The sequence below is a fragment of the Micromonospora sp. NPDC048898 genome (genome assembly GCF_043198035.1).
Classification (GTDB): Bacteria; Actinomycetota; Actinomycetes; order Mycobacteriales; family Micromonosporaceae; genus Micromonospora.
Genome location: NZ_JBICUF010000013.1, coordinates 1 through 57,671, shown reverse-complemented (window position 1 = coordinate 57,671; position 57,671 = coordinate 1). Strand labels below are relative to the sequence as shown.

The 57,671-nt window shown below is 71.8% G+C and carries 38 protein-coding genes and 1 pseudogene (1 of these 39 running past the window's edge); 25 read left to right on the top strand and 14 right to left on the bottom strand.

Features of this window, described 5'->3' with window-relative positions:
- Positions 1-835: the 5' end (the start) of a SulP family inorganic anion transporter gene (locus ACGFIQ_RS27065; RefSeq protein WP_393248238.1), read on the bottom strand. It extends 1,274 nt beyond the left edge of the window; only the first 835 of its 2,109 coding nucleotides appear in the window; the start codon lies at positions 833-835; its stop codon lies off the left edge, out of view.
- Between the two features lie 562 nt (positions 836-1,397).
- Between ACGFIQ_RS27065 and ACGFIQ_RS27060 the strand changes: the two genes are divergently transcribed.
- The 9 genes from ACGFIQ_RS27060 to ACGFIQ_RS27020 all read left to right on the top strand — a co-directional run bounded on the left by ACGFIQ_RS27060 (position 1,398) and on the right by ACGFIQ_RS27020 (position 10,105).
- Positions 1,398-2,846 carry a Y4yA family PLP-dependent enzyme gene (locus ACGFIQ_RS27060; protein WP_393248236.1) on the top strand — a complete coding sequence of 483 codons (1,449 nt, stop codon included), beginning with the start codon at positions 1,398-1,400 and terminating at the stop codon, positions 2,844-2,846.
- Complete coding sequence (locus ACGFIQ_RS27055) at positions 2,843-4,162, top strand: pyridoxal-phosphate dependent enzyme (RefSeq protein ID WP_393248234.1); 1,320 nt, start codon at positions 2,843-2,845, stop codon at positions 4,160-4,162. The genes ACGFIQ_RS27060 and ACGFIQ_RS27055 overlap by 4 nt, the downstream gene beginning before the upstream one ends.
- 1 nt (position 4,163) lies before the next feature.
- Positions 4,164-5,354: an aminotransferase class V-fold PLP-dependent enzyme gene (locus tag ACGFIQ_RS27050; RefSeq protein ID WP_393248232.1), complete on the top strand. Its 1,191-nt coding sequence runs from the start codon at positions 4,164-4,166 to the stop codon at positions 5,352-5,354.
- 112 nt (positions 5,355-5,466) lie between these two features.
- A complete protein-coding gene (locus tag ACGFIQ_RS27045; RefSeq protein ID WP_393248230.1) occupies positions 5,467-6,228 on the top strand; it encodes a methyltransferase domain-containing protein in 762 nt (253 codons plus the stop codon).
- A 121-nt stretch (positions 6,229-6,349) separates the two neighbouring features.
- Positions 6,350-7,318 carry a metal ABC transporter substrate-binding protein gene (locus ACGFIQ_RS27040; RefSeq protein ID WP_393248228.1) on the top strand — a complete coding sequence of 323 codons (969 nt, stop codon included), beginning with the start codon at positions 6,350-6,352 and terminating at the stop codon, positions 7,316-7,318.
- 1 nt (position 7,319) lies between these two features.
- Positions 7,320-8,090 (top strand): metal ABC transporter ATP-binding protein, encoded by a 771-nt coding sequence (locus ACGFIQ_RS27035; RefSeq protein ID WP_393248226.1) that lies wholly within the window; start codon positions 7,320-7,322, stop codon positions 8,088-8,090.
- Positions 8,087-8,977 carry a metal ABC transporter permease gene (locus ACGFIQ_RS27030; RefSeq protein WP_393248224.1) on the top strand — a complete coding sequence of 297 codons (891 nt, stop codon included), beginning with the start codon at positions 8,087-8,089 and terminating at the stop codon, positions 8,975-8,977. The genes ACGFIQ_RS27035 and ACGFIQ_RS27030 overlap by 4 nt, the downstream gene beginning before the upstream one ends.
- Complete coding sequence (locus ACGFIQ_RS27025; RefSeq protein ID WP_393248222.1) at positions 8,961-9,800, top strand: metal ABC transporter permease; 840 nt, start codon at positions 8,961-8,963, stop codon at positions 9,798-9,800. Before ACGFIQ_RS27030 ends, ACGFIQ_RS27025 begins: the two co-directional genes overlap by 17 nt.
- Entirely contained in the window at positions 9,797-10,105 is a 309-nt protein-coding gene (locus ACGFIQ_RS27020; protein WP_393248220.1) for a metalloregulator ArsR/SmtB family transcription factor, read from the top strand. Before ACGFIQ_RS27025 ends, ACGFIQ_RS27020 begins: the two co-directional genes overlap by 4 nt.
- 68 nt (positions 10,106-10,173) lie before the next feature.
- On the opposite strand, the gene ACGFIQ_RS27015 is transcribed toward ACGFIQ_RS27020, so the two are convergent.
- Both ACGFIQ_RS27015 and ACGFIQ_RS27010 read right to left on the bottom strand, forming a co-directional pair.
- Positions 10,174-11,127 (bottom strand): GDP-mannose 4,6-dehydratase, encoded by a 954-nt coding sequence (locus ACGFIQ_RS27015; protein ID WP_393248217.1) that lies wholly within the window; start codon positions 11,125-11,127, stop codon positions 10,174-10,176.
- Positions 11,124-12,530, bottom strand: coding sequence for a protoporphyrinogen/coproporphyrinogen oxidase (locus tag ACGFIQ_RS27010; RefSeq protein ID WP_393248215.1), 1,407 nt, complete (start codon positions 12,528-12,530; stop codon positions 11,124-11,126). The genes ACGFIQ_RS27015 and ACGFIQ_RS27010 overlap by 4 nt, the downstream gene beginning before the upstream one ends.
- A gap of 174 nt (positions 12,531-12,704) precedes the next feature.
- On the opposite strand from ACGFIQ_RS27010, the gene ACGFIQ_RS27005 reads away from it, so the two are divergent.
- The 3 genes from ACGFIQ_RS27005 to ACGFIQ_RS26995 all read left to right on the top strand — a co-directional run bounded on the left by ACGFIQ_RS27005 (position 12,705) and on the right by ACGFIQ_RS26995 (position 15,439).
- Positions 12,705-13,721: an ATP-binding cassette domain-containing protein gene (locus ACGFIQ_RS27005; protein WP_393248213.1), complete on the top strand. Its 1,017-nt coding sequence runs from the start codon at positions 12,705-12,707 to the stop codon at positions 13,719-13,721.
- A gap of 133 nt (positions 13,722-13,854) precedes the next feature.
- Positions 13,855-14,622: an ABC transporter permease gene (locus tag ACGFIQ_RS27000; RefSeq protein WP_393248211.1), complete on the top strand. Its 768-nt coding sequence runs from the start codon at positions 13,855-13,857 to the stop codon at positions 14,620-14,622.
- A gap of 16 nt (positions 14,623-14,638) precedes the next feature.
- Positions 14,639-15,439 (top strand): ABC transporter permease, encoded by an 801-nt coding sequence (locus tag ACGFIQ_RS26995; protein WP_393248209.1) that lies wholly within the window; start codon positions 14,639-14,641, stop codon positions 15,437-15,439.
- 4 nt (positions 15,440-15,443) lie between these two features.
- On the opposite strand, the gene ACGFIQ_RS26990 is transcribed toward ACGFIQ_RS26995, so the two are convergent.
- Together ACGFIQ_RS26990 and ACGFIQ_RS26985 are read right to left on the bottom strand one after the other, a co-directional pair.
- Positions 15,444-16,508: a glycosyltransferase family 2 protein gene (locus tag ACGFIQ_RS26990; RefSeq protein ID WP_393248207.1), complete on the bottom strand. Its 1,065-nt coding sequence runs from the start codon at positions 16,506-16,508 to the stop codon at positions 15,444-15,446.
- An 88-nt stretch (positions 16,509-16,596) separates the two neighbouring features.
- Entirely contained in the window at positions 16,597-17,808 is a 1,212-nt protein-coding gene (locus ACGFIQ_RS26985; RefSeq protein ID WP_393248205.1) for a S8 family serine peptidase, read from the bottom strand.
- 213 nt (positions 17,809-18,021) lie between these two features.
- Between ACGFIQ_RS26985 and ACGFIQ_RS26980 the strand changes: the two genes are divergently transcribed.
- The 9 genes from ACGFIQ_RS26980 to ACGFIQ_RS26940 are packed head-to-tail and all read left to right on the top strand — an operon-like array spanning position 18,022 to position 25,886.
- A complete protein-coding gene (locus tag ACGFIQ_RS26980) occupies positions 18,022-18,201 on the top strand; it encodes a lysine biosynthesis protein LysW (protein ID WP_393248203.1) in 180 nt (59 codons plus the stop codon).
- A gap of 26 nt (positions 18,202-18,227) precedes the next feature.
- The gene (locus ACGFIQ_RS26975) at positions 18,228-19,571 is read left to right on the top strand and encodes a DegT/DnrJ/EryC1/StrS family aminotransferase (protein ID WP_393248201.1); all 1,344 of its coding nucleotides are present in this window, start codon (positions 18,228-18,230) and stop codon (positions 19,569-19,571) included.
- Positions 19,568-20,320, top strand: a complete 753-nt coding sequence (locus ACGFIQ_RS26970; RefSeq protein WP_393248199.1) for a hypothetical protein — start codon at positions 19,568-19,570, stop codon at positions 20,318-20,320. The genes ACGFIQ_RS26975 and ACGFIQ_RS26970 overlap by 4 nt, the downstream gene beginning before the upstream one ends.
- A complete protein-coding gene (locus tag ACGFIQ_RS26965) occupies positions 20,317-21,192 on the top strand; it encodes a RimK family alpha-L-glutamate ligase (protein WP_393248197.1) in 876 nt (291 codons plus the stop codon). Before ACGFIQ_RS26970 ends, ACGFIQ_RS26965 begins: the two co-directional genes overlap by 4 nt.
- Positions 21,189-22,214 carry an N-acetyl-gamma-glutamyl-phosphate reductase gene (gene argC / locus ACGFIQ_RS26960; RefSeq protein WP_393248195.1) on the top strand — a complete coding sequence of 342 codons (1,026 nt, stop codon included), beginning with the start codon at positions 21,189-21,191 and terminating at the stop codon, positions 22,212-22,214. The genes ACGFIQ_RS26965 and argC overlap by 4 nt, the downstream gene beginning before the upstream one ends.
- Positions 22,215-22,223: 9 nt before the next feature.
- Positions 22,224-23,057: an acetylglutamate kinase gene (gene argB / locus ACGFIQ_RS26955; RefSeq protein ID WP_393248194.1), complete on the top strand. Its 834-nt coding sequence runs from the start codon at positions 22,224-22,226 to the stop codon at positions 23,055-23,057.
- A complete protein-coding gene (locus ACGFIQ_RS26950; RefSeq protein ID WP_393248192.1) occupies positions 23,054-24,109 on the top strand; it encodes a M20/M25/M40 family metallo-hydrolase in 1,056 nt (351 codons plus the stop codon). The genes argB and ACGFIQ_RS26950 overlap by 4 nt, the downstream gene beginning before the upstream one ends.
- Positions 24,106-24,933: a transketolase gene (locus tag ACGFIQ_RS26945; RefSeq protein WP_393248190.1), complete on the top strand. Its 828-nt coding sequence runs from the start codon at positions 24,106-24,108 to the stop codon at positions 24,931-24,933. The genes ACGFIQ_RS26950 and ACGFIQ_RS26945 overlap by 4 nt, the downstream gene beginning before the upstream one ends.
- The gene (locus tag ACGFIQ_RS26940; RefSeq protein WP_393248188.1) at positions 24,930-25,886 is read left to right on the top strand and encodes a transketolase family protein; all 957 of its coding nucleotides are present in this window, start codon (positions 24,930-24,932) and stop codon (positions 25,884-25,886) included. Before ACGFIQ_RS26945 ends, ACGFIQ_RS26940 begins: the two co-directional genes overlap by 4 nt.
- Here ACGFIQ_RS26940 and ACGFIQ_RS26935 read toward each other — a convergent pair.
- The 5 genes from ACGFIQ_RS26935 to ACGFIQ_RS26915 are packed head-to-tail and all read right to left on the bottom strand — an operon-like array spanning position 25,875 to position 39,240.
- Positions 25,875-28,037, bottom strand: coding sequence for an acyl-CoA dehydrogenase family protein (locus tag ACGFIQ_RS26935; RefSeq protein ID WP_393248186.1), 2,163 nt, complete (start codon positions 28,035-28,037; stop codon positions 25,875-25,877). The two genes, ACGFIQ_RS26940 and ACGFIQ_RS26935, sit on opposite strands and share 12 nt — an antisense overlap.
- Entirely contained in the window at positions 28,034-31,063 is a 3,030-nt protein-coding gene (locus ACGFIQ_RS26930; protein WP_393248184.1) for a type I polyketide synthase, read from the bottom strand. Before ACGFIQ_RS26930 ends, ACGFIQ_RS26935 begins: the two co-directional genes overlap by 4 nt.
- Entirely contained in the window at positions 31,060-34,452 is a 3,393-nt protein-coding gene (locus ACGFIQ_RS26925; RefSeq protein ID WP_393248182.1) for an amino acid adenylation domain-containing protein, read from the bottom strand. Before ACGFIQ_RS26925 ends, ACGFIQ_RS26930 begins: the two co-directional genes overlap by 4 nt.
- Entirely contained in the window at positions 34,452-35,969 is a 1,518-nt protein-coding gene (gene hutH, locus ACGFIQ_RS26920; RefSeq protein WP_393248180.1) for a histidine ammonia-lyase, read from the bottom strand. The genes ACGFIQ_RS26925 and hutH overlap by 1 nt, the downstream gene beginning before the upstream one ends.
- Positions 35,950-39,240 carry an amino acid adenylation domain-containing protein gene (locus tag ACGFIQ_RS26915; protein ID WP_393248178.1) on the bottom strand — a complete coding sequence of 1,097 codons (3,291 nt, stop codon included), beginning with the start codon at positions 39,238-39,240 and terminating at the stop codon, positions 35,950-35,952. Before ACGFIQ_RS26915 ends, hutH begins: the two co-directional genes overlap by 20 nt.
- A 222-nt stretch (positions 39,241-39,462) precedes the next feature.
- Between ACGFIQ_RS26915 and ACGFIQ_RS26910 the strand changes: the two genes are divergently transcribed.
- From ACGFIQ_RS26910 to ACGFIQ_RS26900, 3 genes are read left to right on the top strand one after another with little or no spacing between them, the layout of a single operon-like run.
- The gene (locus ACGFIQ_RS26910; RefSeq protein ID WP_393248176.1) at positions 39,463-40,053 is read left to right on the top strand and encodes a hypothetical protein; all 591 of its coding nucleotides are present in this window, start codon (positions 39,463-39,465) and stop codon (positions 40,051-40,053) included.
- A 3-nt stretch (positions 40,054-40,056) separates the two neighbouring features.
- Positions 40,057-41,133 (top strand): BtrH N-terminal domain-containing protein, encoded by a 1,077-nt coding sequence (locus ACGFIQ_RS26905; RefSeq protein WP_393248174.1) that lies wholly within the window; start codon positions 40,057-40,059, stop codon positions 41,131-41,133.
- Entirely contained in the window at positions 41,130-49,172 is an 8,043-nt protein-coding gene (locus ACGFIQ_RS26900; RefSeq protein WP_393248172.1) for an amino acid adenylation domain-containing protein, read from the top strand. The genes ACGFIQ_RS26905 and ACGFIQ_RS26900 overlap by 4 nt, the downstream gene beginning before the upstream one ends.
- 415 nt (positions 49,173-49,587) lie before the next feature.
- Here the strand turns inward: ACGFIQ_RS26900 and ACGFIQ_RS26895 are convergent.
- The 4 genes and pseudogenes from ACGFIQ_RS26895 to ACGFIQ_RS26880 form a co-directional block, all read right to left on the bottom strand.
- Positions 49,588-49,788, bottom strand: a pseudogene (locus ACGFIQ_RS26895) (MbtH family protein); the annotation flags it as partial.
- A gap of 61 nt (positions 49,789-49,849) precedes the next feature.
- Positions 49,850-50,233 (bottom strand): VOC family protein, encoded by a 384-nt coding sequence (locus tag ACGFIQ_RS26890; protein WP_393248170.1) that lies wholly within the window; start codon positions 50,231-50,233, stop codon positions 49,850-49,852.
- A 12-nt stretch (positions 50,234-50,245) separates the two neighbouring features.
- A complete protein-coding gene (locus tag ACGFIQ_RS26885; protein ID WP_393248168.1) occupies positions 50,246-54,862 on the bottom strand; it encodes an amino acid adenylation domain-containing protein in 4,617 nt (1,538 codons plus the stop codon).
- Between the two features lie 111 nt (positions 54,863-54,973).
- Positions 54,974-55,546, bottom strand: a complete 573-nt coding sequence (locus tag ACGFIQ_RS26880; RefSeq protein ID WP_393248166.1) for an LmbU family transcriptional regulator — start codon at positions 55,544-55,546, stop codon at positions 54,974-54,976.
- Positions 55,547-56,056: 510 nt separating this feature from the next.
- Here ACGFIQ_RS26880 and ACGFIQ_RS26875 point away from each other — a divergent pair.
- Positions 56,057-57,487 carry a cytochrome P450 gene (locus tag ACGFIQ_RS26875; RefSeq protein ID WP_393248428.1) on the top strand — a complete coding sequence of 477 codons (1,431 nt, stop codon included), beginning with the start codon at positions 56,057-56,059 and terminating at the stop codon, positions 57,485-57,487.
- Positions 57,488-57,671: the final 184 nt, after the last annotated feature.

The following is a 57,671-nucleotide window of genomic DNA, read 5'->3' as shown; positions in this document are numbered from 1 at the left end:
TGCCCGAGACGGCGTTCGCGGCGCCCTGGGCGATGAGTTCCCGGTTGAGGTCGGCGCGTGGCCCGTCGTGCATCCGGTCGACGGCTACCGCAGAGAGCAGGGACTCCACGCTTGCGACCAGGGCGATGGTGATAACGGCCACGGTGATCTCGCGCAGCGGTGCCTCCGGCCAGCGGGCGGTGGTCAGTTCACTGAGCGGCTCGGCGGGCAGATCTACCCGCTGCACGTCGACGCGCAGGGCCATCGCGAGAACGGTGGTGGCAACCACCGCGATCAGTGCCGCCGGGAGTAAAGTCGTCCTGACCAGACGTGGCCAGATCAGCAACAACGCGATGGTCAACGCACCCAGCAAGACGGACACCCCGTGGTGACCGGCGATCTGACCGGGTAGATCACGCAGGTTCGCCCACGCGGAGCTCTGGGGCGCGCCGCCGAGCACCACGTGAATTTGGCTCAGTGCGATGACCAGCCCGATGCCGGCGAGCATGCCGTGCACAACTGCCGGTGACAGTGCGAGCGCTGCTCGGCCGAGGCGGGTGACGCCCAGCAGAATCTGCACCCCTCCGGCGACGGCCACGATCGCGGCGGTGCCGGCGAAGCCGAACTCGACGATGGTGCCCGCGACGATCACGGTGAGGCCAGCCGCCGGCCCGCTCACCTGCAGCGGAGCCCCGCTGAGTGCGCCCGCGACGATACCGCCCACGACGGCGGCGACCAGCCCCGCCAGCAACGGCGCCCCTGACGCCGCAGCGATACCCAGTGACAACGGGATCGCGATCAGGAAAACCACGATCGATGCGGAAAGATCATGCCGGAATGCCTTGAGGGCGGACATTCCGGAAATCTACCTGCGCAGAGTTAACGAGGCATTACACCTGTGACGTCGTGGGAGGCGCGGCTCCGGGCCAGCAATCGCCTGGACGGCGGGCATACCTCCGCCTCCGGGCAGGGCGGATCGACTCGCCAGCCCCAGGCGGCGAGACCTGGATGGCCGGCGGGGGCGGAAAGTTCTGCACTAAACCGAACTGGTTATCATTTCGACGGTCCGCTGAGGTACGGTCTACCTCCGGTGGGCGGACCAGGGGAGGCGTGGCGGTCTCGGTGACGAGGCTGCCACGCCGCTACGGAAGTGACACGGACCCGAGGGACGTGGCCATGAGTGGCATAGCGCTTCACCGACGTCAACCACAGCTGGATATTCCACGGATGCATTGCATTGACGGCCACTGCCTTATATGCACACCCGTATATGTGGGGTGAAGCGTCCAGTCGCTCGGCTGCCACCTCTTGGCGGGCGCCGGAACATCGGTTACGTTGAAGCAGGCCGTCGTCACAGAGGGTTTTTCGGCAAGAGGGGTGGCGGCGCCGTGGCGCCACGACTCACCTGAGGAGTCGCATTGCCCCTTTTCCTGTCTCCGCGAATCGATCCGACACTGCAGTCGGCGCTCGACGAAGCCGTCCTGTTGACACAATTATCCGACGCGTTGGGGTCTCCGCTCGGCGTGATTCTGCCGCAGCAATTGGCGGGCAACGTCGCCGCATTCCGTTCGGTCCTTTCCGATCACCGCCTCTCCGGGCAGATCTTTTACGCGCACAAGGCCAACCGGTCCAGCGCCTTGGTGCGCGAACTCGCCGCCACCGACGCGGGCATCGACGTGGCATCGCTCGCCGAGTTGCAGCACGCGCTCGGTGCCGGCTTCCTACCGCAACGGATCATGGCGACCGGGCCCAAGAACGAGGAGTTCCTCTGGCTGTGCGCCCGCACCGGAGTCACCGTCGGCGCGGATTCGGTCGGCGAGTTGGCGGCGCTCGCCGCACTGGTCACGGATTGGTCGTTGCCGCGCGTACCGGTGATGGCACGCCTGTCGGGCTTCACCTCGACAGGCGTGCAGCCCGGCAGTCGCCGCAGCCGCTTCGGGGTGTCGGCCGCCGCAGTGAGCGAGGTTCTCGACATGGTCGAGAAACACGCCGACGCCCTGGATCTGGTCGGAGTGGCGTTTCACCTCGACACGATCGGGTTGCCGGAAAAGGCTGTCGCGTTGGAGGGCTGCCTCGGCGCACTCGACGAGTGCCGCCGACGCGGTCTGCGGCCACGGTCGGTCGACATCGGCGGTGGGTTCGGCGTGAACTACCTCGCCGACGGCACGCAGTGGGAGCGGTACACCTCCGCCCTGACCGAGGCGGTGCTCGGCAGGCGGGCACCACTGACCTGGAACGGGGACGGTTACGGGTTGCGCGCCGAAGGCAGCCATGTTCGGGGTTCGCTGAATCTGTACCCTGCCCACCGGCCCGTCTCCGGGCCCGCGTACCTCGATCGGCTGCTACGGACAACCGCGCCCGAGCAGCGCCGCCCACTCGGCACACTGCTGTTGGACAACATGTACGACCTGCACGTCGAGCCGGGCCGGGCCCTGCTCGACCAGTGCGGCCTGGTCCTGGCCAGCGTTCTCGAGGTCCGGGACGAGGCCAACGGCGACACGATCGTGCGCCTGGACTGCAACGCACGCGATGTCAGCCTTGAGGAACACGGGGTCCTGATGGACCCGGTCGTCGTGCACCGCACGGCCCCGGCCGCTCCGGGACCGGTGGGGGTCTACCTGTTCGGCAACCTCTGTCTCGAAGCGGATCTCATCACCCGGCGCAAGGTCTTCCTGCCGTCCCGGCCCCGCCCCGGCGACCTGCTGGCCTTCGTCAACACCGCCGGCTACCTCATGGACTTCAGCGCCACGCACGCGCTGCGCCAGCCGATCGGCCGCAAGGTAGCGCTGTACCGCGACGACGGCGCGTGGCGCTGGTGCCTCGACGAGCAGTACTGGCCCGTTCACCACTGTGCGGAGGCGCCATGAGGTTCGAGAGCATGACCGACGCCATCGGCAACACCCCGCTGGTGCGCATCGACCCGGCCGTGCACGGTCTCCGCAACATCGACCTGTACGCCAAGATGGAGCTGCTCAACCCGTTCGGGTCCCTGAAGGACCGCGCCGCGTGGAACATGGCCCGGCCCCTGCTCACCCAGGCCGTCGAACGCGGTGACACCGTCGTCGAATTGTCGAGCGGCAACACGGCCAAGGCCCTCGCGGTCATCGCCGGGATGCACGGGCTGACGTTCAAGAGCGTCACCAATCGCATGAAGGTCGCCGAGATCAAGGATCTGCTGCTGCTGCTCGGCGCGGAGATCGACGAACTGCCCGGCCAGGCCGAGTGCCTCGATCCCACCGACACCGACGACCCGCTGACCAGGATGTACCACCGGCTCACCGGATCGGGCGGCGGCTACCTGCACACCGACCAGTACTTCAACGAGCTCAACGTCGACGCGCACCTCAACGGCACCGGCCCGGAGATCGTGAAGGACCTCGACGGCCGAGCCCCTGACTACTTCATCGCCTGCGTGGGAACGGCCGGCTCCTCCACCGGCGTGGCGGCCGCGCTGCGCCAGCACAACCCCGACGTGCGCGTCGTCGGGCTGGTGGCGCACAAATCCGACTTCATTCCGGGGATCCGCACCCTCGACGAGGTGCACGAGGTCGGCCTCTTCGACCCCGACGTCTACGACACCGTGGAGACGATCACCGCTGACGACGCCATCGACGGTCTGCTGACGCTCGTGCGCCAATGCGGCACGCTCGCCGGACCGACCGGTGGCGGTGCCTACCAGGGCGCCGTACGCCATCTGCGCGGCATCGACGCGCAGCTCACCGAACGCCGTACGGCGGTCTTCATCGTCTGTGACCGCGTCGAGAGCTACATGAGCTACCTGCGGGAGCGGCGGCCCGAGCTGTTCGGTCGACCACCGCGGCGCAACTCCGTCCGCACGGTGACCGACGCGGACGCGAGGCAGGCGGCGACCGTGGGCGTCGCGGAAGCCGAGCGGTGGATCGCCGAGCGTCGAGGGCTGGTGGTCGACCTGCGCAGCCCGTTCGCGTACCAGGCGTTGCACATCGACGGCTCGATCAACATCGTCGACGAACTCTTCGCCGAACTGCTGCACGGTGGGCTGCCGTTCGGCCGCCGCCAGCCGGTGCTGCTGGTCTGCCCGGTGGGGGAGAAGTCGGCCCGCTACGCCGCTCTGCTGACCCGGATGGGCCATCCCGACGTACGCTCGCTCGACGGCGGGATCATCGCCTGGCGCGACGCCGGCGCCGAGCTTGTGCGCGACTGACGTGGGTGTTCTCGACGAGCTGCGCCCGTGGCAGGAGACGTTGCGGGCGCAGTTCCCGCTGATCACCGCCAACCCCGACGTGGCGTACCTGGACAGCGCCGCCACCTCGCAGAAGCCGCAGGCGGTCCTCGACGCCGTCCTGACCTATCTGACGACGGGCAACGCCAACGCCGCCCGGGGCACCTACCCGTGGGCGAACCGGACCACCACCCGCATCGAGGAGGCTCGCGACCGGCTGCGCCGCTTCCTCGACGATCCCGCGCCACAGCGTTCGGGCGTGCACTTCGTCAGCGGCACCACCGAGGGCCTGCGCGCCATCGCCCGCGACTGGCTCGCCCCGCAGTTGCGCGACGGCGACGAGATCATCGTGCCGTTCGCCGACCACGCCGCCAACAACGCACCCTGGCTGGAGACCGCGGAGCTGCTGCGTCACCAGGGCATGTCCATCGGCATTCGGGCCATGCCCTACGACGCCGCCCACGACTACGACACCGACCGGCTCGCGGCGATGATCAACGAGCGGACGCGCCTGATCGCCGCGACCCACGTGCACCATGTCTATGGCAACGACATGAACGTGCACCGGCTGCGCGCGACCGCCGGACCGAACATTCCCATCTGCCTCGACGCCGCGCAGGGCGTGGGGCATTTGCCGCTGTCCACCACGACGACCGATGTCGACTTCGTGGTGTTCTCCGGGCACAAGACGATGGCACTGCCGGGTATCGGCGCGATCTGGGCGCGCAATCAACGCGGTCCGGCGTACGCGCCGGTCGGCTGGAACGGCTCGCCCAACACCAGTGGCATCATCAGCCTGGTTGCCGCGCTGGACTGGCTCGACGCCGTCGGCCTGGATCGGGTCGCACGGTGGAACACCGCGCTCGGCGCCCGGCTCACCGACGGGTTGTGCACGCTGTCCAACGTTGAGGTGCTGGGCTGTCAGAGCAGCCTGGCCGCCGACGTCCCGACGCAGCAGCGTCAGGGCATCGTGGCTTTTCGCCACCGTCTGATCGGCTCGAACGACCTCGGGTTCATCCTGGCCGCGCACGGACTGCTGGTCCGCGCGGACGGTCACTGTCAGGGCGACCAGGGCGAAAAGACGGCATCGGTACGGGTGAGCCCGCACGTCTACAACACTGCCGAGGAGGTGGACCGACTCCTGTCGGTCCTGGCGGAGCTTGACCGGGATTGACCGACACACACCGCGATATGCCGGTTCTGTCGTCTCGGATCGCCTACTCTGTCGGAAATGGCTTCCGTTATCGGGTGGCCTTCCTGTCCACGCGTCGTCCCGGAGTGCGCCTATGGCAACGACCGTCCGCGCTCCCGGCGCTGTGCTCGACCGCGCGCAGGCCGTCCGGTGGCGCGAGGCGTGGTCTGCGGTCATGGAAGGTTTCGTGCCGCACCTCGCCAGCCTTGAGGAGACGCTGTGCCGCGTCGCCGAGACTGTGCGCGGTCGGAAGCCTGGTCGGGTGCTCGATCTGGGCGGCGGGCCGGGGCTGCTCGCCGAGCGGATGGCTCGGCGGTGGCCCAACGCAGTGGTCACCCTGATGGACATCGATCCCGTGCTGCTCGCGCTGGCACGCGGTGCCCTGGCCGATCAGGTGCGGTCGCTGGAGGGCGACCTGTCGACGCAGGGCTGGGTGGACCGTGCGGGTGGCGGCTATGACCTGATCACGGTGGTGATGACGCTGCACTACCTACCACCTGTTCAGGTGCGTGCGTTCTACGACGACGCCCGTCGTCACCTGGCGCCCGGTGGGCTGCTCATCGTCGCGGACCTCATGCCCGACGAGGGACTTCCGTCCCTGATGAGTGCCTTGGACCCGGCTCCGGACGGAGCCGCCGCGGAGTTGGCCTGGGCGCAGTGGTGGAACGACATCGGGGAGGTGGAGGAACTGCGCCCGCTGCTGGCGCAGCGGGCGGCGATCTTCGAGAACCGCCTGCCGGCCGAGTTCAGTGCTTCGGGATCCTGGCATGCCACCGCTGCTCGTGAGGCCGGATTCGACGAGGCCGGGATTCTCTGGCGATGTGGCAGGCACGCGGCGTTGGCGGCCGTGGCCTGAGGGCCGACCGCCCGGCCCCCGGACGCTGCGGGGGCGACACATGCACGTGTGGCCATCTCGCTATTAGACGATACTTAGCGAAAACGATTACCGTTCCGGATCTCAGGAATGGAGTGTTTTCGTGAAGCATGGACAGCGCACGATCATCGCCGCCGCGGCAGCCGCCGCGCTTGTTCTCCTCGGCGGTTGTGGCTCGGGTGACGACGCGGCCGAGGGCGGTAGCAACGCCTCGGCTGGTACCGGGCTCGCCGTGGTCGCCACGACGCCCGAGGTGGCCGACTTCGTTCGCACCATCGGCGGCAGCGACGTCACCGTCACCCAGATCATCAAGCCGAACGTCGACCCGCACGACTACGAGCCCACGCCGGCCGACATCCAGGCGATCGGCAAGGCCGCCATCGTCGTCAAGAACGGTGTCGGCCTCGAGGGGTGGCTCGACCAGACCATCGAGTCGGCCGGCTTCAAGGGCACAGTCGTCGACTCCAGCCAGGGCGTCACCCTGCGCGAGGGCGGCCACGAGGAGGGCGAGGGCGGGCACGAGGCCGAGGAGCACGACCCGCACATCTGGCACAACCCGTTGAACGCCAAGACGATGGTCGCCAACATCGAGAAGAGCCTCGCCGCGGCCGACCCCACGCACGCGGCGGCCTTCGCCAGCAATCTGAAGACCTACACGGCCGAACTCGACAAGCTCGACGCCGACAACGAGGCCGCCTTCGCGCGGATCCCTGCCGATCAACGCAAGCTCGTGACCAACCACGACGCCTTCGGCTACTACGTCGACCGGTACAGATTGCAGTTCGTCGGCTCGGTCATCCCCAGCCTCGACACCTCCGCCGAGCTGAGCGCGAAGCAGCTCACCGAGTTGGTCGCGAAGATCAAGGCCACGGGTACGAGGGCCATCTTCGCGGAGACGTCGCTGCCGCCCAAGAGCGCGCAGGCGATCGCCAACCAGGCCGGCGTGAAGGTCATCGGCGGTGCGGACGCCCTCTACGGCGACAGCATCGGCGCCGAGGGCACGCCCCAGGGCACCTACCTCGGTGCGGAGCGGCACAACACCCAGGTCATCGTCACGGCCTTGGGCGGCTGAGATGGGCGATGTCGCGGTGGCCGGCGCCGCCGTTCGTTTCACCGGGGTGAGCGTCGGCTACCACGGCACGCCCGTGCTCACCGATGTCAACCTCGCCCTGGTCCCCGGGCAGCGCCTGGCCCTGATCGGGCCCAACGGCGCCGGCAAGTCCACGCTGATCAAGTCGATTCTCGGCCTGGTGCCGATCCTCGCCGGCACGTCCACAGTCCTCGGGGGCGCGCCGGCCAAGGCCCGGACCCGCACCGGATACGTTCCGCAGACCGACTCCCTCGACGCCGATTTCCCGGTGACCGCGGGCCAGGTCGTCATGATGGGCCGCTACCGACGCATCGGCTGGTGGCGCCCCACCCGCACCGCCGACCGGCGAGCCGTCCACGAGGCGCTCGACCGCCTCGGCCTCGCCGACCAGGCGAAGACACACTTCGGCGTGCTCTCCGGTGGCCAACGCCAGCGGGTGCTGCTGGCCCGCGCCCTCGCCGCCGAACCACGGCTGTTGCTGCTCGACGAGCCGTTCAACGGCGTCGACGCGGTGAGCCAGGACGCCATCCTGTCCGTCCTGCGCGAACTCAGCGCGGCCGGGACCACCCTGGTGCTGAGCACCCACGACCTGACGGTCGCGCACGAACTCGCCGACACGGTCTGTGTGCTCAACGGCCGGCAGTGGGCGGTCGGTCCGCCCGATGAGACGTTGACCGCCGACACGCTGCGCCGCGCGTACGGCGGACACGCCATCGAGGTGGCCGACGGCCGGACAGTGCTGGTGGAGCCGTGATCGAGCCGTTCACCGTACCGTTCATGGGGCGCGCCCTGGCTGAGCTCGCGCTGCTCGCCCTCGTCTGCGGACCGGTAAGTGTCTTCGTCTTCGCCCGCCGCCTGTCGTTCGTGTCCGACGCGCTGACGCACACCGTGTTTCCCGGCGTCGTCATCGGGTTCCTGGCCGGTGGCATCGAGGGCATCGTCGTCGGGGCGCTCGTCGCCGGCGTCGTGACCGCGGTGGCGCTGACCCTGCTCAGCCGAGGCGGAGCGCTCTCTGACGATGCCGCCACCGCCGTGGTGCTCACCGCCATGTTCTCGATCGGCGTGGTGCTCGTGTCGCGGCGCTCCTCGTACACCTCGGATCTGACGTCGTTCCTCTTCGGGCGCATCCTGACGGTGACGCCGCGCCAGATCGCGGAGACCGCCGTGCTGGCGGTCGTCATCCTCGGGCTGCTGCTGATCAGCGCCCGCGCTCTGGTGTTCCGGACCTTCGACCCGGCCGGCGCGGCCGCCGCCGGCTTCCGGGTCGCCGGGCTTGATCTGTTGCTCAACATCATCGTCGCGCTCGTCGTCGTCGCCGCGGTACGCGCCGTCGGCACCATCCTCGTGGTGGCGTTGCTCATCGTGCCGGCCGCGACCGCTCGCATGCTCACCACCCGCCTGCCGCTGATGGCGGTGATCGGCACCGGGCTCATCCTCGTCGCCGCATACGCTGGCCTGCTGACGAGCTGGACGGCGTCGGTCGAGTACGGCATCTCCCTGACCTCGGCCTCCGCGGTCGTCCTGCTGCTCGTGCTCGCCTACCTGCTGCTGCTCCCACTGGGCGCGCTGCGGTCGAGACGCAACCACGGGCGGGTCGTCTCCTCCGAGGCAAGGAGGTCCCCGCATGAACTGGTGGGATGACGCGCTGCACCGGGCCACGGCCGAGGTGCTGCTCGCCGGCGCGCTCGCCGGACTCGTCGGCGTCCACGTCGTACTACGTCGGCTGTCCTTCTTCACCATGGCACTGACCCACGCCACGTTCCCCGGGGTGGTGGCGGCGTCCGTCATCGGCGTCAACATCGTCGTCGGCGGCGTGGTCGCGGGCGCGATCGTCGCGCTGGGCGTCGCCGCGCTCAGCCGCCACAGGAGCCAGAACACGGCCGCGGCGACAGGCGTCCTGCTCTCCGGCGGCTTCGCGCTCGGTGCCGGGCTCGTCGCCACCCAGAACGGCTTCAGCCGGGACCTGACCTCGTTCCTCGTCGGATCGATCCTCACCGTCAGCCCACAGGACCTCGGGACCACCGCGGTCGTGCTCGTCGTCGTCGCGGCCGTCCTGCTGGCCTGCGCCCGTCCGCTGCGCTACACCGGCTTCGACCGGGCCGGCGCGCAGGCGGCCGGCTTCGCCACCGGAGTCTGGGACGTCGTACTGCTGCTGGCCATCCAGGTGGCGGTCGTCACGATCGTCCCTGCTATCGGCACGATCCTCGCCCTCGCCCTCATCGTCGCGCCGGCAGCGGCGGCGCGCCAGTGGTCGCACCGGCTGAGCATCATCACCGCCCTGGCCGTCACACTCGGCGCTCTCAGTGGGCTCGGCGGTCTGTACGCGTCGAGCCGCTGGGACGTCGCCGCCGGCGCGAGCATCACCCTGACCGCCACCGCGATCCTGGCCGTGTCGACAGTGCTGTCCCGGCTGGTCAAATCCAGGCCCACGGCCACCGCCCGCCTGCGGGCGTTCGCGGCATGAGCAGCGCACCCGTCGACGAGACGAGTCGGGCACTGGACCGCGCCGTCGTCGTGCTGCGCGCCATGGCGTACGAGCACCGGATACGCATTCTCGTGCTGCTGCAGGACGGCGAACAGACGCCGGCATCCCTGGCGGCGGCGCTGTCCGCAGACTCGACGATCGTCGCCCGCCACCTGCGGTATCTCAAGGATGCCCGGTTGATCCGGCGCAAGCGTCGCGGGCGAGAGGTCACCTACACGCTGCAGGGGGAGGCCACCAGGCGACTCGTCACGGAGGTGCTCCACCACGCCCGGCACTCGGCCTGAACGTGGCCCGGGAAGTCCCGGCCGTGGGCGGCCGACGAGGAACCGCCGGCGGGGACCGACAGTCGGCGTCAATCCGCAACGGCGCCCGCCGGGTTCTTGACGAGATCGCGGATCCCGGCGTCCAGCGGCACCGTGGCGTGCCAGCCCAGTTTGGTCCGGGCGGCCGACACGTCCAGGCACACCCGCCCCACCTCCCCGGTGATCGGCGCGACGTGTACGGGCTTGGCAGGGGCGTCCAGCGCGTCACACACGGCCTGCAGGGCTGCCAGCACGCTCGTCTCCTGCCCCGAGCCGATGTTGAGCACGACCGGCGCGGTCGTCGTCACCGTCAGCCGGAAGGCCTCCGCGACGTCATGGACGTGGACGAAATCGCGCGTCTGCCGGCCGTCACCGATCACCTGCTGTGCCTCGCCCGCGGCCACGGCCCGCGCGAACCGGGTCAGCACACCGGGCCCAGGGCTGCCGTCGAGGTAGCGGCCGTACACGTTGCCCAGCCGGAGGACGGAGACCGGCAGCCCGGTCAACGCGCCGTACACGCCGGCGTACGACTCGGCGGTCGCCTTGCTGAGCCCGTACGGGCTGATCGGCCGGGGCTGCACCCGTTCGCTGGTCGCTGCGGCGGCACCCGCCTGCTCGCCGTATACGGCGCCCCCGCTCGAGGCCAGGATCACACGGCACTGCCCGGAATGGGCCGCAGCGTCCAGCATGGTGACCGTACCGAGCACGTTGGTTCGGGCGTCCCGCACCGGATCCTGCGTCGATGCGATCACGCGCGGCTGGGCCGCGAGGTGGACGAGGCCGTCAGGCGACCAGCGCCGCACCGCGCGGGCGGCCTCGTCGGTGGTGGCGTCGGTCACGAAGACGTTCTCCTCGCGCAGGCCCAGGCGGACCAGCTCGGTGAGCGTGACCAGCCGGCCACTCGACAGGTCGTCGAGCACTGCGACCTCGAAGCCCTCGTCGAGCAACACCCGCGCGACATGGCCGCCGATGAAGCCCATGGCGCCGGTGACCAGGACCCTCATCGACGGGTCCCGGTGAGGTCGGCCGGCTCCGTGGGCGCGGGAGCGCCCATGTGCGGCAGGCGGACCAGTTCCTCCGCTCCCGACAGCAGGTAGCGGGCGACGTCCTTGCCCATGCGCACCGCGTGGTCCATGTTGCCGTGCTCGTACATCCACACACCGAACCGGCCGCGTGAGTAGATCTGGTGGCTCTCCAGGTATCGCAGGATCGTCGCTACGGCCTCGGTGCGGTCCAGGGTCGGTATCGGGTAGGCCAGCGGTACCCGGCGGACGAAAGTGGATACCACGCTGCTCTCGTGGGGCAGCAGCCCGGAGCGGACGAGCCCGCGAATCGTGTCCCGGGTGGCCTCACCGGCGTCCGGCCAGGGGGTGCCGGCCGGCTGTGCGATCTCGGCCATGAACGAGACGTGACCGTCGTGCGGCTCGGGCAGGTTCCGCGCCGAGCACAACCCGATGTTGGTGATCCGGTAGAACGGGTAGACCTGCTCGGGGAAGTACAGCCAGTGCCAGTCGGTCCGCACGGTGCCCGTGGCGCCCACGCCGACCACGAGAACCTGGTTGTGCCGCAGCGCCCGGGCCGCGTCCCGCACCTCGACCGGGCAGTCGGTCAGCGCGGCGACCAGAGCGGTCAGCGGGATCGTGGAGATCAACTGATGGAAGCCGAGGCGATCACCGTTGCCGAGGGTCACCGTGCGCGCGTGCGGATCAACCTGGGTCACCGTTCGCCCGTACCGGACGTCGGGCAACTGGTCGGCCAGCCGGCGGAACGGCTCGCCGATGCCGCCTCTGCCCGGATAGCTGAACGTGCTGTTGGGCCCCCAGCCGGGCGTCACCCTTCCATGCACCAGGTTGGCGAGCGCCGTGCGCCAGTTCACGGTGGCCACGCGTTCGGCGATCCAGTCCGCGGACATCTCGGTGCAGGGAACTGTCCACACCTTGGCGTTGTAGGGGCGCATGAACCTGTTGGCGACGCCGGCCCCGAAGTTTGTCATGATCCAGTCGTCGAACGTCCGGACCGCCTGCCGGGGTCGTTCGATGAGGTCCACCATGCACTCCACGGCCTCGTCCGTTGGCAGCATCGCGAGGTTGTGCTGAAACGGATAGGGCACCCAGCGGCCCCCGTACACGACGTAGGAGGAGCGCTCGTGCCTCAGCACGTCGTCGCCCATCATGTCGTCGAGCAGCTCGTCGAAGTCGCCGAACGGGCTGAAGGCCACGTGTGCGCCCAGATCCCAGACGAAGCCGCGATCGTCGCTGAACGACGAGGCGAGCCCGCCGGCCGACTCCTCGCGCTCCACGACGATCGGCGTACGGCCGCCGCGGCGTAGCTCACGCGCTGCCGCCAGGCCGCACGGGCCGGCACCGAGGACTACGTGTTCGCCTGCCTTGGGGTTGGTTGATGCCATCGCCTTCCTCCATCGCGGCAGTGAGACCAGCCGTCTACATAGGACACGTGGACACTTCGACCGACCACCAGAGCATCACGGCGTGGGACGTCACACAACAGTTGAGCGCGGGGTGCACCGGTGGTCGGGTGCGGAGCTTGTCGCCTCGTGACCGCAGCTGGAATCGTCGCGGCCATGCCCGTCATCGTCGTTCGTGACCTGGTCAAGCAGTACCACCGGAGCAAGCGGATCACAGGACGCTGGGGCGCCCTGCGCACCCTGTTCACCCGCCAGCGCGAGGTGGTGTGCGCCGTCGACGGCATCGGCTTCGACATCGAACCCGGCGAGATGGTCGCCTATCTGGGCCCCAACGGCGCCGGCAAGTCGACGACGGTGAAGCTGCTCTGCGGGATCCTGACGCCGACATCTGGCACCGTCGAGGTGGCCGGCGTCCGCCCGTGGTTCGACCGCGTGCGCAACGCCCGGCAGATCGGCGTGGTCTTCGGCCAGCGCTCGCAGCTGTGGTGGGACCTGCCGTTGCGCGATTCGCTGGACCTGGTGGGCCGTCTCTACGAGGTACGCCCGGCCCGGTACCGGGAGAACCTGCGCCGGTTCACCGACCTGCTGCAGATGTCCGCCTTCCTGAACACGCCCGTGCGCCAGCTTTCCCTCGGCCAGCGGATGCGGGGCGAGCTCGCTGCCGCGATGATGCACGAGCCGCGCATCCTGTACCTGGACGAGCCGACGATCGGGCTCGACGTGCTGGCGCGCGACCGGATCCGCACGTTCATCCACGAGTTGAACCGCGACCGCGGCGTGACGGTCATCCTCACCACGCACGACCTCACGGACGTCGAGCGCCTGTGCCACCGGCTCCTGCTGATCGACAACGGCCGCCTGCTGCACGACGGTGACCTCGCCTCGCTGAAGGCGACCTTCCCCACCTACCGGCAGCTGGTGGTGCGGATGCCCGGGTGCACCAGGGCCCCGGAACTGGCGGGTGTCGAGGTCTCGCCGCGCGGTAACGGCGACTGGGTCCTGCGGTTCGATCCGGCCGCGGTCAACGTGGCCGAGCTCGTCGGCACGGTGCTCGGCCGGTATCCGGTCACCGACCTGTCGATCCTCGAGCCCAGCCTGGAGGACGTCGTGCACCGCCTGTACGGGACGGCAGGCCCGCCGGTGCGTCCCGCCAGCGAGACGCAGCCCGCGTGACAGCTGTTCCGTGTGGTTCCGGCCCCACGCGACAATGGTGACGCCTCTCGGCCGTTTCCCACCGACCAGCTCAGTTGGGAGTGCTGTGCCTGGTGTCCGCTTGCCGAGCGCCGTGGGCCGGTACCGGTGCATGATGGCGATTCAGGCCCGCACCTCGCTGGTGTACCGCGCCAACTACCTCGTGAACGTGGTTGCGGTGATCTTCCAGGTGTACCTGTTGCGGATCCTCTGGACCGCCGTCTATCAGGGCCGTCCCGAGGTCGCCGGGGTCAGCCTCGGCATCATGATCACGTACGCCACCTTCGCCAACGTGCAGACCTGGGTCACCTCTCCGTGGGAGTTCTCGCTGATACCGCCGCGTGTGCGGGAGGGGCAGATCGCCGGGGACCTCACCCGGCCGATCGGCTTCACCACGCAGATCCATGCGCGTCAGGTCGGTCGGGCGCTCGCCACCGCCCCGTTCGTGGCCGCGACGCTGCCGCTGGCCGTGCTGGTCGGCGGGGGACGGGCACCGGCGGGCCTCGCGGCCGCGTTCGGCTACGCGCTGAGCATGGTGCTGGCCTATCTCGTCAGCGCCATGCTCTCCGTCCTGGTCGGCATGATCGCGTTCTGGACGATGGAGACGACCGGCATCTTCGTCATCTACCGCGTCGTCTTCATGTTCTTCTCCGGCGCGCTCGTCCCGCTGTGGTTCATGCCGGACGCGCTGCGCCTGGTCGCCGAGGCACTGCCGTTCCAGGCGGTGACGTACGCACCACTGGCCATCTATCTCGGCCACGCCACTGCCGCCGACGTGCCCGGCGTCCTCGCCCTGCAGGCGTTCTGGGTCGTTCTGCTGTGGCTCGGCGGTCGGCTGGTCTGGTCGCGGGCGGTCCACCGCGTCGTCATTCAGGGTGGTTGACTCCCAGGAGGTGTCGATGTCTCCCGTACGCGCGTGGTGGATGCTGACCCGAGCCGCGGTCCGGGCGCAGGCCCAGTACCGGGTCAACGTCGTCGTCACCATTTTGGCCGGCATCGTCTACCAGGGCGTCGGGCTCGCGTCCATCGCGGTGGTGCTCCACCGGTTCGGTGACCTGGGCACGTGGAGCGTCGCCGAGGTGACGTTCCTGTACGCGCTCCGGCTCACCGCGCACGGCATGTGGGTGGCGCCGTTCAACCAACTGCTGTCGATCGACGAGATCGTGCGCGAGGGACACTTCGATCGCTTCCTGGTACGGCCGGGCAACCCGTTGCTGTACTTCCTGACCTACCGGGTGTCGCTGATGCCGACCGGCGACCTGCTCGGCGGCCTGGTGCTGCTGGCCGCCGCGTCAGCGGTAACGCCGATCGACTGGTCGGTGGCCGCCGTGGCGTATGTCGTGCTCGCCGTGCTCGGCGGCGCCTGCGTGGAATTCGGCATCCAACTCGGCCTGGGCGCCCTGACCTTTCGCACCCTCTCGACGCAGGCGCTGCGGTCGACAATTGACACCGTCTTCAACACCTTCGGCGGGTACCCGATGCACATCTTCTCGGGCACGGCGCAGTTCGTGTCGACCTTCGTGTTGCCGCTCGCGTTCGTGGCCTATCTGCCGGGCACGGTGCTGATGAACCGCACCGGCGAGCTGCGCGTGCCCGGATGGCTAGCGGCGGGCTCGCCGCTGGTGGGCTGTCTGCTGCTCGCGGGTGCGTACACGATCTGGGTCCGGGAGCTTCGGCGGTACCAGAGCAGCGGACACTGAGGGATCAGCGGCGGCCGCCGCGCAGCGGCCGCAGCAGGTCGGACATCCGGGTGGTCGCTTCCAGGTTCTCCGCGCTCTCCAGCGGGATCCGGAACACCCGGCGGTTCAGCGTGAGCGCGACCTGGACGCCGACGAGCGCAGGGAACGCACCGATCGCCCTCGCCAACAGTCGGAACGGCAGCGGGCCGGGCAGCTCGGGCCGGATCTCCCGGGCCAGAGCGAGATACGTGCGCGCCTTGCCGTAGCGGTGCTCCGCGATGCACACCCGAGCGGCGATCCAGACCAGGAAGTTGACTGCGAACTCCTCGATGGGCCCGTCCATTCGGCCGTGGGTGCGGGCGACATCGAGCATCTTCAGCACCGACGTGAAGTACTGCTCGTTGTCGAACCGCATCTGCTGGGTGGCCCGCTCGCCCGGGTGGTTGCGGTAGATCACCCCGACCATCTCGAGCGGTGCGGACTTCGCGCCGGCCAGCGCGTGCCGGGCGGACAGCTCGATGTCCTCCATGCAGCGCAGACTCTCGTCCCAGGTGCCGAACTGATCCAGCGTCGACCGACGGTACAGCGGCTGGGACGTCTCCAGGGACGGCACACCGGTGCCGGGCAGGACAAGCGAGTAGACCCAGTCGTGCATGCCCTCGACGCTGCGTTTCAGCTCGTCCTCGGGAAACGCCGGCTCATCGGTGAACTCGTACTCGTCGGGGTAGTGCACGGCGGTGAAGACGAGGTCGAGGCCGGGCTCGGCGCGGAACCTCTCCAGCGACCGCTCGATCTTCGTTGGCATGAGAACGTTGTCGGCGTCCAGGAACTGGATGAACTCGCCCTGTGCCCGGCCCAGTGCCACGTTGCGGGCGTGACAGGCTCCGCCGTTGGGAATGGACGTCACGTCGATCCGGTCGCCGAACTCCGCCAGTACGGCCATGCTGTCGTCGGTCGAGCCGTCGTCGACCACGATGACCTCGACCCTCGGATGGGTCTGGCGCAGGGCGCTGCTCACGGCGTGGCGCACCCACCTGCCGGCGTTGTAGCAGGGCACGATGACGCTCACCAACGGGGTGTCGACGGACATGCTCGCCTCCTTGCGCGGGAAAATCCTGATCACGGGAACGTGCGGGCCGCCCCGGGGTGGCCGGGTCGACCCCCGGTGCTGCCGCCGCTCAGCGATGCGGTGCGAACGCCGCGATGCCGTTCGGGGTGCCGAGGCCGGTCGGCCCGTCCCATCCGCGAACCGCCGTGCAGAGTCGGGTCTCGGCGCAGTCGCCGGTGCTGCCGCTCACCACGTCGAAGAGGCCGGCGCGCGCCCGGTACGGGTAGCTGTTCGCGGTTCTGGCATGGCCGGCCGCCCCGGCAAGCGCGTAGACGCCCGCGATGAAGGGCGCGCCGGCGCTCGTGCCGCCGTCGGTACCCCAGCCGGTGTCGCCGTACGTCTGATAGACCGCCACGCCCGCGTCCGGGTCGCCGATCGCCGCCACGTCGGCGGTGGCCCGGCTTGCGCACGGTGTGCGTCCATGCTGGAACGACGGCCGGGCCAGGTACGCCGAGCAGCCGCTACCACTGCCCGGCCAGGCACTCTCCGTCCAGCCGCGTGGTGTGTGCGAGCGCACCAGGGTGGTACCGCCGACGGCTGTGACCCTGGGCGAGGATGCCGGATAGACGGGGCCGGCGACGTAGCCGCTGTCGCCGCTGGCCGCGGTGAACACGACCCCGGGATGGTCGAACACCTGCTTGTCGATCACCGCCTCGAGCGGCTCCTCGGCGGTGCCCCAGCTCATCGACACGTAAGGCGCGCCCAGCCCGACCGCGGTGCCGACCGCCGTGATCAGGTTCATTGACGCGTCGTCGGCCTCGACGAGCAGGATGCGGCAGGTGGGGCACGCGGCGGAGACCATGGCGAGGTCGAGCGAGATCTCGCCGGCCCAGCCCGCGTCGGCGGCCGGCAGTGGTGCCGGCGCCCCCCGCTGGTTGACCTTGCGGAAGCAGCCGTTCGCCGAGGTGCAGGGCGGCAGACCGAAGGTCGCGCGGTAGACCGCTAGGTCGGACTCGGCGTTCGGGTTGTCGTAGGCGGCGACGATCGCGATCGTCGCGTCGGTCGACGAGCGCGGCAGCCGGTATGCCGAGCGCAGATCGGCCGGGCCGAATCCGGCCGGCTTGCCGCCGGAACGCAGCGTTGCCGATGCGGCGCGCCGGTGGCCGAAGCAGCGGAAGTCGGTGGGGTCGGTGGGTGTCGCGCAGCCCAGCCGCCCACCGCTCGGCGCGACGCCGGTGGGATCCGCGACTCCGGTGGGAACCGCGACGACCGGGACCGCCGTGGCCGCCAGCATCGCGGTCACCGAGCCGAGCACCACCGCGGTCCGCAGAGATCTGTGCACGTGGCCTCCTTCGTCCGCCGGTGGAATCGCATGCATCGATGAGTGTGTAGGCGCGTTTCGGGCAGGCGCAACAGCCGGCACGGCGGCCGTGCCGGCGGCTGTCTCGCCGGCGAGACAGCCGTGCTCCGACCCCTTCATCGCCCTTGTCGCCCCGCTCGCGCGGTCGGTAGAAAAGGCAGCAGCCCCCCGAATCCGCCATCAGAGGAGAGCCTGATGAGCACGATGCTGGACGTGGTTTGCCCAGGGTGCGATGGCAAGGTCTCGGTTCGGTCGACGGTCGTGGTCACCGAGATCGTCGAGTGTGGAGAGTGCCGCGGCGAACTGGAGGTGATAGCCACCGCACCGGTGGTGCTCGCCCTGGCGCCGCAGGTGGAGGAGGACTGGGGCGAGTAGCGGCGGCCGGTCGGGAAGTGGATGCCATGTCCAGACTCGCCATGCTCGGCGGTGAGCCGGCGGTGCCGGCCGGGACGCCGGCGCCCGAGTGGCCGGTGGTGACCGAGGCCGAGCGCGCGGCGGTGGCCGAGGTGCTCCGTTCCGGCCGGTTCACCTGCGTCGCCGCCGGGGAGCAGGAGATACCGGCTCTGGAACGGGAGTGGGCCGGCCGGGTCGGCACCGCGCACTGCCTCGCCGTGGCCAACGGCACCGTGGCGCTGTCCCTCGCCCTCTGCGCGGCCGGTGTGGCGGCGGGCGACGAGGTCATCGTTCCGGCCCTCAGCTTCGTCGGCAGCGCTCTCGCGGTGGCGCACCTCGGCGCCGTGCCGGTCTTCGCCGACATCGATCCGGTCACCTTCAACCTCGCACCGGACGCGCTGGCGGCGGCGCGGTCGGCGAGGACCGCCGCCGTGCTGCCCGTGCACCTGCACGGTCTGCCCGCCGAGATGGACGAGATCTGTGCGTTCGCCGGGCGGCACGGCCTGGCCGTCGTGGAAGATGCCGCACAGTCGCACGGCGTCGCCTACCGCGGCCGGGTGACCGGCTCGATCGGCGCACTGGGAGCCTTCAGCCTCAACGCCTCCAAGAACCTGCCGACGTGTGGCGAGGGCGGTCTCGTCACCACCGATGACGACCGGCTGGCGGCACAGGTCGGCCGGATGCGGCAGTTCGGCGAGGACATCCCGGCCCGAGGCGAGCGGTCCTACCTATCCCGAAGCATCGGCTGGAACGCCAAACTCGGCGCGATCCAGGCCGCGTTCACCCGCCGCCAGCTCAGCCGGTTCGACGAGGTGAGCGGGGCGCGTGACCGTGCCGTCCGGCCGTTCCTGGACCAGGTGGGGGCGCTGCCGGGCTTCTCCGTGCCGGTCTGCCCCGAGGACCGCGAGCACGGGTGGCACATCCTGCGGTTCCGGGTGCGTGCCGAGGCGTTCGGCCTTTCCCACGAGTACGCACCGGCGCTGCGGGCCGCGGTGGCCCGAGTGCTGCGCGGTGAAGGCGTGCCGGTATCGCGGTACCAGTCCGTACCGCTGTCCGAGCAGCCGGTCTTCCGCGACGGCGGGGTCGCTTATCGGACTATGGACGTGGATGTGTGCCGGGCGGTCGTGGACGACTCGTTCGTCATCCAACGTGCCCAGCTCAATCCCGGCACGGGCGCGCTGCTGCGGCGATTCGCCGACGCGTTCGAGAAGCTGTGGGCCAACCGCGACGTGCTTGTGGCGATGGCCCGCTCGTCACGGACGGACACACCGACCCGCTCGCGCACACCGACCCGCTCGCGCACACCGACCGGCTCGGGTGCTGAGACCAACGAGGAGAGGGAGCCGGAATGATCGCGGCCACCGGGAAGATACTGCTGCTGTGGAGCGTGCCGCGGGCTCGCTCGACGGCCTTCTTCAGAATGATGCTCCAGCGCGGTGACGTCGTCGCTGTCCACGAGCCGTTCTCCACCCTTGCCGCGGACGGCGTCGCGGAGGTCGCCGGGCGCACGGTCCGCACCGAACGAGCGGTGATCGACACCCTGACCACCCTGCCGCCGCACCGACGCGTGTTCGTCAAGGACACCACCGACGAGGAGTACCCGCGAGTGCTGGCCGATCCGGAGTTCCTCCGGTCGCGGGCGCACAGCGCGTTTCTCATCCGGGACCCGGCCGAGACCATCGCGTCGTACTACGCGGTCAATCCGCGGGTGCGCCGCGACCAGATCGGCTTCGAGCACCTGGAGCGGCTGTTCCTGCGGGTGCGGGAGCTGACCGGCCGCACGCCGCTGGTGATCGACGCCGCCGACCTCGTAGCCGATCCGAGCGGCACGGCCGCACGCTATTGTGCGGACGCTGGCATCGCATTCCTGCCTGCGGCGATGTCCTGGCCCGCGGGGGACCGGCCGGAATGGCGCGCATCCGAGCGGTGGCACCGGGATGTCGCGCGCACCACCGGGTTCGAGAACCGCTCGCCGCGTCACGGCGTGGTGCTGGATGACGTCCCACACCTGCAGGCGTACCTCGACCATCACGCACCGGTCTACCAGCGGCTGCGCCGACAGTGCCAGACCGGGCCGACCGCATCGGCGCGTCGGCCGTGACCGGCGATACCGTCGCCGACGGGCCCCGCGTCGGCCTGCTCGCGGCCCGGATCCGGACCGAGGAACGGGACATCCTGACCGCCCTGCGCCGTCGCGGTGTCGAAGCCGTGCCCGTCGACACCGCCGCGCTCCACTTCCCCCTCGACCGCGCGCCCGCCCCGTGGTCGCTCGTGCTGAACCGGGAGATCAGCCTGACCCGGGCGGTGTACGCGGCCCGCTGCCTGGAGGCCTGGGGCGTCCTCGTGGTGAACACCGCGGCCACCGCCGCGACCTGTGGCGACAAGTGGCTCACCTCGCTCGCCCTGGACGATCGGAGCCTGCCCACGGCCCGCACGGCGCTCGCCCTCACGCCGGCAGCCGCGCTGGCGGCCCTGGACGAGATCGGCTACCCGGCGGTGATCAAGCCGCTGGTCGGGTCCTGGGGTCGGCTGGTCAGCCTGCTGCCGGACCGCGCCACCGCCGTCACGGTGCTGGACTACGTGGCCGCCCTGCCCGCACCGCTGGCCCGGCTGGTCTACGTGCAGCAGTTCATCGCCGACGCGAAACGGGACCTGCGCGTGGTCGTGGTCGGCGACCAGGCGCTCGGGGTGACCTGGCGGCAGGCGCAGGGCTGGCGGGCCAACGTGGCGACCGGCGCCACGAGCGTGCGCTGCGCCCTCACCAGCGAGGTGGCCGAGCTCTCCGTCGCGGCCGCGGAGGCGGTCGGCGCCGAGCTCGCCGGCGTCGACCTGATCGAGGACGCTGCGGGCGAGCTGCGGGTCATCGAGGTGAACCACCGCGTGGAGTTCGCCGGCTTCCAGGCCGCGCACGCGGACCGGGTGAACGTCGCCGAGTGCATCGCCGACCACCTGATGCGGCAGGTGGGGGCATGATCCGGGCAATGGTCGTCGGTGCGGCCGGCTACATCGGCGGCGAGCTGCTGCGGTTGCTGCTCGGTCACCCGGACGTCGAGGTCACCGCGGCCGTGTCGACCGGATCGGCCGGCCGGCGGGTGGACGGAGTGCATCCCAACCTGCGCGGCGTGACCGATCTGATCTTCGCCGGGGCGGCTGATCCGGGGCGCTGCGAGGTGCTGTTCTCCGCGTGGGGTCACCGCCGCGCCATGCGGGAACTGCCGGTCCTGCTCCGTGCGGGCACCACGGTGATCGACCTGTCGGGGGACTTCCGCCTCGCCGATCCGCTGCAGTACGCCCACTACTACGGGGAGCCGCAGCTACGCCCGGACCTGCTCGCCGAATTCGTCACCGGGCTGCCCGAGACACACCGCAAGCAACTGGTCGACGCGGCTCGGATCAGCGTGCCGGGCTGCATGGCGACGGCCGCGATACTCGCGCTCCGGCCGGTGCTGCGGGCCGGCCTGGTCACCGGCGAGGTCTGGGTCGACGCCCGCACCGGATCGAGCGGCTCGGGCCGGCTGCCGAGCGAGGCCAACGTGCACGCCGAACGTTCCGGGGCGATGCGAATCGTCGCGCCCTTCGGGCACCGGCACGAGGCGGAGATCGAACAGGCGGTCGACTGCCCGGTGCGGATGACCGTGACCGGGGTCGAGGCGGTGCGCGGAGTGCAGGTGGTGTGCAGGGCCGCGCTGGCCGACGGTGCCGACCTGCGAGCCGTGCGAGCCGCGTACCGCACCCGCTACGCCGACGAGCCGTTCGTCCGGGTGGTGGCCGAGCGGCGGGGGCTGCACCGGCTGCCGGAGCCGAAGCTGCTGATCGGTTCCAACTTCTGTGACGTCGGCTTCGCCGTCGACGAGCCGAGGCGTACCGGAATGTTCGTCGCGGCCCTGGACAACTTGGTCAAGGGCGGCGCCGGCAACGCGGTGCAGTGCATGAACATCCGCTTCGGGCTGCCGGAGAGGCGTGGGCTGGAGTTCACCGGTCTGCATCCGAACTGAGGGAGGGCCATGCCGGACATCGTGGTGGTCAAGTGCGCTGGTAACGGCACGGCGGACGTGGCCGCGATCTGCGCCGACGTCGGTGCCCTGACCGGGGCCGGCCGGCGGGTGGTGCTCGTACACGGCGGATCCGCCGACATCGCCCGGCTCGCGGCCCGGCTCGGGGTGCCACAGCGGCAACTGCTGGCACCGGACGGGTCGGTCGGCCGGTACACGGACGCGGCCACCCTGGAAGTGACCCTGCTCGCCCTGGCCGGGGCAGCGAAGCCACGCCTGCTGGTGGGCCTTCTGTGCGCTGGCGTGCCGGCGGTTGGCCTGACCGGCCTCGACGCGGGACTGCTGCGGGCCCGGCGGGTGGCGGCGCATCGGGCAGTCCTGGACGGACGCACAGTCGTGGTACGCGACGACCACTCCGGCCGGCTGGTCGGCGCGCGGCCCGAACTGCTCACTCATCTGCTGCACGCCGGCCATGTGCCGGTGGTGTCGCCGCCGGCCCTGGGCGAGGACGGCCGGCCGCTGAACGTGAACGCCGACCGGGCCGCCGCCGCCATCGCAGTGGCCCTGCGGGCCAGCGCCCTCGTGCTGCTCACCGGCGCGCCCGGGGTGCTCGCCGACGCGACCGACGAGAGGACGCTGCGCCGCGTCGTACCGGTCGGCGCGGGCCCGCTGCCACCGGGCGTCACCGGCGGGATGGCGGTGAAGCTGCTGGCCGCCCGCTCGGCGGTCGAGGCCGGGATCCCGTCGGTGCGGATAGCCGACGCCCGCGTCCCGGCGCCGGTCACCGCGGCCCTGGCCGATGCTGGCAGCCGGATCGTGCCGGCACCGGTCGCGGCGGCCCGATGAGCGCACTGGACCCCGTCGGGCTGCTGCGCCGGATGGTGGAGACGCCCTCGCCCTCGGGTGGCGAACGCGGCATCGCCCAGCTCCTGGTCGCCGAGATGACCGCGCGTCGCTTCTCGGCGCGGGTCGACGCGGTCGGCAACGCGGTGGGCGAGATCGGACCGCCGGGTGGCCCGACCGTGATGCTTGTCGGCCACCTCGACACCGAGGGCGCCACTCTTCCGGTGGCGGTGCGTGACGGCCGGCTGTACGGACGCGGCTCGGTCGACGCCAAGGGCGCGCTGGCAGCCATGGTCTGTGCGGCCGCGGCGAGCCGGTTTCCGGGCCGCCTGGTGGTGGTCGGCGCCGTCGAGGAGGAGATGCCCAGCTCCCGTGGGGCACACCATCTCGGGCGGACCCATCCGGCACCGGACGCGCTGCTGATCGGCGAGCCCAGCGGCTGGTCTTCCGTGGTGCTCGGCTACAAGGGCCGGACGGACTTCCGCTACCGGGTGCGGTGCGCGCCGGGCCATTCCACCCGGCCCACCCCTCGGGCCGCGGAACTCGCCGCCGCGGCATGGCGAACCTTCCAGGACGCGGTCGGCCCCCGGCTCAGCCACGCCGTCTTCGACCTGCCGGGCACCACGCTGCACGAGATCCGCGGCGATCTCGACGCCGCCGAGGCGGTGTTCAGCGTGCGCAGCCCACTCGGCTTCGCCCCGGACGACCTGCTCGCCGTGCTCCGCGACCGGTTGCCCGAGGGCGAGATCACGCTGGTGAGTTCGGTGCCGGCGTGCCGGGTCGGTCGCCGCGACCCAGTGGTACGCGCACTGAGCAGCGCCATCGACGGGCAGGGCGTACGGCCGACGTTGAAGGTCAAGACGGCCACCTCCGACATGAACACCCTCGCCGGCTACTGGTCGGTGCCGATGGCCTGCTACGGGCCGGGCGACAGCCGACTGGACCACAGTGCCGACGAGCATCTGCCGCTCGACGACTACCTGCGCGCCATCGCCGTGCTCGTCGACGCGCTCGACGGGCTCGGCGAGCGGCTCACCGTGGGAGACCGGCCGTGACCGCCGCGACGGAATTCGCCGCCGCCGCTCTGCGGGTACGGCGGCGAATCGTGGCGATGTGCGCGTCGCCGACCGGCGGCCATCTGGGCGGCTCGATGTCGCTCGTCGAGATCCTGCTCGTCCTGTACCGCGACGTCATGCTGGTCGACCCGGTCCGGCCCGCGCGGCCGGACCGGGACGTGTTGTTGCTCAGCAAGGGCCACGGGGCAATCGGGCTGTACGCGGTGCTGGCCGAGTGCGGCTTTCTGCCCGAGGCGCTGGTGGAGTCGTACGGGCTGCCCGGAAGCCGGTTGATGGCGCACCCCACCCCCGGTCTGCCCGGCATCGAGGCGCCCACCGGCGCGCTCGGCCACGGCCTGCCGCTGGGCGTCGGCGTCGCGCTCGGCCTGCGGCTGACTGGCTCGGCCCGACGCTGCTTCGTGATCCTCGGCGACGGGGAGCTGCAGGAGGGTTCGGTGTGGGAAGCGGCCATGGCCGCCGGCGGATACGGCCTGGACCGGCTGACCGCCGTCGTCGACCGCAACGGCCTGCAGATCACCGGAGCTACCGAATCGGTCGTGGGTCTGGAACCGCTGGCCGGCAAGTGGGAGAGCTTCGGCTGGCGGGTGGTCACGGCGGACGGGCACGATGCGACGAGCCTGCGCGGGGCGCTGGGCTCCACCACGCCGGGCCGTCCCACCGTGGTGCTTGCCGCCACAGTCAAGGGAAAGGGCCTGCCCTACGTGGAGAACAAGGTGCACAGTCACTTCGCGCGACTGCGTGGAGCGCAACTGCGGCGCGCCACCTCCACACTGGACCTGGCGGAACCGCGGGATCCGTCGTGACCGCCGTCGCGGACAGCCGGACGGCCCGGGAGGCGTGCGCTCACCAACTGGCCGACCTGATGCGCGCCGACGACCGGGTGGTCTGTCTCGACAGCGACACGGGGGCCTTCGCCCGGATCGACTTCGGCCCGGCCGCCGCGCGCTACCTCAACCTCGGCATAGCCGAGCAGAACATGATGGGAGTGGCCGCAGGGTTGGCCCGCACCGGGCTGATCCCGTTCGTGCACACGATGGCCACGTTCGCGGCCACCCGGGCGCTGGAGGCGGTGAAGGTGGACCTCGCGTACGCCGGCCTGCCGGTGCACATCGTGGCCTCCCACGCCGGCCTGTCCGCGGCGTCGCTGGGTCCCACGCACCACGCGCTGGAGGACATGGCGATCATGCGCATGCTGCCCGGCATGCACGTGGCGGTGCCGGCCGACGCGGACACCGCGCTCACCCTGCTACGTCAGGCACCGGCCCTCGACGGCCCGAGCTATCTGCGGCTCGGGCGCGACGCCACCCCGCCACTGCCCGGCGGGCAGGAGCCGGTGCGGTGGGGGAACTGCCGGACGCTGCGCCCGCTCGGCGGCGAGGTGCTCATCGTCGCGTGCGGCCCGTGGCCGGTGTCTGCGGCCCTCGCGGCGGCCGACACGCTGGCGGCGGCCGGCACCGGAGTGACGGTGCTCGACATGCACACGGTCAAACCGCTGGACACCGCGACCCTGAGCCGGGCCGCGCGGACTGCCAGGGCGGTGGTGAGCGTCGAGGAGCACTGGGTCAGCGGTGGGCTGGGCTCGGCGGTGGCCGAGTGGCTGAGCGCGACCGACCCGCGGCCGGTGCACCGGATCGGCGCACCGGACCGGTTCTTCACCCTGTGCGGCGACCACGCACACCTGCTGGAGCAGGCCGGCATCACGGCGGAGGCGGTGGTCGCCGCGGTCCGACCCATCCTGGTGACGTCAGCCCGGTAGCCGAGCCGCAGCCTGCGCACGCAACGCGACCGGGGTGCCGTAGCGGATTGTCTCCACCGCCGCCCGGCGGTAGTACCGGGCCACCGGTGCGGCGAGCGTGTAGCCGTACGCGCCGTGCAGCTGGACCCCCTCCGCGGTCACGTCCCGGGCGAGCTCCGACACCAGGGCGAGGGCCGCCGCGCTCCCGATGCCCCCGCCCGCGTCGTGCCTGACCGCCAGGGCGCGCACCAGGCGGCCCGCGGCGTGCAGGCGGGTCGCCAGTGCCGCGAGTCGGAACGACACATGCTGGAACGTCGCCACCGGGCGGCCGAACTGGCGGCGAGCCTTGGCATACCGCAGGGTCAGCTCGAACGCGTGCCCCGCCAGGCCCAGCAGGTACCCGCTCTGCCGCAGGTACAGGCGGTCCAGCAGGCACCAGTACGCGGGCGAACCGGCCGCGCACACCACGTGCTGCCGGGGCACCGCCGCGTCGGCGAAGCCGACTTCGGCAATCCCGAGTTCCCCGCGCGAGACGATCTGTACGCCGTCCGCGTCCCCGTCGACCACCACCAGCGCCGACCCGGCTGGCGTCGAGGCGAGCACCAGCAGCCGATCGGCCTGCTCAGCGCCGGCAACGGGCCCGGCGTCGCCGGTCAGCCGACCGTCGGCCAGCGTCGGCCGGTGGCCGCCGGCCGGCGGCGCGACCGCCACCGTCCGGGTCAGGTCGCCCGCCGCCGGCCCGTCCTGCTCCGCGACGGCGAGCGTGGGCGCCAGCGGTCCGGCGATCAGCAGCCGGCCCAGCTCCTGCATCAGCACCACGGAGTCGGCCAGGCCGGCGGCGGAGCCACCGGCGGACCGGGGCAGGGTCAGGCCGGCCGTGCCGCTGTCGACAAGTGCCCGCCAGACCTCGTCCGGTCCGGGGCCGCCGTCGACCGGTCCGGTACGGATGGGATCGTCACCGGCGGCTCGCAGCGCGCCGGGGAAGGTGTACTCCACGAAGCGCCGGAGCCTCCGGCGCAGCCGGGCGTCGGGGTCGTCGAGCGGTTCGGCGGCTGCGTCGGGAGTCTGTACCCGCAGGTGGCCGCCCGCGATCGCGTACAGCATGATCTCGGAGGTGCCCGCGGAGAGGGTGAGGCCGGGCGCCTCGCCCAGCAACGAACCGGCGCCCGGCAGGCCCACATCGAGGGCGAGTCGAGCCAATGGCCGGCCGACCTCGGTGTTGTACCACTTCGACATGGCCGCGCCCACGCCGTCGAGGCGCCCCTGCGCCTGTTTGCCGATCATCTCCCAGGCAAGCTCCCCGCCGGCCGAGACCTCGCTCTCGAGCGCGGCGAGCGCCTGCGCCACGCCAGGGTCGGAGCCCGCGCCGCCGGCCCGGGCGTGCGCCGCGATGTCGTCGAGCCAGCGGCGCACCTTGAGGTGGGCCTCCAGGCCGGTACGCTCCATCGACAGCGCCTCATTGAGCAGCGGCCAGCCCTCGTCGACCGCGCCGATCACGTTCTCGGCGGGCACCTCGACGCCGTCCAGCGTCACCCGGCTGAACGGGTTCGCCGAGAGGCACGGCGTGGTGTGCACGGTCACGCCGGACGCGTCCAGCGGCATCCAGAACAGCGTGATCCCGTCGTGCGGCGTGTCCCCAGGATCTGCGGTGCGCGCCGCGACCACGCCATACCCGGCGTGCTCGGTCGCCTGGCTGTACACCTTGGTTCCGGAGAGCCGGAAGCCGCCCGGCACCGCCTCGGCGCGGCAGCTCAGCGACGCGAGGTCGGACCCGGTCGACGGCTCGCTGTACAGGGTGCACGCGGTGAGCTCGCCGCGAGCCAGGCGCGGCAGGAAAGCCGCGCGGACGGCCTCGCTGGCGGCCGCCAGCAGCAGGTTGCCCACGTAGCAGATGGACACCACGAACAGCAGGTCGGGCACACCGTGACGGACCAGTTCGCGGTGTACCAACGCCGTCTCGACGGGCCCCCGGCCGGCGCCGCCGTACCGCGTCGGCCAGCCCGCGGCGAGCCAGCCCCGCCGGCCGAGCAGGCGGTGCACCAGGTGCAGCGGCTCCCCGGCGCCCGGGCCGGCGCCCTCGGCCGCCGCGACAGCCGCGGCCATTTCCGCGGTGGCGAAGAACTCGCGCAGCTCGTGCTCGAACAGCCGCTGCTCGTCGCGCAGGGCGATCACGGCGCCTCCCCGGACACCAGACGTTCCACCTCGTCGTCGTCCAGCGCCGCCAGCCTCGCGAACAGCAGTTCTTCGATGTGGTCGCCGATCCGTGCGACGGTGCGCAGCTCGAAGAACTGCTCGACGGTCAGCGGAACGTCGAAGGCTTCCCGGATCCGCGTGGTGAGCTGCGTCGCGAGCAACGAGTGGCCGCCCAGCGCGAGAAACTCGTCGTGCAGCCCGATCGGCTGCGCACCGAGCATCTCGGTCCAGAGGCCGAGCAGCACGCGTTCAACCTCGGTGACGGCGGGATCGCCGTCCGGGTCGGCCGGCGCCTGGGCGGGGGCCTCGCTGTCGGCGGCGCGGTGGCCGCCGAGGCCGGGGCCCCCGTCGATCCACAGCCGGCGGCGCTGGAACGGATAGCCGGGCAGCGGCACCCGCCGACGTCCGGGGCCGTCGTGGTAGGCGGACCAGTCGATGTCGACACCGGCGGCCCAGAGTCCGCCGGCCGCGTCGGGTACGGCCGCACCGGAGAGCCCGCCGGGACCGGTGGCCGGCAGGGTGCTGATCAGCACCGGTCGGTCCGCCCCGGGCGGGACGGCCGGACCAGCCAGCCCGGATCCGGGCCCCACCTCCAGCAGCACCCGCGGACCATCGGCCAGCAGATTCCGCACCCCGTCGGCGAAGCGCACCGTGCCGCGCAGGTGGGCGGCCCAGTACTGAGGGCTGGTCGCCTCGTCGGCCGTGATCCAGCGGCCGGTCACGTTGGACAGGTAGGGGATCCGCGGCGCGTTTCGCCGCACGCCCGCCACCACCGCCTCGAACGTGGCCAGCACCGGATCGAGCAGCCAGGAGTGGAAGGCGTGCGAGACGAACAGGCGTCGGGCCGGAACACCCCGGGCGGCCGCCTGCTCCGCCACGGCTGTGATCGCGCTGGTCGTTCCGGAAAGCACGGTGAGGCGGGGTCCGTTGATCGCCGCCACCGAGAGCTCGGCGGCGACGCCGGGCCGGCCGATGCCGTCGATCAGCTCGGCCAGTTCGTCCTCGGAGCAGCCGGTGCTCAGCATCGCGGCGTCCGGCATGCCGCTCACCAGCCGGCCGCGAGCGGTGACCACCGTCAGCGCGTCCTCCAGCGAGAAGACCCCGGCCACGCAGGCGGCGACGTACTCACCGACGCTGTGGCCGATCATCGCCGCAGGCCGTACGCCCCAGGCCGCCCAGAGCTCGGTCAGCGCGAACTCGACGACGAAGAGCGCGGGCTGGGCGAGCGCGGTGTCGCGCAGGTCCGGCGCGCCCGGGTCGTCCAGCAGCGCGGCGCGCAGGCCGCAGCCGAGCGTGGCCGGGACGAGTCGCAGGCAGCGGTCGACTGCGGCCCGGAAGACCGGCTCGTCGCGGTACAGCACCGCGGCCATTCCCCGGCGCTGGGAACCCTGCCCGGGGAAGAGGAAGGTGACCTCCCGACCGCCGACGGTGCCGTCGCCCGTGGCCGGCCGGGCCTTGAGCGCGGCGCACAGCTCGGTCGCGTCCGCACCGCTCACCGCCCGCCGGTAGCGGTGCACCCGGCGGCCCACCTGGGTGGTGTAGGCGACGTCGGCGAGCGGCGTTTCCGGCTCCTTGCTCAGGTGGCGGGCGAGCGCGTCGCTCAGCTCGGTCAGTGCCGCCGGGCTCGTCGCCGACAGGGTCAGCACGTGCCGGGTGCGGCCGGGGACGGGCGGCGGCGGCGCCGGTGGCTCCTGCAGGATCACGTGGGCGTTCGTGCCGCCCATGCCGAACGAGCTGACCCCGGCCCGGCGCGGGCCGTCGCCGGCCGGCCAGTCGCGAACGGCGGCGTTCACCACGAAGCCGGCCTCGCTGAGCCGGCTGCGCGGGTTCGGCGCCCGGAAGTGCAGCGTCGGCGGCAGCACGCCGTGCCGCAGCGCCAGGGCCGTCTTGATGACGCCGACGACCCCGGCCGCCACGTCCAGGTGGCCGATGTTCGACTTCACCGAGCCGATCATGCAGCTCGCGGACGTCCCATCCCGGCCGAGGGCCTCGGCCAGGGCCGCCACCTCGATCGGGTCACCGAGCGCCGTGCCGGTGCCGTGCGCCTCGACGTACCCGATGCTGTGCGGGCTGACGCCGGCCGCGTCCACGGCTTCGGCGACCACCTCGGCCTGGCCCTGTGCGCTCGGCGCGGTGTACCCGGCCTTCCGGCTGCCGTCGTTGTTCACCGCCGAGCCGAGGAGCAGCGCGTGCACGGTGTCCCCGTCGGCGAGCGCGTCGGCCAGGCGCTTGAGAACCACGATGCCGGCACCGTTGCCGGGAACGGTGCCGGCGGCCGCGGCGTCCAGCGGCCGGCAGTGCCCGTCCGGGGACATGATGCCCTGCTCCTCGAACCGGTACCCGGCCAACTGCGGCAGGCTGAGCGCGACCCCGCCGGCCAGAGCCAGGTCGCACTGACGGGAGAGCAGCGAGTCCACGGCGAGGTGCACGGCGACCAGCGAGGTGGAGCAGGCGGTCTGCACGGTCACGGCCGGGCCGCGCAGGTTGAGCTTGTGCGCCACCCGGGTGGTCAGATGGTCCTTGTCGTTGGCGAGCAACAGGCGGTACCCGCCGACGGTGCGGACCAGCTCCGGGTGCGCCAGCAGGCCCAGCAGGTACATGCTGATCGCCGACCCGCCGAAGACGCCGATCTGGCCGTCGTACCGCTCGGGGTCGTACCCGGCGTCCTCGAGCGCGTGCCAGGCACATTCCAGGAACAGCCGCTGCTGCGGGTCGAGGATCTCCGCGTCCCGCACGCTGTAGCCGAAGAACTCCGCGTCGAACAGCTCGACACCCTCGACGATGGCGCGGGCGGGCACGTACGCCGGGTCGGCGTACTCCTGCTCGGGCACTGCCGCCGCGGCGAGCTGTTCCGGAGTGAAGAAGGTGACGCTCTCGACGCCGTCGCACAGGTTGCGCCACAGCTGCGCGACCGAGGAGGCGCCCGGGAACCGACCGGCCATACCCACTATCGCGATGGCAGTCTCCGGTACCGGTACGTCGTCGGCGCCGGGGGATGATGTCATGGTTCGCGCCTTTCGCTCGTCGTGCCGCCGGTCGGTGGCCCCGTGACCGCGCGCCCCGTCCGGGCGGTCCGACGCTCGGCTCCCCGGTCGCGGGCGCGGCCCAGCGCGGCAGCTCCCGCCGGATCACGATCGAGCAGGCCGGCCAGGGTGCGCACGGTCGGGTACTGGAAGATGCTGATGACCTCGACGGGCAGCGCCTCCGCCCGCATCCGCTGGTGCAGGCGCAGCGCGAGCACCGAGTGACCACCCAGATCGAAGAAGTTGTCGTCGATGCCGATCCGGGCGACGCCGAGCAGCTCCGCGAAGATCGTCGCGAGGAGACGCTCGACCGGGGTGCGCGGGGCGACGTACGGGCCGGTCCGCACCGTCTCCGCGTCGGGCGGCGGCAATGCCCGGCGGTCCGTCTTGCCGCTGGTGGTCAGCGGGATGGCGGGGATCGCCACGAACGCCGACGGCACCATGTAGGCGGGAAGACGTCGGCGCAGGAAGTCGCGCAGCTCGCCGGCCGCAGGTGCGGCGTCGCCGGCGGCCACCACGTATCCGATGAGCCTGTCGCCGCCGGCCGGGTCGGGCCCGGCGACGACGACCGCCTCGGCGACCTGGGAGTGTTCACGCATCGCCGCCTCCACCTCGCCGGGTTCCACCCGGTGCCCGCGGATCTTCACCTGGAGGTCGGCCCGGCCGAGGTATTCCAGGTCGCCGTCGGCCAGGCGGCGAACCACGTCCCCGGTGCGGTAGCCGCGGCGGTCGCCGCCGAGCGGGTCGGCGACGAACCGTTCGGCGGTCAGCTCCGGCCGGTTCAGGTATCCCTGGCTCAGCGGGGGCCCGCCGAGCACGAGCTCACCCGGCACGCCGGGTGGCACCGGCCGCAGCCGGTGGTCGACCACGAGGACGCCCGCCCCGGCCAGGGGCCTGCCGATGCGGCTGCGGGCGATGCCCGTGTCGGCTCCGACGATGTCGCGCCAGGTCGTCCACACGGTGGCCTCCGTCGGGCCGTACATGTTGAAGACCTGCGGCACTTCGTCGCCGTACCGGGAGAACCAACCGGCCAACCGTCCGAACTCCAGCCGTTCGCCGCCGACGAAGACCATGCGCAGGGCGTCCAGCGCGGTACCGCCCGCGTCGGCGTCGGCGTCGGCGAGACCGTAGAAGGCGGTCGGTGTCTGGCAGAGGACGGTCACCCGCTGCTCGGCCAGGAGGCGACGCAACGCCGCGGGGGAGCGGCTCACCTCCCGCGGCACGATCACCAGCGTCCCGCCGTGCAGCAGCGCGCCGAACAGTTCCCAGACGGACACGTCGAAGGTGTAGGCGTGGAACATCGTCCACACGTCACCCGGGTCGAACCGGACCCGCTCACGGGCGGCGCGGAACAGCCAGGCCACGTTGCGATGCGCGACCGGCACGCCCTTGGGCCGGCCCGTCGAACCCGAGGTGTAGATCACGTAGGCCAGGTCCCCGGGTTCGGCCGGCTCGGTGGCGGCACCGTCGTCGGCCGGCTCGGTGGGGCCGGCCGGCTCGGTGATGTCGCCGTCGACGGCCAGGATCAGGGGACCGTCCGGGTACGCCGCCGCGTCCGGCGCCTGCCGGACGAGCAGGACCACAGGGCTCGTCTCGGCAAGGATGTAGCGCAGCCGCTCCGGCGGTTCGTCGGGATCGATCGGAACGTAGGCGCCGCCGGCGGTCAGCACGCCGAGAATGCCGGTCACCTGCTCCAGGCCGCGCTCGAGTTGCAGGGCGACCAGCGTGCCGCGGCGGACGCCGTGCCGCCGTAACCGCGTGGCCAGGGCGTCCACCCGCGACTTGAGCTCACCGTAGGTGACCCGGCGGGCCCCGTCGACGACCGCGGGTGCGTCGGGTGTGCGCGCGGCCTGAGCGGCGAAGGCGTCGTGCAGGCAGGCGACCGGCATCGGGGCGGCCGTGGGCGGATACCAGTCCGCCTCGATCGTCGCCCGTTGCCCGGCGTCGAGCAGGTCGAGGTCCCAGATCGTGCGGTCGGGGTCCGCCACGGCACCGGCCAGCAGCGACCGGTAGTGCCCGGCCAGCCGGACGGCGGTCGCCGGATCGAGGACGTCCGAGTTGTACTCGAGATGACACTCCAGCGCGTCGCCCGCCTCGACGACGCCGAGCGTCAGGTCGAACTTGGCGGTGCCGGTCAATCCGGACAGCGCGGTGACCGTGACGCCCGGCAGGTCCGGGGCGGCGAACGGGGCGTTGTGCAGCACGAACATCGCTTGGAACAGGGGATTGCGCAGGACCTCGCGGTCGGCGCCGACGGCCTCGACCACCTTCTCGAACGGCACGTCGCCGTGCCGCAGCCCGGCGGCCACCACCGTGCGTACCCGCCCCAGCAGTTGCCGGAACGTGGGTTCACCGGCCAGCGACGTGCGGATCGCGATCGTGTTCATGAGCAGGCCGACGAGGCGTTCGGTGGCCACGGACCCCCGGTTGGCCACCGGCGTGCCGACGACGACCTCCTCCTGACCGCCGAGGCGGGACAACAGCACGGCGTACGCGCCGAGCAGCACCATGAACAGGGTGGCCTGTTCCCGGCGGGCCAGCTGCCGCAGGGCCGCCGTCAGCGGAGACGGCACAGTGAACACATGCTCACCGCCGACGTACGTCGGCACGGCCGGATGGTCGCGATCGGTCGGCAGTTGTAGCGAGCTGGGCGCGCCACGCAGGTGCTCGGCCCAGTACCGGAGCCCTTCGGCGAACCGTTCCTCCGGCGGCCGGTCTCGCTGTTCGTGTGCGTAGTCGGTGTACCGCAACGGCAGCGCCGGCAGGGCCGCGGCCGCACCGGTAGCCTCGGCGACGTAGTGCGTGAGCATCTCGTCCAGCAGGATCCGCAACGACCAGCCGTCGGTGACGACATGGTGCATCACCAGCGCCAGGATGTGCCGCTCGGCGTCCAGGCGGGCCAGGTATGCGCGCATCAGCGGCGCGACCGTGAGGTCGAAGGGGCGCTCGACGCGGGCCCGCACCGCGGCGAGCGCGGCCTCCTCCCGCGCGGGCATGCCGGGCTGCGGGAACGACTCCGTCTCCAGCGGGACGGTGACGTCGTCCGTCACCACCTGTACCGGCCGCCCGTCGGGGCAGCGGATCGAGGTCCGCAGCGCCTCGTGCCGGCGAACCACCGCGGCGAGTGCGCGCTCCAGCCGGTCGGCGTCCAGCGGCCCGTCCAACCGCGCGGCGAACACCTCGTGGTACGCGCCGCGCCCGGGGTGCATCTGCTCCACCAGCCAGAGTCGCTCCTGCGGGTACGTGAGCGGCGCCGGACCCCGGTGCCGGACCGGGGCCGTCCGCTCCGCGCCGAAGCGCAGCCGGGCCCGCAGCAGCTCCTCGGCGAGCGCACGCCGGGACGTCACCGCCGGCGTCGGATCGGCCGGCATCAGGCGAGTCCTACGGCCCAGGCCGGGCTCTGCGCCCGGACGTGCGTCCGGGCAGCCTCGATGTCCAGCGACTGCTGCCGGTCGGCGTCCAGGAACGGGACGACCGACCGGAACTCGTCGTAGACCCGCTGGGAGGCCGGGCCCAGTCGCAGCTCCTTGTTGAGGTCCACGGCCTGCGCCGCGGTGGTCAGCTCGATGCCGAGGACGTACTCGCAGTTGTCGAGGATCTGCATGAGCTTGTACGCGCTGGTGCCGCCCATGCTGACGTGGTCCTCCTGCAGTTGGCAGGTGGGGATGGTGTCGACGCTGGCCGGGGTGCTGAGCACCTTGTTCTCGTTGACCAGGGCGGCCGAGGTGTACTGCGGGATCATCAGGCCCGAGTCCAGTCCCGGCACCGGAACCAGGTAGTCCGGCAGGTTGTGCTGACCGGACAACAGCTGGTAGGTGCGCCGTTCGGAGATGTTGGCCAGCTCGCTCATCGCGATGGCGAGGAAGTCCAGCGCGAACGCCGTGGACTCGCCGTGCAGGTTGCCGCCGAGGATCACCCGGTCGTGCTCGGGGAAGAACAGCGGATTGTCCGAGACGCTGTTGCATTCCCGTTCGACGATGGTGCGGGCGAAGCCGTACGTCTGACGCACCGCGCCGTGCACCTGCGGCACGCAACGGAACGAGTACGGGTCCTCCTTGGCGACGTTGCAGCCCGGCAGGGTGAAGTGGTTGCTGCCCTCGACCATGGTGCGCAGGTTCGCGGCCACCACGCCGCGCTCGGGGTGTCGCGAGGTGTCGTGCAGGATCTGCTCGTAGAACGTCTCGGAGCAGCTGAACGCCTGGAGGCTCAGGGCCGCCACGACGTCGGCGGTGCGCACGAGCCGGCCGGCGCGCACGATGCAGTCGGTGGCGATGGCGTTGATGTACTGCACGCCGTTGGTCAGCGCCAGGCCCTCCTTGGGACGCAGGGTGATCGGCTTCCAGCCGAGCTCGGCGAGCACCGGCGCCGCGTCGACGAGCTCGCCGTCGTGGTACACCCGGCCTAGACCGATGACGGGCAGCGCCAGATGGGCCAGGGGTGCCAGGTCGCCGCTGGCGCCCACCGAGCCCTTCTTCGGGATTGCGGGGATGACGCCGGTGTTCCAGAGGTCGAGCAGCCGCCCCACCACGTCGAGCGAGATGCCGCAGTAACCGGCCCGGAAGGTCAGCAGCTTGACCAGCATGGCCAGGCGGGAGATCAGCTCGGGCACCACCTCGCCGATGCCGCACGCGTGCGACACCAGATGCTTGTGCTGCAACGCCGACATGGCCGACGGGTCGATGCGGGTCTCGCAGAGGGAGCCGAATCCAGTGTTGACGCCGTAGATGTGCCGGTTCTGCAACTGGATCTTCTCGATGTATCGGGCGCCTTCGGCGATCTTCTCGACCACGTCCCCGGCGAGCACGAGCCGCGGCCGGGTCGTGGCGATCTCGTGCAGGTCCTCCAGGGTGTAGTCGGCGAACGTGATCTCAACTGTCTCGGTCGTCATGGCTCCCCTGGTTCTCGGTCGAGGGCTGGTGCTGGCGAACGAGTGTGGAAAGCTCGTCGGCAGTCATGTGGTCGAGCTCCCGCTCGATGGCGGCGAGTTGCGCGTCGTAGTCGATGTCACCGGCGGCGGCCTGCACGGCGGCCGCGGCTCCCGCCACGGTGGGTGCGTCCAGCAGCGCCTGCAGCCTGAGGTCGAGGCCGAGCTCGTCGCGTACCCGGTTGACCAGGCGGGCCGCCTGCAGCGAGTTGCCGCCGATGTCGAAGAAGTCGTCGTGCGCGCCGACCTGTTCGATGTCGAGCACCTCGGCGACCAGCGCCGCCAGGTTTCGTTCCAGGAACGTGCGCGGGGCGACGTGGTTGGCCCGCGTCGGCCCGGTGGGCGGTGCCGGCAAGGCGCCCCGGTCGATCTTTCCGCTGACGGTACGGGGCAGCGCCGGCAGCACGATCACCTCGGCCGGCACGAGGTGTGCCGGGACTCTGCGTCGCAGGTGGTCGCGGAGATTCGGCACCGGCGCCCCGTCGACAGTCGTCACGTACGCGACGAGCCGCTGCCCGCCGCCGGCCGTCAGCACCGCGGCGGCGCATTCGCGTACCTGCGGGTGGCCGACGACCGAGGCCTCGACCTCCTCCAGTTCGAGGCGGATGCCGTTGATCTTGACCTGGTTGTCCAGCCGCCCGGCGAACTCCAGAAGCGGCGTGTCGCCGTGCAGGCGGCCCAGGTCACCGGTCCGGTACATGACGCCCGGGCGATCCGGCAGCGGGCTCGGCACGAACCGGCGGGCGCTCTCCCGTGCGTCGCGGTGGTAACCGTCGGCCAGGTACGGGCTGAAGACGCAGATCTCGCCGATCGCGCCCGGCCGGCAGGGCGTGCCGGCCTCGTCGAGCACCACCAGATGCCGCCCGGGGATCGGGCGGCCGATCGGCACCACGGCACCCGGCGGCCCGGCCGCCGTCGCCGGCACCACGTGGAAGGTGGCGGCCACGACCTCGGTGGGTCCGTACATGTTGACGAGCCGGACATCATCGCCGAGGCGGCTGCGGACCCGATCGACCCGCTCCGCGTGCAGCGCCTCGCCGACGAACATGACGGTGCGCAGCTCCGGCAGGCCGGCGGCGCCGGCCGCGGCGAGGATCTCGTCGAAGAGCCGCGGGATGACCTGGAGCAACTGGACCCTGTCGCCGCCCAGCCAGGCGGCCAGGAGCGTCGGGTCGGCACTGACGCCGGGCGGCCGCAGGCAGAGCGTGGCGCCGTGGCAGAGCGCCCCGAATATCTCGCAGTAGGCGACGTCGAAGGTGAGGGAGGCGAGCTGACCCACCCGCAGTCCCGGTCCGATGTCGAACGCTTCGCTCTGCCAGGCCACGAACTGCGCCAGGTCCCGGTGGCGGTGCGGGATCCCCTTGGGACGCCCGGTGGAGCCCGAGGTGTACGCGATGTAGGACAACGTCTCCGGGTCGACCGGTCGTTGCCCGGGGTGGTCAGCCCGGCTGGCACGGATCAACTCGTCGAGCGCCAGGACCGGGACTGGGCCGGTGCGGTGCTCCGGGTCGTCGACGATCAGCAGGGCGGGCGCCAGGTCGGCCAGGATCTCGGCGTGCCGTGCCGGGGGCTGGCGCGGGTCCAGGCAGGCGAATGCCGCGCCGGCCTTGAGAATGCCGAGCAGCGCGGCGATGGCCGCCGGGTGGTTGTCCGCCATCAGGGCCACCGGTGTGCCGGCGGGTACGCCGTGGGCCACCAGGGCGTTGGCGATCCGGTCGCTCGCCGTGTCCAGCTCGCCGTAGCTGACCCGGCGGTCGCGGTGCACCAGGGCGTCCCGCTCGGGCTGCGCCGTGGCCCACCGGCGGAACCGTGCCACCAGGGTGGCATCGGGTCCCGGCCCGGCATGACCGGTCAGGGCGTCGAGGACCGCCGGCAGTGTGGGCCCGGCCGCCGAGGGAGCCCGGCGAAGCCACCGCGAGACCGGGGTGTCTGGCGACCGGCTGGCCCGCCGCAGCACGTCGAGCAGGTCGGCGGCGAACGCCGCGACGGTCTCCGGACGAAACAGGTCGCGGTCGTAGATCAGCATCGCGTCCATGCCGTCCGCCGTGGGCGTGAGGAACAACGACAGGTCGTTCTGCGCGGTTTCCGGATCGAGGCGCACGGGCCGCAGCCGCAGGCCGGCACCGAGGTCCAGTTCCGCGGCGGGCGTGTTCTGCAGGGCGAGGGCGACACGGAACGGCGCCGCCGCTGGCCCACGTCGGGTGCCGAGCCGCTCGGCGACGTACTGCAGCGGCAGGTCGGCGTGCGCGAACGCGTCGCCGGTGACGGCCCGGCCGCGCACCAGCAACTGCCGGAACGTGGGATCACCGGAGAGGTCGCCGCGAAGCACGACCACGTTGAGGAACGGACCGATCAACCGTTCGGCCGCGGCGTCCGGCCGGCCGGCGACGGGCGCGCCCACGACGACATCGGTGCGGCCGGTACGGCGGCTCAGCACCGTCTGCAGGGCGGCCAGGCACACCACGAACGTGGTGGTGGACTCCTGGTCGGCGACCGCGTGAAGCCGTGCGAGGTCGTCGGCAGCCACCCGGAAGCGGTGCGTTCCGCCGCGGAACCGGAGCCGGGCCGGCCGCGGGAGGTCCGGTGGCAGCGTCACCGGCTCGGTGTCGGCGAGCCCGGCCAGCGCCCCGCTCCAGTAGGCGAGATCGCCGGCGAAGCCGTCCGACGCCAGCCGTTCGCGCTGCGCAGCGGCGTAGTCGCGGTACTGGCCGCCCAGAGGTGGCAGGTCGGGATCCGCGCCGGTGGTATGGGCTCGATACAGGGCGCCGAACTCGGCCAGGAACACGCCGAACGACCACCCGTCGAAGATCGCGTGATGCGCCACCAGCACCAGGCGATACCGCGCCGGGGCGTCAGGACCGGCTGCCCTCCACAGCGCCGCCCGCACCATCGGCCCTGCCTCGTAACCGAACGGCGCGGCGGCCAGCCTCCGGGTGGCCGCGTCGAGGTCGTCGGCGGGGCAGTCGGAGACGACCAGCCTCGGACCCGCCTGCTCGACCGCGCCGAGGCACAGCGTGCCGTCGCGCACCGCGAAGCGGGTACGCAGGATCTCGTGTCGCCGGGCAATGGCGTGAACGGCGTGCTCGACGGCGGCTACGTCGAGCCCGCCGTCGATGTCGGCGGCGAACGCGAGATTGTGGACGGCGGTGCCCGGCAGCAGTTGGTCGATGTACCAGAAGCGTTCTTGTGTCAATCCTGCGGGAATGGCGCCGTGTGGCGCGGTGGAGGATTGCACCGAAAGTCACCTCCCGGTCGTTGGTCGGCGCCAGTCTAACGATTTCCGGCGGCCGGAAAGACATTGTTTGGCGGCGTTCCCGTGCTGTCCCGAAGGCTATGTCCCGCCGGCGGGACGACGTCGGGTTCAGGATCCCCATAAGATCTTGACGGGTTCGCGGGACCGGTTGAGACTCGTATCATCGTCATTTCCCGCGACTCTCGAAGGCGAATCGGGACACCCATGGAGAACGTCGTTCGGGCAGCCAATTTATCTGCCGTTCCCGTTGACTTGACGGCCTATTTCAACAATATTGGCGCCACCAACCGGGACCGTCTCGCCGAGGGCCGGCTCAACGTCTGGAAGAACTCCTTTCCCGCCGAGGAACTGCCCGACGGGACGGAGCTGTTCCGGTGTACCCAGGTGCCGTTCAGGTTTCCGCGCACCGGTCCGGCCCGCCTCGACAACGTGGTCTGCGCCGGGCAGCGCATCGACCTGCCGCCGGGCCGATGGGACTGGATCTACCTGCTCGCCTGTTCGGAACGGCGGGCTGAGGACGTCGTCCACCTGCACTACCGCGACGGCGTGGCGGACCAGGAGTGGCTAAGGGTTTCCGACTTCTGGCCCGCCTCGCCGCCGCACTTCGGCGAGGTCGAGGCGATCACCTGCCGCCGGATCCACTTTCCCCGGCACGTGCAGGCGGGAATCGGACCGCGCATCTGGCAGCAGCGCCTGGCCATCTCCCGCCAGCAGGAGCTGGCATACCTGCGCTTGCCGGACAACATCGCGATCCACGTCTTCGCGATGACGCTCGTCGCCAACGGATGGAACTAGCCGATGAAGCTGCTGTTGAAGGACCTCCCGTTCTGGTTCCACGACCTCGGCAACTGCCTGCACGACTGCTTCGGCACGCTGCTGCTGCGCCAGGGCTTCGACCCGGTGGAGGCGCTCGGGGCGGGATGGGAGTTCCACCACGACCCGGCGCAGGTGCGTGGGGAGGAGTACTACCACCCGGCACCCCGGCCGACCCTGGGGGAGAACCTCTTCCCGTTCCACCCGGTGCGGGCACGGTGGCAGGAACCGGTGGACGCGCAGGAGGCCTGGGCCGGCATCCGGGCGTCCATCCAGGATGGCCGTCCGGTGCTCGCCGCCGTGGACAACTTCTACATGCCCATCCGCCCGGCCTTCGGCGACGTACACGCCGCGCATCTGGTCGTGGTATGGGGCTTCGACGACGAGGCACGCGAGGTGTACCTGCTGGAGGCCACGCCGCCGCTGTTCAGCGGGCCCCTCGCGTTCGACGACTTCCTGCGGGCCCGGGGCTCGGCGAACGAGGCCCGGCCCAACACCAGGGACTACTTCTTCGCCGGCCCCCGGATCCGGCACCGCTGGATCGACGTCGAGTTCACCGGTCCGGCACCGAAGGCCACCGCAGCCTGGGTGGGCGAGGTCGTGGCACACAACGTCCGCGGCTGGCTGGAGCCCGGCGACCCGCGCCGCGGTGGGTTGGCGGGCCTGCGCCACTGGCTGGCCGACGTGGCCGGGCGCGACGATCGGGCCGGCGCCCTGGCGGAGCTCTACAGCGTCGGCTGGGCGGCGCAGGCAGCGGCGGCACTGCACGCGGACTTCCTACGGGCGACGGGGAACCGGTTACGCTGCGACGCGCTGGTGCATGCCGGCCGGCAGGTCGACCGGCTGGCCCACCAGTGGACCGGGCTGCGCATCTTCGGCGCGCACGGTTCCACCACCGGCGACAGGTATGCCGCGGAGCTGAGCCGCCGGACCCGTCTGCTGCTCGCCGACCACGAGGATGTGCTGGAGCAGCTCACCGCCGCGATCCGCCGGCTCGACGAGCCGCCCGGCGATCCGCGCCCGTTGGCTGCCGCCGGCGGGCGGCCGTTGGGCGCGCCGTGACCGGCGCGAGCCGGCCGCTGATCGACGCCCTGCTACGGCGGGCGGAGCGCGAGCCGGCGAGGGTGGGATACCGCGATCTCGACACGGCCACCGGGGCGCTGCGCGACCTCACCTATGCCGACGCGGCCATCCGCGTGGCGGCGGTCGCCTCCCGGCTGCGCGAGTCCTGGTTGCCCGGTCAACGGGTGGTGCTCGCCATCCCTGGCGGCCTCGACTACCTGGTTAACCTCCTCGGCATCCTGGCGGCGGGACTGGTGGCCGTGCCGCTGCCGCCCCGGGGCGGCCGGCCGCTGCGGACGACGGAGCTGGCCGACCACCCGATCGTGCGTGACGCCGGCGCCGTGGCCGCGTTCGGGCCGGACGGCCTGGTCGGCCTGGCTCCGCCGGCCGCAGCGGACGCCGAGCCCGCCGGGTCGGAACTCGCCGTGCTGCAGTACACCTCGGGCTCGACCGGGATCCCCAAGGGCGTCATGGTGACCCATGCGAACCTTGCGCACAACACCGCCGCCATCACCGACGGGATGTCGCTCACACCGACGGACCGGGCCCTGATCTGGCTTCCGCCCTACCACGACATGGGTCTGGTCGGTGGCATGTTGTCGCCCCTGTGGTCGGGCATGTCGATGACCTTGATGCCGGCCGAGGCGTTCGTCCGCCAGCCACTGTCCTGGCTGCGGTTGGTCAGCGAGGGCCGGGTGACGGTGTCCGGTGGCCCGAACTTCGCGTTCGACCTGTGCGTCGAGCGCATCCCGGCCGACCAGCGGGCCGCCCTTGACCTCTCGGCGTGGGCAGTCGCGTTCACCGGTGCGGAACCGGTCCGGGCCGGTACGCTGCGCCGGTTCGCCGAGGCGTTCGCGGTCGCGGGCTTCCGGCCCGAGGCGTTCTACCCCTGCTACGGCATGGCGGAGGCGACCCTCATCGTCAGCGGTGGCGCGCGCCTCGGCGGCATGTGTGTACGGGCGGACGACGCGACCGATGCGATCGAGCGCGTGTCCAACGGGTCGGTGCTGGGCGGCCAGACGCTCACCGCGCTCGACCCGGAGACCGGCGCCCCGGCCGGTCCCGGCGAGTCCGGCGAGCTGGTCCTGCGGGGTCCGAGCGTGACCGCTGGCTACTGGCGGCGGCCCGCCGAGACCGCCGCCACGTATCGGGCGGACGGGCTGCGCACCGGCGACATCGGCCGGATCGTCGACGGCGAGGTGTTCATCACCGGCCGGCTCAAAGATATCGTCGTGGTGCGAGGCCGCAACATCTACGCGGAGGACGTCGAGGAGATCCTGCGCGGCGTCGACCCGGTGCTGCGCGGATCCGCAGCCGCCGCGTTCGCGGTCGAGCCGGCCGACGGGTCAGCGGGAGAGCACCTCGTCGTCGCGATAGAGGCTCCGGCCCGTGGCGTGGAGCTGCCGGCCGATCTCTTCTCGCGGGTGCGGGCCGCGATCATCGCGGCCACCGAGGCGAGCCCGGCGGCGCTGCTGCTGGTTCGTCGGGGTGGGCTCCCGCGAACTACCAGTGGCAAGGTCCGCAGGTCCGTCGCCCGGGACCGGTACCGGCGCGGCGAGCTTCCGGTGCTGCGCGAGGACCGGCCCACCGACGGGACCGCAAAGGCGTCCGCCGACGCACCCGAGGGGCTTGCCGCGGTCGTGGCCGAGCTGTGTGCCCGTGTCGCGGCCGTGGGTGGGATCGCGGAGCCGCGCGGCGACGTCTCCCTGCTCGAACTCGGCCTCGACTCGCTCGCGCTCCTGCAGCTTCAGGGCGACATTGCCACCCGCTGGGGTATCGAGGTGCCGGTGGCCGACCTCATGGCCGTGTCGTCGGTGACCGCACTGGCCACGCTGATCGCCGCAGGGCATGTCGCGGCGACCGCGACGAGCACCGCCGGCGGCGCGGCGATGGCCGATGCCAACGGGGACGGCATCCGCTACCTGGAGCGGTACCACCCCGGCACGACGATGCACGTGCTCGGCCGCGCGTTTCGGCTCAGCGGCGACGTGGATCCAGACGCCTTGGAGCGGACGCTGCGCCTGCTGCTCGACCGACATCCCGCCCTGTGCGCCACGACCGCCGCAGCCGCCGGCGAGCCACCGCCGTCACCGGTGCTGACCCGCATCGACCTGCGCGGACACCGGGCCGAAGCGGTCGATGCGGCGATCCACCAGGTCACCAACGCCCCCTTCGAACCGGCCGCCGCCGGGCTGTTGCGCGCCGCGCTCGTCGACACCGACGCCGGCCGGATTCTCGCCGTCGCGGTGCACCACGCGGCGGTGGACCTCTGGTCGGCCGCACTGCTGCTCGCCGAGTTCGCCGAGATCCACCGCGCGCTGCGCTCCGGTGCCGAGCCGGTGCTGCCCGAGCCGGGCCGGCTGTCCGGCCCGGGCGACATCGAGGCGCGGGAGCGGCTGCGCGAGTGGTGGGCCGCGGCCTTGCACGGGTACGAAGCCGGGCGCGCCGTCCTCCCGGCGGACCACCCGGTGAACGGGATGTCGGCCGAGCACGTCGGCGTCGTGCGGCGCACGGCCGCCGACCTGCCCGGCGACGCGCTCGCCGCCGTGGCCACCAGGCTGGGCACCACCGCGTACACCGTGCTGGTCGCCGTGCTGGCCGCGCAGCTGGCGCGCTACGCCGGCGGCGGGGACGTCGTGCTCGGCACGCCGGTCGCGGGCCGGGGTTCACCGGCCCTGCGCGGAGTGGTCGGCTTCCTGGCGAACTCGGTGCCGTTGCGCCTCGACGGGGCGGCGGGCAGCCTCGCCGAGCTGGTCCGCCGGACGCACCGGGCGGTGACCGCCGCCCTCGACCACCAGGCACTGCCGTTCGCCCAGATCGTGGAGGCAGCCGGCGGCTCCCGCCGGGATGGGCGCAACCCACTGTTCGACGTGTTGTTCGTCTACCACCGCCCGCCCGCCTTCGCCCCGGCGGGCACCGTGGGCCTCGCCCTCGGCCTGTCCGGCGTTCGGCTCGACCTGGGCGGCCTGTGGGCGGAGACGCTGCCGTTGCGACCAACCGGCAGCTCGGTCGAGCTCACCGTGGAGGTCGGGGACACCGAGGCGGGCACCGTCGTGGCACTGCGGTACGACGCCGACCGGTTCGACGAGGCGACGGCCGCGGCGATGCTCGACGAGTACGTCGCCACCCTCCGAAGCGCCGTGGCCGACCCGTCTGCGTTGGTGACCGGAGCACGCACCGGCACCGATCCGCTGCCGGATGCCGGGCCCTTCCAAGACGTGCTGGACCGCATCCGGAAGCACTCCCGATCGGATGCGGTCGCCGTGCGACAGGGAGCGTCGGCGCTCACCTACCGCGGGCTCTGGCGGCACGCCAACGGGCTCGCCGCCCGCCTCGCCGCGCGCGGGGTGGGTCCCGAGGTCTGCGTCGGCGTGGCCGTGCCGCGCACACCGCAGCTGCTCGTCGCGTTGCTCGGCATCCTGCGGGCCGGTGGCGCGTACTGCCCTGTCGATCTCACGCTGCCGCCCGCCCGGCTGGAGGCGATCCGGCGCGACGCGCACCTCGCGCTCACCCTCGCCACCCGCGCCACCGTGGGCCAGGTGCCGGCCGGCTGGCCCGTGCTGCTGCTCGACGACGGCGACCTCGCGGGCGCCGGGCCCCCGGCCGGGCCGGCCCCGCACCCCGAGCAACTGGCCCACGTGCTGTTCACCTCCGGGTCGACGGGCCAGCCGAAGAGCATCGCGATGACCCGACGCAACCTCGCCGCGTTCATCGGCTGGGGGGTACGGGCGTACCCGGCCGGCCAGCTCGCCGGCGTCCTGGCCGGCACCCCGCTCACCTTCGACCTCTCCGTCTTCGAACTCCTCGTCACGGTGTCGGCGGGCGGCACCGTGATCATCGCGGAGGATGCGCTGCGACTACCGCGCCTGCCCGAGCGGGAGCACGTGACCCTGCTCAACACGGTGCCCTCGATCGCAGCCCAGCTCGTCGCCGACGGCCTGCCGGCGGGCGTCGGCGTGGCGAACCTGGCGGGCGAGCCGCTGCCCGCCGCCCTGGTCCGGGAGCTGGCAGACGCAGGCGTCGGCCGGATCGTCAACCTGTACGGCCCGACCGAGGCCACCACCTACGCCACCGTCGCCGAGCAGGACCCGGCCGACCGCCGGTTGGTCACCATCGGCACCGGTCTGCCCGCGGTCGGTGTCCGGGTGCGGGCAGCCGACGGCCGGACGGCCGGTACGGGCGAGCCCGGCGAGCTGTATCTCGGCGGCGCCCAGGTGGCTCGTGGCTACCTGGCCGACGCCGCGGCGACCGCCGACCGGTTCGGCCCCGACCCGGCCGGCGCGCCGGGCACCCGCGCCTATCGCACCGGCGACCTGGTCCGCCGGCGGCACGACGGCCACCTGATCTATCTCGGTCGCGGTGACCGGCAGGTCAAGGTGCGCGGGGTGCGGATCGAGCTCGACGAGATCGAGGCGGTTCTCGGCGCCCATCCCGGTGTGCGCGAGGCCGCCGTCGTCGTCCACCGGGCCGGCGAGTCGGATGCCGCGCTGGCCGCGTACTACGTCGGCGACGCCGAGGCCGACGTACTGCGCGCCCACACGGGAGCCGCGCTGCCGGCGGCCATGGTGCCGGTTCGCTGGCTCGCGTTGGACGCGCTGCCCCGCAACGCCCGCGGCAAGCTCGACCGGGAGGCGCTGGCCCGGATTCCGGTGCCGGCGGAGCACGTCCCGATGCGGCGGACCACCCGCACGCCGACCGAGCGGATCGTCGCCGAGATCTGGGCCGGTCTGCTCGGCGTCACCGACCCGGACCCGGACGCCGACTTCTTCATGGCGGGCGGGCACTCCCTGCTCGCCATGCGGATGCTGACCGCTGTCGAGGAACGGACGGGGGTGCGCCTTCCACTGGGCCGGTTGCTGGACCAACCGACCATCGCCGGGCTGGCCGCCCGGCTGGACGAGGTGGGCGCGTCGCCCGTCGACCAGGCACCGGCCACGAACGACGCCGACTACCCGCTGTCGCCGACCCAGGAGCGGCTGTGCCTGTTGCAGGCGCTGGCGCCCGACAGCCCGGCCTATCACGTCGCCGGGCAGGTGCGCCTGCGCGGTCCGCTCGACGCCGGCCGGCTGGAGCGGGCGCTGCGGGCGGTCGTCGAGCGGCACGACGGCCTGCGGGTGCGGTTGGAGATCAGGGAGGGGAACCTCAGGCAGCGGGTCGCTCCGGCGGTGCCGGTGCACCTTCCCGTCGAGGAGGTGGACGAGGCGGACGTCGCCAGGCTGGCGGTGGAGGCGGCGACCGCCCCGTTCGACCTGACGACCGCGCCGCCGTGGCGGGTACGGCTGCTTCGCGCGCCCGCTGGTGACCACCACCTGATCTTCGTGGCGCACCATGCGATCTGCGACGGCTGGTCGCTCGATCTGCTCGCCCGCGACCTGGGCCGGGCCTACACCACGGACCGTCCGCTGCCGCCTGCCGGTTCGAGTGTCGCCATCGCGGCGGCGCAACACGCCGAATCGACCGCGCGCGGCGGTTGCGGGGCCGAGCTGGACTGGTGGCGGGACCGGCTGGACGGGCTGCCCGAGCTTGCGCTGCCCACCGACCGCCCCCGGTCGGCGGTCGCGTCCCGGCGTGCCGCAACCGTGCGCAGTACGCTGGCGGGTGAGGCGTTCGCCGGGCTCGACGCACTGTGCACCGAGACCGGCGCGACCCGGTACATGGCGGTGACCGCGCTGGTGAGCGCGCTGCTCGGCCGGCGCGCCGGCCAGCACCGTTTCGGCCTCGGCCTCGCCGTGGCCGGCCGCGGAGCGAGCGGCACCGCCGAGGTGTTCGGTGCCCTGGTGAACACCGTCGTCCTCCGGGCCGATCTGACCGGCATGCCGTCGCTGCGCGCCCTGCTCACCCGCACCAGGGCCGAACTGTTCGAGGCGATCGCGCACGGTGACGTCCCGTTCGCCGAGGTCGTCCAGGCCACCGGGGCCGGTCACCCGGCCCTGACCAACCCGCTGTTCCAGGTGATGTTCGGTGAACAGCCGACCACCGCCGTGTTCCGGCTGGACGACGTGCGCGCCGAGGTCACGCCGATACCGACAGGTGTCGCGAAGTTCGATCTCAGCGTGCTGATCGGCGCTGCGGGCCGGCCCGGCCCGTTGGAGGTCACCTTCGAATACGACGCGGACCTCTTCGACGCGTCCACCATGGACCGCCTCGCCGGCCAGCTACTCCAGCTCTGCGCCGTCGGGGTCGCCGCCCCGGACGTGCCGCTGGAGCGCCTCGACCTGATGGACGCGGCCGACCGCGCGCTGCTGGCCGGCTGGTGCGACGGCGGTGCGGTGCCCGATCTCGGCTCGCCCTGGCTGCACGGCGCGATTCTGGCGGGGGCGTCCCGATACCCCGACCGGATCGCGATCGCGGCGCCCGAGGAATCGCTCAGCTACGGGGCGCTGGAGCGTCGGGTGCGCCGGTTGGCGGCCGGGCTGCGCAGCCTCGGAGTGGGCATCGAGGACCGGGTGGCCATCTGCCACCGGCGCACCGTCGACCTGCCGGTCGCCATGCTCGGCGTTCTTGCCGCCGGGGCCGCCTACCTGCCGCTTCGCGACAACGACCCGGCGGAACGCCACGCCGAGACGCTCGCCGACGCCGGCGCCCGGCTGGTGCTCACCGACGCCGACACGGCGACCTGGCTCGACGCCTCCGACGTGCCGATGGTGACGATCGACGACGCGGTGGCCGCGGCGGGCCGCACCTGTCTGGCGCTCGACGATCCCGCCCTGCTCAGCGTCGACCAGTTGGCGTACGTGTTGTACACGTCGGGCTCGACTGGCCGGCCGAAGGGCGTCGGGGTGACCCACCGCGGGGCACTCGCCCGGATCGCGTGGGGTCGGCAGGCGTTCGGCGCGGACGAGATGGCCGGCGTCCTCGGCGCGACCTCGCTCGTCTTCGACCTGTCGTTGTTCGAGCTGTTCGCCCCGCTGGCAGTCGGCGGCACCGTGGTTTTGGCCGAGTCGGTGCTCGACCTGCCCACGCTGCCGGACCGGGACAGGGTGACGCTGGTGACGACCGTGCCGTCCGCGATGGCCGCCCTGCTCGACATCGACGGGTGGCCCGGCGGGGTACGCAGCGTGGCCATGGGCGGCGAGCCGCTCTCCGCGCAGTTGGCCCGGCGCGTCTGGAACCGCGGGCCGGAACGGGTCATCAACCTGTACGGCACGACCGAGGACAGCTTCTGCTCGACCTGGACGGAGCTCGACCGCGAGGTGTCCGTGGTGACCGCCGGCCATCCACTGCCCGGCTCACGCATCGTGGTGCTCGCCCGTGACCTTGCACCCGTGCCGCCGGACGTCGTCGGCGAGATCGTGTCGCCCGGCGTCGGGGTGTCCCGGGGATACCTGGGCCGGCCCGGGCTCACCGCCTCGGTCTTCGTTCCCGACCCAACCGGCCGGCCAGGAGAACGCCAGTACCGCACCGGGGACCGGGGCCGGTGGACGCCGCACGGGCTGGAGGTGCTGGGGCGGCTGGACCAGCAGGTCAAGATCCGTGGACACCGGGTGGAACCGGGCGAGATCGAGTCCGCCCTGTTGGCCGTGCCCGGTATCGCCGAGGCGGTCGTCCGGGCGACCGGGCACCGCGACGCGCCCGACCGGCGGCTCGTCGCGTACCTGCGGTGGCGGCCCGGGGAGGCTGACCCGGACACCGGCGCCCTCCGCGCGGCCCTGCGCCGCCGGCTGCCGGACTACATGGTGCCGGCCGCGTTCGTCACGCTGGATGCGTTCCCCCGGACGGCGAGCGGCAAGGTGGACCGCGCCGGGCTCGCAGCGGTGCCGGTGCCCGAGGTGACCCCGGATGCCGGCGAGCCACCGCACGGTGCGACGGAGACGGCGGTGGCCCAGGTGTGGCAGGACCTGATCGGCGTGCAGGCGATCTCCCGGCACGACCGGTTCTTCGAGCTCGGCGGCGACTCGCTGCTCGCGGCGAGAATGACCAGAAGACTCAGCGAGCGGTACGGCGTCGACCTCTCGCTGCGCCTCGTCTTCGACGACGACCGGCTGCTGTCGTTCGCGGCCGAGGTGCATCGCACCGTCGCCGGTTCACCGCCCCCCTGACAGCCGACAGGCACGAAGCGGCGCCCCGGCCGATGCGGCTGGGGCGCCGCCGTGTCGCGGATCAGGCGTCCCGCAGACCTCCCCGCCCGGCGAGCGTGCCGACGTCGACCTGCGCCCGACAGGTGACTGCCCGGAAGTCGAGCGTCAGCGTGCCGATGAGGGTGACGGTGCCGGTGCCGGCCGCGAAGTCCGCCGCCGACACGTCGGTCTCCGCGGTGAGCCGTACGCCCAGCTCGGTGCCGCCATTCGTGCCGGGGAACCGCAGGTGTACGTATCGGGCGTCGATCGCGTCGCGCAGGCGGGCCGGGTCGGCCTGCGGCCGGAGCACCACCTCCACCTGGTGTTCGCCCGTGGAGAGCCGGGTGATCAGGTCCGGCCCCTCGTCGGCGGGCTCCCCGGCGGGCAGTGCCGGCGCCGCGGCCATGGCCCGGCGCAGGCTCAGCGGCCGCATGTCGGTCCACACCTGCTCGATGTGGGCCAGGCAGGCGTCCTTGCCGCCGACGAATCCGACCGGATGCCAGCCGTCCGGCAGTGGGCGCTGCTCGGGCCAGATCGAGTGCTGCTCCTCGTCGTTGCGCACGACCTGGTAGGACTCGTGCTCCACCTGCTCGTCCATCGCTTCCTCCTCGGGTGCCACTGCGCAGACAGGCGGCGGACGGACCGGCGGCCGGTGACGGTCAGTCGCGCACGCAGAACTCGTTGCCTTCCGGATCGGCCAGCACCGTCCACTCGTCGAACTCGCTGATCACCGACGCACCCAGGCCGGCCAGGCGGGCCACCTCGGCCGCCCGGTCGTCGGCCCGCAGGTCGACGTGGACCCGGTTCTTCGTGGTCCTCTTCTCCGGAACGAGCTGGAACCAGAAGCGCGGGCGCACTCCCGGGTCCGACTCCACCAACACGCTCGGATCGTCCTCGGGATCGTCGATGCCGTTGTCGCGCAGCCGCTTCAGCTCGGCCTCGTCGTACGGGGCCACCCGGTACCCGTCCAGGGCGGCAGCCCAGAAGCGGGCCTGCGCGGCAGGGTGTTCGCAGTCGACGACGACATCGTGCAGTTCTGCCATGCGGGAATTTTCTCATGTGGACAGATCCGAAACGACGGTTTGCGCGGTGCCACGCAGTGACGCGATGGCGGTGGCCGGATCGCGGGCGAGCGCGCTGAGCACCGCGCCGTACCGCTCGGCCAGCTCGGCTGCGGTGGCGGTCGGGTAGGCGTCCGTCGCGTGGCTCACCGTACCGTGCAGGCCGTCGGGCCGCCGCTCCATGGCGAGCGTCAGGTCGAAGTCCGCATACGTCGTGTCAAGCTCCACCGGTGTCAGGTCGACCCCGGGCGCCTGCCGCAGCCGGGTCGCCTCGGTCAGCAGATCGAAGGTGATGCCGAACCGGAGGCGGGCGTCGTCCGGGTCGAGAGCAAGGCACAACGCCTCGGCCGGAAGCTCCTGGTGGGCGTACGCCTCGGCCACTCGCTCGCGTACCTGGTCGAGCACGTCGCGAAGGCTGACGAGTCCGGTCAGGCCGATCCGCAGCGGCATGGTGTTGACGAAGTTGCCGACGAGTGCCGCCGTGCCGGGCCGGACCCGGTTGGCCAGGGGCACGCCGACCACCACGTCCTGCTCGCCGGTCAGCGCCGAGAGGGCCACGACGAAGGCGGTGAACGTGAGCACGAACATCGACGCACCGGTTTCGCGCTGCACGCCGTCGAGGGCGGCGGTCACCTCCTCGTCGACGGCGAACCGGTGCGCCGCGCCGGGTCGGGGGGCGGTGGCGGGTCGGAGGGCGGCGGCCGGCGTCGCGGTCGCGCGCCGCCCGGGCAGCGCCAGGGGAGCGGGCGCGCCGGCCAGAACACCGGTCCAGTACGCCAGGGACTCGGCGTTGGCCGTCTCGTCCGCCTGCTCGTACGCGTAATGCCGGTACTGGATCGGCAGCGCGGCAGGTGGCTCGTCCACCGTGACCGCGTCGGCGAAGGACAGCAGCTCGTGCGCGAGTACGGCACGGGACCAGCCGTCCCACAGCAGCGGATGCACGGTGACCATGAGCAGCTGGTCGTAGGGGGCCAGGCGGAGCAGCCGCAGCCGCACCAGCGGGCCGTGCCGCAGATCGAAGGTGTACGCGACCTCCGCCGCGAATGCCTCGACGACGGCGCTCCAGTCGGTGTCCGACAGATCCACCTCGGCGACGTCGGGGGCAAGGTCGGCGTGCACCACGCCGACCGGCTCCGGTCCGTCGGTGTCGAACGTGGTGCGCAGCGTCTCGTGCCGGGCCACCACCTGGCGGATGGCCCCGGCCACCGCCTCGGGATCGACGAAGCCGCGCAACCGGGCGGTCATCGGCTTGTTGTAGCGCCCCCCGGTGCGCCACCACCACCGCTGCTGTGCGGTGAGCGGAACCCGTTCCCCATCGGCCAGGTCCCGCGCCGGCACCGTACGGTCCGCCGGCACCAGACCGGCGAGGTGGACGGCGAGGGCGGCCACGGTCGGGATCGCGAACAGCGTACGCAACGGGATCTCCACGTCGAGCGTCTCGACGATGCGCGACTGCAGTTGCGCAAGCTGCAACGAGCTGCCGCCGAGCTGGAAGAAGCTCTCGTTCACGTCGATGTCCCGGGTGCCCAGGACAACCCCGAAGACCTGTTCCAACAGGATGCGTTCCAGGTCGGTACGCGGTGCCGTGTGCGGCTGATCGGCCGCTGCGGCCAGCTTGTCCGGGTCGGGCAGGGCCGCCCGGTCCACCTTGCCGCTGGGCATCAGCGGCAACTCGTCGACCGGCACGATGAACCGGGGCTCCATGTAGCTGGGCAGGCGCCCGCGCAGCCAGTCGCGCAGCCCGCGCGGCTCCGCCGTCTCGCCGGCCTTCGGCTGGGCGTACGCCACCAGGTGCTTGGACTCGGCCGGCGTCTCGCGGACCACGACCACGGCCCGGGACACCGTGGGGTGCTGCTCCAGCACGGCCTCGATCTCGCCGACCTCGATGCGCAGGCCGCGGATCTTCACCTGCCGGTCGGCCCGGCCGACGAGTTCGAGGACCCCGTTCGCCCGGTACCGCGCCAGGTCGCCGGTGCGATACAGGCGTGCGCCGGGCGTGGCGCCGTAGCCGTCCGGGACGAAGCGGTCGGCGGTCAGGCCGGGCCGGTTCAGGTAGCCGCGGGCCAGACCCGTCCCGCCGATGTACAACTCGCCCGGCACGCCGACCGGCACCGGGCGCAGCCACTGGTCGAGCAGGTAGACCTGATGGTTCGGCATGGGACGACCGATCGGCGGCATCCGCTCGTACGGCTCGTCGAGCTCCATCAGCGTCATCATCACGGTCGCCTCGGTCGGCCCGTACCCGTTGATGAGCCGACGTCCGGGTTGCTGCCAGCGGGTGGCCAGCGGGCCGCTGAACGCCTCGCAACCGATGAACTGGATGCGCAGCGACGGCATCGCGGCCGGGTCGAGCATGTGCAGCACGGCCGGCGGAATGTCGGCGATGGTGACCTGCTCGCGCCGGGCCAGTCCGGTGAGCGCCGCCGGGTTGAGCACCGTCTCGCCGTCCGGGACGACCAGCCGGGCACCGGAACAGAGCGCGCCGAAGATCTCCAGCACGGACACGTCGAAGCACACCGTGGCGAACTGCAGCACGGCATCGCCGTCGAGCGTGCCGATGTCGTCCAGCGTCGAACGGATCATGTTCGCCGCCGCGCGATGCGTGATCATCACGCCCTTCGGGCGCCCGGTCGAGCCCGAGGTGTAGATGACGTAGGCGAGGTTGTCCAGCCCGGTCTGACCGCCGGCGGGCGCGACCGGCACGGCCGGCGGCGGTCGCTCGGGCACCTCGTCCAGCAGGAGCGCGGGCGGACCCGACCGGGGCAGGTAGCCGGCCGTGCCGGTGGTGCTCACCACCAGCGGCACGGCGGCGTCCCGCAGCATGTACCCGATGCGCTCGGCGGGATGGGCGGGATCCAGCGGCAGGTACGCCGCTCCGGCCTTGAGGATGCCGAGGATGCCGAGCGGCAGCAGCACCGACCGCTGCACGCAGAGCCCGATCAGCACGTCCGGGCCGGCACCGGCCCGGCGCAGCCGCGCGGCCAGCCGCTCCGCGCGCGCGTTCAGCTCCCGGTAGGTCAGCTGGCCGTCCGGGGCGGTCACCGCGATCGCGTCGGGCCGGGTGCTCGCCCACCGCTCGATGGTGTGGTGCAACGGCTCCAGGTCGTGGTCGGCGGCGGTGTCGTTCCAATGCCGGGTCAACATGTCCAGCTGCGCCTCGTCCAGCAGAGGCAGGTCGGCGATCGCCGCGTCCGGCGCCGTCGCGATGCCGGCCAGGAGCGTGCCGAGGTGCGCGGACATCCGGTCGCAGGTCTGCGGGTCGAACAGATCGGCGTCGAACTGGATGCGTCCGACCAGTTCGCCCTCGAACTCCCGCAGGTCGACCGTGATGTCGAACTTCGCCACGCCGTTGTCCAGCTCGATCGGGCTGAGTCGGAAGGAGCCGAACGTCAGGTCGGCCGGCGGGCTGTTCTGCAGCGCGACCATCACCTGGAACAGCGGGCTGCGGCTGCTGTCCCGGTCGGGCTGCAGCTCCTCCACCAGGCGCTCGAAGGGCAACTCCTGATGGTGGTACGCGCCCAGCGCCACCTGCCGGACCCGGCCCAGCAGTCGGCGGAACGTGGGGTTGCCGTCCAGGTCGCAGCGCAACACGAGGGTGTTGACGAAGCAGCCGATCAGGCGTTCGGTCTGCGACTGGGTGCGATTGGCCACCGGTGTGCCGACGACGATGTCGGTCTGCCCGGTGTAGCGGGCCAGCAACACGTCCACCGCGGCGAGCACGACCATGAACAGCGTCGCGTCCGCCTCGCGGGCGAGCGCCTTCAGCCGCCCTGTGACGCCGGCAGGCACCCGTACCGTCCGGGTCTCGGCGATCAGGCGTTGAATGGCCGGCCGGGGATGGTCGGTGGGCAGGTCCAGCGCGCGAGGCGCGTCCCCGAGCCGGTCGCGCCAGTAGTCGAGCAACCGGTCGAGGCGCTCACCAGTCAGCCGTTGTCGTTGCCACACTGCAAAATCGGCGTACTGGATGGGCAGCGCGGGAAGATCCGGGGTCCGGCCGTCGGCCAGCGCCTGGTACACCGCGGCGATCTCCCGGATCAGGATGTCGTCCGACCAGCCGTCGGAGATGGTGTGGTGCATCAGGTGCAGCATGATGTGCTCGTCGTCCGCCACGCGAAAGAGCCGGGTGCGAAAGAGCGGTCCGGCGGCCAGGTCGAAGGACTCGTCGCGCTGGGCACGGGCCAGCCGCAGCGCCTCGGCGGCCGGGTCGGGCACCGCGCGCAGGTCGACAGTGTCCACGACGATCGGCACGTGGGGCAGCACGACCTGCACCGGTTCGCCGTCGACCAGCTCGATCCGGCTGCGCATCACCTCGTGGCGAGCGGTGACGGCGGCCAGACTCCGCTCGAAGTTCGTCACGTCGAGCGGCCCGGAAAGCCTGGCGGCCAGCGGGATAGTGTTGTATGCATGACCGGCGCCGAGCAGCCGGTCCAAGATCCAGAGCCGTTCCTGGGAGAAGGACAGCGGGGCGGGTCCGGTGCCGTGGCGGCGGGGCACCACCACCTCCGTCGCCGAGCGGCCCTGTGTCCAGCGCCGGAGCAGCGCGGCTCGGGCCGGGCTCAAGCTGGCGCGCTGCCGCGGTACGCCGGCCGTGTCGTCGATCGTGTCGGACAACGCATACCTCCGGGCCGTGATCTGTGGGCGGGCAGGCTCCTGTCCCGCTGGCGAGACATGGCTGGCGACACAGGGATCGCCGACGTGGCGCACCGGTGCCCGGTGCCACGTTCACGCCTTCGCGGGATCCTCGTCCTCGCCGGCGTCGGAATCGTCGACGGTGAGTGTCTGGGTGGCGGCCGTGTCCAGTGCGTCGAGGATCCATGCCTCGAAGTCGATGCGGGACTGGTCGGCCGCTGCCCGCCAGCGTCGGAACCGCTCGCCCGGAACGTACAGCCGCGGCAGCACCGCGTTACTCGGAGCCGACCGCACCTCGCCGGCGCGGCTCATCCGGATCTGCCGGCGCAGTTGGTTGCGCGACCAGCCGTGCTTCTCCGCCTCGTCCAGCCAGTGGTCCTGTTCGGGCTGGGGCAGCGAGGCCGCCTCCGCGTGGTGCTGGAAGCTGAGCGACTGACGCCGGCGCTCCATGCTGTACCGCCGAGCAACCCACGCGTAGTTCCGCAGCGTCTGGTAATCGAGGTTCGCGAGCTGAATGACGTGCAGGTAGCGGTCGGCGTACCGGCTCTTTCCGTAGACCAGCCAATCGCCGAGGCACCATGCGGACGAGTCCACGATCCGGGACAACTGCTGCCCAGCGGCTTTCCAGCCGTCGAATGTCGTGTCCGCCGGGATCTCGAGTCCCACCCGAGTCACGAGTACCTGTCGCCGTTGGAGCTGCGGAATGAGCTTTGCCTGGGGCGCGGTCTCGTCGGTTTGCATCCGGGCTGAGCCATTGAGGCGGGCTGTGTTTGTCAACTCTACGTTGGACACGGAGACCCCCGGTGGTTACGTTGGTATTTCTGCATTAAAGATTATCGATCTGCTAGAGATCGAAGTGTCTCGAAGGTAGCAGCATCCAAACGGCGCGTCAACCGACGGATGTGGGCTGTGATAGCGCGCTCGTATATATGAGATTCGTGAATGAGTAAAGTCAATCATCGCGCTGGTCGCGCCGCGCACGCGAGGGCTCGACAGGCTCATGCTGGCGGGTCATCATGGGACTACGCAGGCCCGATCCGGTCATTCCCTAAATGGGTCTCAGGCTCTGTGGCGTGGTGACAGGGGCCCGATCGCCGGGTCGTGAGGAAATTCGTAGTTTCAACTGGTGGAGTGGACGTGAAGAATGCCGTAGTGTCAATTCCAGGCCCGCACCCCATGATGCTGCCGCGCGAGCAATGGGCATTTCTGCGTCGTCCCCTGCGGTCTCTCGAACGGGCACACCGCGATTATGGCGACCTCGTGGCGCTGCCACTCAACGGTCGCCGGGTGATCGCGGTGTTCGGTCCGGACGAGGTCGAGGCGGTCCACCGGGCCCTCGGCGGAGGGGTCGAGATCGCCGGCGCCGCCGGCATCGAGACGCGACCGCGCGACGACATCCAGGGCCGCGGGCCGCTGAACTCGACGGGGAAGGATCACGCGCGGTACCGTCGCATCTGTCACCGCGCCCTCGGCCAGGATTCCCTCGCCTCCTATGCCACGGTCGCGATCGACGAGACTCAGCGGCTGCTCGACACCTGGCAGCCAGGCACCCGGCTCGACCTGCTGCCGGAGATCACAGCGCTCACCCGCCGCATCTTCAAGACGTACATGTTCGGTGCCGACATCGCGGCCGTCGCGCCGGAGGTCGACGCCGCGGTCGACACCTATATCGACGTCCTGGAGTCGACCCCCCAACGCATCGCCACCACCTACCTGTCGTTTCCGGTGCCGGGGCTCGCGCGGCGTGCCGACCTGCGGGCCGGCCGAGCAGCGATCGACGCCCGGATCGCCGCGATCGCTGGCGGCCGGGTCCAGCCGACTCGCTACTCACTGGCTCAGGCGATGATCGCCGAAATCGAGAACGCGGGCCTGCCCCCGGAGCCCGCGCTCGTCCGCGACTTCGTGCTGCAACTGCACTTCGCGGGCCTGACCTCGCTGGCGTCGGCGATGGTGTGGGCCCTGCTGCTGCTGGCGCTCAACCCCGAGCCGGCCCGCGAACTGGTCGACGAGTTGGACGGCGCGGTCGGCGGCCGGATACCCCGCCCCGAGGACGCCCGCCGCCTGCCGTACCTGGAGGCCGTGCTCAACGAGGCGATGCGGCTCTATCCGGCGGCGGCCTGGGAGTTCAAGGGGGCCATCAGCCCGATCGAGGTCGGTGGCCATCTGCTGCCGGTCGGCACTCCACTGCTGCTGGTGCCCTGGGTGACGCAACGCAGCGTGCGGTCGTTCGAGGAGCCGCTCGAGTTCCGGCCACGGCGCTTCCTTCGCGGGCTGACCTACGCGAGCGGCGCCTTCCAGCCCTGGGGCACCGGCGAGCGGTCCTGCATTGGCAAGTCGCTGGCCCGCCACGCGTTCCGGTCCGTGGTCGGCGGCATAGTTCAGCGCTTCCGGCTCGACCTTGTCGCCGGCCAGCGCATCGAGCCGAATCCCGGGCTGCTCGGCAACCGTTTGTTGCCGTCTCCTCGAGTTGAGGTGACGGTCGCCGTCCAGGACGGGGAAACCTGGCGCTCGGCCGTACCTACCTCGGGGTCGGTAGGTGCGAGTGCTTCGGGAGTTCGTCGAGCCGACCGAGGTAAAGGAAGCCGATCAGGGCCGCCGGGTGGCTAGCTTGACCTTTAACCCGTGCGACGTGGACGGGGATTGACGGACTTCGTCTTCTTTGCGGCTGCTGTCTTGGCGTTCGTGGTGGCTGCGGTGTCGTAGCCGGCGTCGGCCACGACCAGGATCTCCGGGTCCCCGGGCCGCCACTGCCCGGCCGCGATCAGCCGCCCCACAATGTCTCGCAGCTGCC

Coding starts and splice junctions, on each gene's coding strand:
- ACGFIQ_RS27000 (WP_393248211.1), top strand. CDS start 13,855: ATGGCGATTCAGGCCCGCACCTCGCTGGTGTACCGCGCCAACTACCTC.
- ACGFIQ_RS27055 (WP_393248234.1), top strand. CDS start 2,843: ATGAGGTTCGAGAGCATGACCGACGCCATCGGCAACACCCCGCTGGTG.
- ACGFIQ_RS26970 (WP_393248199.1), top strand. CDS start 19,568: ATGATCGCGGCCACCGGGAAGATACTGCTGCTGTGGAGCGTGCCGCGG.
- argB (WP_393248194.1), top strand. CDS start 22,224: ATGCCGGACATCGTGGTGGTCAAGTGCGCTGGTAACGGCACGGCGGAC.
- ACGFIQ_RS26890 (WP_393248170.1), bottom strand. CDS start 50,233: ATGGCAGAACTGCACGATGTCGTCGTCGACTGCGAACACCCTGCCGCG.
- ACGFIQ_RS26925 (WP_393248182.1), bottom strand. CDS start 34,452: ATGCCGGCCGATCCGACGCCGGCGGTGACGTCCCGGCGTGCGCTCGCC.
- ACGFIQ_RS27045 (WP_393248230.1), top strand. CDS start 5,467: ATGGCAACGACCGTCCGCGCTCCCGGCGCTGTGCTCGACCGCGCGCAG.
- ACGFIQ_RS26995 (WP_393248209.1), top strand. CDS start 14,639: ATGTCTCCCGTACGCGCGTGGTGGATGCTGACCCGAGCCGCGGTCCGG.
- ACGFIQ_RS26930 (WP_393248184.1), bottom strand. CDS start 31,063: ATGACATCATCCCCCGGCGCCGACGACGTACCGGTACCGGAGACTGCC.
- ACGFIQ_RS26980 (WP_393248203.1), top strand. CDS start 18,022: ATGAGCACGATGCTGGACGTGGTTTGCCCAGGGTGCGATGGCAAGGTC.
- ACGFIQ_RS27005 (WP_393248213.1), top strand. CDS start 12,705: ATGCCCGTCATCGTCGTTCGTGACCTGGTCAAGCAGTACCACCGGAGC.
- ACGFIQ_RS27010 (WP_393248215.1), bottom strand. CDS start 12,530: ATGGCATCAACCAACCCCAAGGCAGGCGAACACGTAGTCCTCGGTGCC.
- ACGFIQ_RS26905 (WP_393248174.1), top strand. CDS start 40,057: ATGAAGCTGCTGTTGAAGGACCTCCCGTTCTGGTTCCACGACCTCGGC.
- ACGFIQ_RS27025 (WP_393248222.1), top strand. CDS start 8,961: ATGAACTGGTGGGATGACGCGCTGCACCGGGCCACGGCCGAGGTGCTG.
- ACGFIQ_RS26910 (WP_393248176.1), top strand. CDS start 39,463: ATGGAGAACGTCGTTCGGGCAGCCAATTTATCTGCCGTTCCCGTTGAC.
- ACGFIQ_RS27015 (WP_393248217.1), bottom strand. CDS start 11,127: ATGAGGGTCCTGGTCACCGGCGCCATGGGCTTCATCGGCGGCCATGTC.
- argC (WP_393248195.1), top strand. CDS start 21,189: ATGATCCGGGCAATGGTCGTCGGTGCGGCCGGCTACATCGGCGGCGAG.
- ACGFIQ_RS27035 (WP_393248226.1), top strand. CDS start 7,320: ATGGGCGATGTCGCGGTGGCCGGCGCCGCCGTTCGTTTCACCGGGGTG.
- ACGFIQ_RS26950 (WP_393248192.1), top strand. CDS start 23,054: ATGAGCGCACTGGACCCCGTCGGGCTGCTGCGCCGGATGGTGGAGACG.
- ACGFIQ_RS26975 (WP_393248201.1), top strand. CDS start 18,228: ATGTCCAGACTCGCCATGCTCGGCGGTGAGCCGGCGGTGCCGGCCGGG.
- ACGFIQ_RS26990 (WP_393248207.1), bottom strand. CDS start 16,508: ATGTCCGTCGACACCCCGTTGGTGAGCGTCATCGTGCCCTGCTACAAC.
- hutH (WP_393248180.1), bottom strand. CDS start 35,969: ATGACGACCGAGACAGTTGAGATCACGTTCGCCGACTACACCCTGGAG.
- ACGFIQ_RS26875 (WP_393248428.1), top strand. CDS start 56,057: ATGATGCTGCCGCGCGAGCAATGGGCATTTCTGCGTCGTCCCCTGCGG.
- ACGFIQ_RS27020 (WP_393248220.1), top strand. CDS start 9,797: ATGAGCAGCGCACCCGTCGACGAGACGAGTCGGGCACTGGACCGCGCC.